General features: G+C 30.6%; 53 protein-coding genes and 3 pseudogenes (1 of these 56 running past the window's edge). 7 read left to right on the forward strand and 49 right to left on the reverse strand.

Going from position 1 to position 57,671, the window contains the following annotated elements; genetic code table 11:
- Nucleotides 1-78 precede the first annotated feature (78 nt).
- From HGI79_RS04335 to HGI79_RS04440, 22 genes are all read right to left on the reverse strand, one after another.
- Nucleotides 79-1,506 carry a penicillin-binding protein 2 gene (locus tag HGI79_RS04335; RefSeq protein WP_185649440.1) on the reverse strand — a complete coding sequence of 476 codons (1,428 nt, stop codon included), beginning with the start codon at nucleotides 1,504-1,506 and terminating at the stop codon, nucleotides 79-81.
- Nucleotides 1,507-1,508: 2 nt separating this feature from the next.
- A complete protein-coding gene (locus tag HGI79_RS04340; protein ID WP_185649441.1) occupies nucleotides 1,509-2,711 on the reverse strand; it encodes an FtsW/RodA/SpoVE family cell cycle protein in 1,203 nt (400 codons plus the stop codon).
- 50 nt (nucleotides 2,712-2,761) lie between these two features.
- On the reverse strand, nucleotides 2,762-3,196 hold the full coding sequence (locus HGI79_RS04345; protein ID WP_185649442.1) for an FHA domain-containing protein: 435 nt from the start codon (nucleotides 3,194-3,196) through the stop codon (nucleotides 2,762-2,764).
- A 132-nt stretch (nucleotides 3,197-3,328) separates the two neighbouring features.
- Nucleotides 3,329-6,151, reverse strand: a complete 2,823-nt coding sequence (uvrA, locus tag HGI79_RS04350; protein WP_185649443.1) for an excinuclease ABC subunit UvrA — start codon at nucleotides 6,149-6,151, stop codon at nucleotides 3,329-3,331.
- Nucleotides 6,152-6,246: 95 nt separating this feature from the next.
- On the reverse strand, nucleotides 6,247-8,229 hold the full coding sequence (gene uvrB / locus HGI79_RS04355; protein ID WP_185649444.1) for an excinuclease ABC subunit UvrB: 1,983 nt from the start codon (nucleotides 8,227-8,229) through the stop codon (nucleotides 6,247-6,249).
- A gap of 3 nt (nucleotides 8,230-8,232) precedes the next feature.
- The gene (locus HGI79_RS04360; RefSeq protein ID WP_185649445.1) at nucleotides 8,233-9,525 is read right to left on the reverse strand and encodes a PDZ domain-containing protein; all 1,293 of its coding nucleotides are present in this window, start codon (nucleotides 9,523-9,525) and stop codon (nucleotides 8,233-8,235) included.
- Between the two features lie 91 nt (nucleotides 9,526-9,616).
- The gene (locus tag HGI79_RS04365) at nucleotides 9,617-10,780 is read right to left on the reverse strand and encodes a S41 family peptidase (protein ID WP_185649446.1); all 1,164 of its coding nucleotides are present in this window, start codon (nucleotides 10,778-10,780) and stop codon (nucleotides 9,617-9,619) included.
- 370 nt (nucleotides 10,781-11,150) lie between these two features.
- The gene (ftsX, locus tag HGI79_RS04370; RefSeq protein ID WP_185649447.1) at nucleotides 11,151-12,038 is read right to left on the reverse strand and encodes a permease-like cell division protein FtsX; all 888 of its coding nucleotides are present in this window, start codon (nucleotides 12,036-12,038) and stop codon (nucleotides 11,151-11,153) included.
- On the reverse strand, nucleotides 12,028-12,714 hold the full coding sequence (gene ftsE, locus HGI79_RS04375) for a cell division ATP-binding protein FtsE (RefSeq protein ID WP_185649448.1): 687 nt from the start codon (nucleotides 12,712-12,714) through the stop codon (nucleotides 12,028-12,030). Before ftsE ends, ftsX begins: the two co-directional genes overlap by 11 nt.
- A gap of 175 nt (nucleotides 12,715-12,889) precedes the next feature.
- Nucleotides 12,890-13,744, reverse strand: coding sequence for a YitT family protein (locus HGI79_RS04380; protein ID WP_185649449.1), 855 nt, complete (start codon nucleotides 13,742-13,744; stop codon nucleotides 12,890-12,892).
- A gap of 181 nt (nucleotides 13,745-13,925) precedes the next feature.
- Entirely contained in the window at nucleotides 13,926-14,867 is a 942-nt protein-coding gene (locus HGI79_RS04385; RefSeq protein ID WP_185649450.1) for a transketolase family protein, read from the reverse strand.
- Nucleotides 14,867-15,691 (reverse strand): transketolase, encoded by an 825-nt coding sequence (locus tag HGI79_RS04390; RefSeq protein WP_185649451.1) that lies wholly within the window; start codon nucleotides 15,689-15,691, stop codon nucleotides 14,867-14,869. The genes HGI79_RS04385 and HGI79_RS04390 overlap by 1 nt, the downstream gene beginning before the upstream one ends.
- Before the next feature lie 147 nt (nucleotides 15,692-15,838).
- Nucleotides 15,839-16,189, reverse strand: coding sequence for a type II toxin-antitoxin system PemK/MazF family toxin (locus HGI79_RS04395; RefSeq protein WP_185649452.1), 351 nt, complete (start codon nucleotides 16,187-16,189; stop codon nucleotides 15,839-15,841).
- On the reverse strand, nucleotides 16,149-16,469 hold the full coding sequence (locus HGI79_RS04400) for a CopG family ribbon-helix-helix protein (RefSeq protein WP_185649453.1): 321 nt from the start codon (nucleotides 16,467-16,469) through the stop codon (nucleotides 16,149-16,151). The genes HGI79_RS04395 and HGI79_RS04400 overlap by 41 nt, the downstream gene beginning before the upstream one ends.
- A gap of 376 nt (nucleotides 16,470-16,845) precedes the next feature.
- Complete coding sequence (alr, locus tag HGI79_RS04405) at nucleotides 16,846-18,006, reverse strand: alanine racemase (protein WP_185649454.1); 1,161 nt, start codon at nucleotides 18,004-18,006, stop codon at nucleotides 16,846-16,848.
- 272 nt (nucleotides 18,007-18,278) lie between these two features.
- Nucleotides 18,279-18,887, reverse strand: coding sequence for a germination lipoprotein GerS-related protein (locus HGI79_RS04410; protein WP_185649455.1), 609 nt, complete (start codon nucleotides 18,885-18,887; stop codon nucleotides 18,279-18,281).
- Nucleotides 18,888-18,977: 90 nt separating this feature from the next.
- The gene (locus HGI79_RS04415) at nucleotides 18,978-20,480 is read right to left on the reverse strand and encodes an NAD(P)H-hydrate dehydratase (RefSeq protein WP_185649456.1); all 1,503 of its coding nucleotides are present in this window, start codon (nucleotides 20,478-20,480) and stop codon (nucleotides 18,978-18,980) included.
- On the reverse strand, nucleotides 20,440-20,856 hold the full coding sequence (gene acpS / locus HGI79_RS04420) for a holo-ACP synthase (RefSeq protein WP_185649540.1): 417 nt from the start codon (nucleotides 20,854-20,856) through the stop codon (nucleotides 20,440-20,442). Before acpS ends, HGI79_RS04415 begins: the two co-directional genes overlap by 41 nt.
- Nucleotides 20,857-20,984: 128 nt before the next feature.
- Nucleotides 20,985-21,332 carry a DUF6514 family protein gene (locus tag HGI79_RS04425; protein ID WP_185649457.1) on the reverse strand — a complete coding sequence of 116 codons (348 nt, stop codon included), beginning with the start codon at nucleotides 21,330-21,332 and terminating at the stop codon, nucleotides 20,985-20,987.
- 195 nt (nucleotides 21,333-21,527) lie between these two features.
- Nucleotides 21,528-22,112 (reverse strand): hypothetical protein, encoded by a 585-nt coding sequence (locus HGI79_RS04430; protein ID WP_185649458.1) that lies wholly within the window; start codon nucleotides 22,110-22,112, stop codon nucleotides 21,528-21,530.
- Nucleotides 22,113-22,309: 197 nt separating this feature from the next.
- Entirely contained in the window at nucleotides 22,310-23,149 is an 840-nt protein-coding gene (locus HGI79_RS04435; protein ID WP_395939505.1) for a YihY/virulence factor BrkB family protein, read from the reverse strand.
- A gap of 363 nt (nucleotides 23,150-23,512) precedes the next feature.
- Nucleotides 23,513-24,073 carry a class I SAM-dependent methyltransferase gene (locus HGI79_RS04440; protein ID WP_185649459.1) on the reverse strand — a complete coding sequence of 187 codons (561 nt, stop codon included), beginning with the start codon at nucleotides 24,071-24,073 and terminating at the stop codon, nucleotides 23,513-23,515.
- Between the two features lie 380 nt (nucleotides 24,074-24,453).
- Here HGI79_RS04440 and HGI79_RS04445 point away from each other — a divergent pair, with 380 nt between their 5' ends.
- Together HGI79_RS04445 and HGI79_RS04450 are read left to right on the forward strand one after the other, a co-directional pair.
- On the forward strand, nucleotides 24,454-26,268 hold the full coding sequence (locus HGI79_RS04445) for a stage V sporulation protein D (protein ID WP_185649542.1): 1,815 nt from the start codon (nucleotides 24,454-24,456) through the stop codon (nucleotides 26,266-26,268).
- Between the two features lie 467 nt (nucleotides 26,269-26,735).
- Nucleotides 26,736-27,485: a GDSL-type esterase/lipase family protein gene (locus HGI79_RS04450; protein ID WP_185649460.1), complete on the forward strand. Its 750-nt coding sequence runs from the start codon at nucleotides 26,736-26,738 to the stop codon at nucleotides 27,483-27,485.
- 207 nt (nucleotides 27,486-27,692) lie between these two features.
- On the opposite strand, the gene HGI79_RS04455 is transcribed toward HGI79_RS04450, so the two are convergent.
- The 9 genes from HGI79_RS04455 to HGI79_RS04495 all read right to left on the reverse strand — a co-directional run bounded on the left by HGI79_RS04455 (nucleotide 27,693) and on the right by HGI79_RS04495 (nucleotide 36,153).
- Nucleotides 27,693-28,889, reverse strand: a complete 1,197-nt coding sequence (locus HGI79_RS04455; protein ID WP_185649461.1) for a mannitol-1-phosphate 5-dehydrogenase — start codon at nucleotides 28,887-28,889, stop codon at nucleotides 27,693-27,695.
- Nucleotide 28,890: 1 nt separating this feature from the next.
- Nucleotides 28,891-29,331, reverse strand: coding sequence for a PTS sugar transporter subunit IIA (locus HGI79_RS04460; protein ID WP_185649462.1), 441 nt, complete (start codon nucleotides 29,329-29,331; stop codon nucleotides 28,891-28,893).
- Nucleotides 29,332-31,386, reverse strand: coding sequence for a BglG family transcription antiterminator (locus tag HGI79_RS04465; RefSeq protein WP_185649463.1), 2,055 nt, complete (start codon nucleotides 31,384-31,386; stop codon nucleotides 29,332-29,334).
- Nucleotides 31,387-31,408: 22 nt separating this feature from the next.
- On the reverse strand, nucleotides 31,409-32,845 hold the full coding sequence (locus HGI79_RS04470) for a PTS mannitol transporter subunit IICB (RefSeq protein ID WP_185649464.1): 1,437 nt from the start codon (nucleotides 32,843-32,845) through the stop codon (nucleotides 31,409-31,411).
- Nucleotides 32,846-33,133: 288 nt separating this feature from the next.
- On the reverse strand, nucleotides 33,134-33,718 hold the full coding sequence (locus HGI79_RS04475) for a flavodoxin family protein (RefSeq protein WP_185649465.1): 585 nt from the start codon (nucleotides 33,716-33,718) through the stop codon (nucleotides 33,134-33,136).
- A gap of 132 nt (nucleotides 33,719-33,850) precedes the next feature.
- Nucleotides 33,851-34,264 (reverse strand): TetR/AcrR family transcriptional regulator, encoded by a 414-nt coding sequence (locus tag HGI79_RS04480; RefSeq protein ID WP_185649466.1) that lies wholly within the window; start codon nucleotides 34,262-34,264, stop codon nucleotides 33,851-33,853.
- A 187-nt stretch (nucleotides 34,265-34,451) separates the two neighbouring features.
- Entirely contained in the window at nucleotides 34,452-34,862 is a 411-nt protein-coding gene (locus HGI79_RS04485; protein ID WP_185649467.1) for a putative adhesin, read from the reverse strand.
- 18 nt (nucleotides 34,863-34,880) lie between these two features.
- A complete protein-coding gene (locus HGI79_RS04490) occupies nucleotides 34,881-35,495 on the reverse strand; it encodes a hypothetical protein (RefSeq protein WP_185649468.1) in 615 nt (204 codons plus the stop codon).
- A gap of 400 nt (nucleotides 35,496-35,895) precedes the next feature.
- Nucleotides 35,896-36,153 (reverse strand): hypothetical protein, encoded by a 258-nt coding sequence (locus HGI79_RS04495; RefSeq protein ID WP_185649469.1) that lies wholly within the window; start codon nucleotides 36,151-36,153, stop codon nucleotides 35,896-35,898.
- A 553-nt stretch (nucleotides 36,154-36,706) separates the two neighbouring features.
- Here HGI79_RS04495 and HGI79_RS04500 point away from each other — a divergent pair.
- Nucleotides 36,707-36,880 carry a hypothetical protein gene (locus tag HGI79_RS04500; protein ID WP_185649470.1) on the forward strand — a complete coding sequence of 58 codons (174 nt, stop codon included), beginning with the start codon at nucleotides 36,707-36,709 and terminating at the stop codon, nucleotides 36,878-36,880.
- A 325-nt stretch (nucleotides 36,881-37,205) separates the two neighbouring features.
- The gene (locus tag HGI79_RS04505; protein WP_185649471.1) at nucleotides 37,206-37,343 is read left to right on the forward strand and encodes a hypothetical protein; all 138 of its coding nucleotides are present in this window, start codon (nucleotides 37,206-37,208) and stop codon (nucleotides 37,341-37,343) included.
- Here HGI79_RS04505 and HGI79_RS04510 read toward each other — a convergent pair.
- From HGI79_RS04510 to HGI79_RS04520, 3 genes are read right to left on the reverse strand one after another with little or no spacing between them, the layout of a single operon-like run.
- Nucleotides 37,338-38,156 carry a hypothetical protein gene (locus tag HGI79_RS04510; protein ID WP_185649472.1) on the reverse strand — a complete coding sequence of 273 codons (819 nt, stop codon included), beginning with the start codon at nucleotides 38,154-38,156 and terminating at the stop codon, nucleotides 37,338-37,340. The genes HGI79_RS04505 and HGI79_RS04510 overlap by 6 nt on opposite strands.
- Nucleotides 38,149-38,820, reverse strand: a complete 672-nt coding sequence (locus HGI79_RS04515) for a hypothetical protein (protein ID WP_185649473.1) — start codon at nucleotides 38,818-38,820, stop codon at nucleotides 38,149-38,151. Before HGI79_RS04515 ends, HGI79_RS04510 begins: the two co-directional genes overlap by 8 nt.
- 5 nt (nucleotides 38,821-38,825) lie before the next feature.
- A complete protein-coding gene (locus HGI79_RS04520; protein ID WP_185649474.1) occupies nucleotides 38,826-39,449 on the reverse strand; it encodes a hypothetical protein in 624 nt (207 codons plus the stop codon).
- Nucleotides 39,450-39,658: 209 nt separating this feature from the next.
- On the opposite strand from HGI79_RS04520, the gene HGI79_RS04525 reads away from it, so the two are divergent.
- The 3 genes and pseudogenes from HGI79_RS04525 (at nucleotide 39,659) to HGI79_RS04535 (ending at nucleotide 41,489) form a co-directional block, all read left to right on the forward strand.
- Entirely contained in the window at nucleotides 39,659-39,826 is a 168-nt protein-coding gene (locus tag HGI79_RS04525) for a transposase (protein WP_185649475.1), read from the forward strand.
- Nucleotides 39,827-39,909: 83 nt separating this feature from the next.
- A pseudogene (locus HGI79_RS04530) lies at nucleotides 39,910-40,170 on the forward strand (IS3 family transposase); the annotation flags it as partial.
- 101 nt (nucleotides 40,171-40,271) lie between these two features.
- Nucleotides 40,272-41,489, forward strand: a complete 1,218-nt coding sequence (locus HGI79_RS04535; protein ID WP_185649477.1) for an IS256 family transposase — start codon at nucleotides 40,272-40,274, stop codon at nucleotides 41,487-41,489.
- Between the two features lie 478 nt (nucleotides 41,490-41,967).
- Here the strand turns inward: HGI79_RS04535 and HGI79_RS04540 are convergent, their stop codons facing one another.
- The 15 genes and pseudogenes from HGI79_RS04540 to HGI79_RS04610 all read right to left on the reverse strand — a co-directional run.
- On the reverse strand, nucleotides 41,968-44,082 hold the full coding sequence (locus HGI79_RS04540) for a Mu transposase C-terminal domain-containing protein (RefSeq protein ID WP_185649478.1): 2,115 nt from the start codon (nucleotides 44,080-44,082) through the stop codon (nucleotides 41,968-41,970).
- A gap of 24 nt (nucleotides 44,083-44,106) precedes the next feature.
- Nucleotides 44,107-44,919, reverse strand: a complete 813-nt coding sequence (locus tag HGI79_RS04545) for a TnsA endonuclease N-terminal domain-containing protein (RefSeq protein ID WP_185649479.1) — start codon at nucleotides 44,917-44,919, stop codon at nucleotides 44,107-44,109.
- Nucleotides 44,920-45,118: 199 nt separating this feature from the next.
- Complete coding sequence (gene glmS, locus HGI79_RS04550) at nucleotides 45,119-46,948, reverse strand: glutamine--fructose-6-phosphate transaminase (isomerizing) (RefSeq protein WP_185649480.1); 1,830 nt, start codon at nucleotides 46,946-46,948, stop codon at nucleotides 45,119-45,121.
- A 525-nt stretch (nucleotides 46,949-47,473) separates the two neighbouring features.
- Complete coding sequence (gene glmM / locus HGI79_RS04555) at nucleotides 47,474-48,826, reverse strand: phosphoglucosamine mutase (protein ID WP_185649481.1); 1,353 nt, start codon at nucleotides 48,824-48,826, stop codon at nucleotides 47,474-47,476.
- Between the two features lie 373 nt (nucleotides 48,827-49,199).
- Nucleotides 49,200-49,328 carry a hypothetical protein gene (locus HGI79_RS23155; protein ID WP_185649543.1) on the reverse strand — a complete coding sequence of 43 codons (129 nt, stop codon included), beginning with the start codon at nucleotides 49,326-49,328 and terminating at the stop codon, nucleotides 49,200-49,202.
- A gap of 2 nt (nucleotides 49,329-49,330) precedes the next feature.
- Nucleotides 49,331-49,990 (reverse strand): annotated as a pseudogene (gene rpe / locus HGI79_RS04565) (ribulose-phosphate 3-epimerase).
- An 88-nt stretch (nucleotides 49,991-50,078) separates the two neighbouring features.
- Nucleotides 50,079-50,246: pseudogene (locus HGI79_RS04570) on the reverse strand (PTS transporter subunit IIC); the annotation flags it as partial.
- A gap of 157 nt (nucleotides 50,247-50,403) precedes the next feature.
- On the reverse strand, nucleotides 50,404-50,691 hold the full coding sequence (locus tag HGI79_RS04575; protein WP_185649482.1) for a PTS sugar transporter subunit IIB: 288 nt from the start codon (nucleotides 50,689-50,691) through the stop codon (nucleotides 50,404-50,406).
- A gap of 468 nt (nucleotides 50,692-51,159) precedes the next feature.
- On the reverse strand, nucleotides 51,160-51,609 hold the full coding sequence (gene rpiB, locus HGI79_RS04580; RefSeq protein ID WP_185649483.1) for a ribose 5-phosphate isomerase B: 450 nt from the start codon (nucleotides 51,607-51,609) through the stop codon (nucleotides 51,160-51,162).
- 19 nt (nucleotides 51,610-51,628) lie between these two features.
- Nucleotides 51,629-53,140, reverse strand: a complete 1,512-nt coding sequence (locus HGI79_RS04585; RefSeq protein WP_185649484.1) for a phosphomannomutase/phosphoglucomutase — start codon at nucleotides 53,138-53,140, stop codon at nucleotides 51,629-51,631.
- 49 nt (nucleotides 53,141-53,189) lie between these two features.
- Nucleotides 53,190-54,110 (reverse strand): transketolase family protein, encoded by a 921-nt coding sequence (locus HGI79_RS04590; protein WP_185649485.1) that lies wholly within the window; start codon nucleotides 54,108-54,110, stop codon nucleotides 53,190-53,192.
- Nucleotides 54,110-54,931, reverse strand: a complete 822-nt coding sequence (locus HGI79_RS04595) for a transketolase (RefSeq protein WP_185649486.1) — start codon at nucleotides 54,929-54,931, stop codon at nucleotides 54,110-54,112. Before HGI79_RS04595 ends, HGI79_RS04590 begins: the two co-directional genes overlap by 1 nt.
- Nucleotides 54,932-54,955: 24 nt before the next feature.
- A complete protein-coding gene (locus tag HGI79_RS04600; protein WP_185649487.1) occupies nucleotides 54,956-55,987 on the reverse strand; it encodes a zinc-binding dehydrogenase in 1,032 nt (343 codons plus the stop codon).
- Nucleotides 55,988-56,144: 157 nt separating this feature from the next.
- Nucleotides 56,145-56,603 (reverse strand): PTS sugar transporter subunit IIA, encoded by a 459-nt coding sequence (locus HGI79_RS04605; protein ID WP_185649488.1) that lies wholly within the window; start codon nucleotides 56,601-56,603, stop codon nucleotides 56,145-56,147.
- 427 nt (nucleotides 56,604-57,030) lie between these two features.
- A protein-coding gene (locus tag HGI79_RS04610; RefSeq protein ID WP_185649489.1) for a sigma 54-interacting transcriptional regulator crosses the window boundary here: on the reverse strand, nucleotides 57,031-57,671 show its 3' portion. Its footprint extends 2,290 nt past the window's final position; 641 of the gene's 2,931 nt are visible here — the last part of the coding sequence; the start codon falls outside the window, past its right edge; it ends in the stop codon at nucleotides 57,031-57,033.

The following is a 57,671-nucleotide window of genomic DNA, read 5'->3' on the forward strand; positions in this document are numbered from 1 at the left end:
AAAAGTTTTTAACGTGCCGAAGTTTGGCAGCATATTCCGGAGTATAAGTTAAATTTCGGGCGTGATTATCTATAACTACTACTTATTCAATACAGTTTTCATTACCCCTGATGCTATTCTCGCAGCAGCTATTCCACCTTGACCTCCATCCTCTACAATTACAGCTACAGCTACTTGAGGATTGTCAGCTGGCGCAAATCCAATAAACCAAGAATGCGGAGGAGCATCTTTTCCCTCATCCTGATGATCTGCAGTTCCTGTTTTACCAGCAACCTTTATACCTTCGATAGCAGCATTTACACCAGTACCTTCATCTACAACTGACTTCATAAAGTTTTTCATAGTATTTGCAGTATCCGCAGAAACTATTTGCCCTATGGCTTCTGGCTGTATATCTTTTACTATAGCTCCCTTACTTGTAACCACCTGTTTTACTAAATAAGGTTTCATCATTATACCACTATTTGCTATAGTACTAGTAACCACTGCCATCTGAAGAGGACTAGCTAAATCACTGCTTTGTCCTATTGCACTCTGAGCAATGCTTCCTTTTTCATATTTTTTTAATGTTGGAAACTTACTAGGCTCTACAGGAATTCCATCTGTTGGAATCTCCTTGTTAAAGAAAAACTTCTCTGCTGTAGCCTTCAGTTTATCATTACCAAGTTCAAGTCCTAAAGCTCCAAAAACAACATTGCTAGAATGGGTATATGCCTGTCTAAAATCTAAATTACCTAACACTTCTCCATTAAAATTATTAAGTGAGTAATCCTTACTTATATATAAACTTCCACTATCATTAAAAGTCCTACCTTTAATACCAGAAATATTCTCTAATGCACTTACTGCTGTTACAGTCTTAAAAGTAGATCCTGGAGGATAGAGTCCCGCAGTAGCTCTATTAATTAGCGGTCTATTCTTATCTTGGTTTATAGATTTCCAAATATCTTGTAAGTTGTTAGGATTAAATGATGGCTTTGAAACCATAGCAAGAACCTCTCCTGTCTTTGGGTTCAATACAACCACAGCTCCTCTGTTATCTCCTAATAACTCGTATGCTTTATTTTGAACATTGTAATCTAATGTTGTAGTTAAACTATTACCTACTTTTTCCTCACTTTTGCCCTTATTTTTTATAAGACTCTTTATGTTATCTTCAATATCTGTAGACATAAGCTGTTCATCATATTTTCTTTCTAAGCCAGTAATCCCATACTTTATATCTACATACCCTAATATGTGAGCAAATAATTCCCCTCCGGTATATTCCCTTTTTTGTTTCTCTTGATTTATTTTTTCACTCTTAGTTAGAGGTTTACCATTTCGATCGTAAATAGTTCCCCTTAAAACTTCGTTTCTTTTTACCCAAAGTCTTTTATTATATTGGCTATTAACTATCTTAGGGCCCATAATAATTTCAAAATATGTCATATAGGATATCAAACCTATAAAGCATATTAAGAATACCATGAGAACTTTCTTTATATTGTTTGATATATCATTCATATCTATCTACCCTCTTCTGATATCTTTTGAATTATACCCAGTGAAAAGAATGTAATAAGCATAGAACTTCCTCCATAACTTACCAGGGGAAGTGTTATACCTGTAAGAGGTATGGCATTCATAACTCCACCTATAATAACCAACACTTGTGAAGCTATCATTGCACTATATCCTACAGCTAAAAGTCTTGAAAATTTATCTTCACTATATACAGCCGCCCTCATACATCTATAAAATAGAAGAAAATACAATATTATTATTCCAAACCCCATAAGTATTCCAAGTTCTTCACACAATGCCGCAAAAATAAAATCCGTTGTGTTAACCGGAACATATTCAGGATGCCCTAGTCCCAACCCTGATCCTGTAAGTCCTCCAGAAGCAATGGAAAACATAGATTGTACCACTTGGTAGCTTTTATCATTTGCATAGGGCCAAGGATCTCTCCATATTAATACTCTGATCCTTACGTGATCAAATAGCTTATAACTAATAGTTGCTCCTATAGCAAGTAATGCAAAACAAGAAGCTATATATTTAAATTTTGATGTAGCTATATAGAGCATAGTTATAGCCATTCCAAAGATTATTAAAGCAGATCCCAGGTCTTTTTGAAGTACCATAAATCCTAAGCATACCATAACTACCAACCCAGGTATTAATAAATCTTTAAAATTTTCATAGTCTTTTAAAGTTGAAGCTAAGTAAGCAGCTAAAAACAGCTTTCCAAACTCTGATGGTTGGAAACCATAACTACCTATAAAAACCCAGTTTTTTGAACCATTTATTTCTGTACCAATGAAAATAGCCATACCCATAAATAAGATTGTAAAAGCTAAATACAAATACTTATATTTACTAAAACTTTTTAAATCAGGCAAGAGAACAACTATTAATATAAAACCTGTTACTCCTATGGCAAACCATATTATCTGTTTTATGGAGTCTCCCATATTAATTCTATACAGCATAACCATACCTATAACAGATAATATACTGGAAAATATAAAGATATATTTATCTCCATCTGAGAAAAATTTTCTTATTATTAAATAGGAATATCCTATAAGAAGACATGTGACTAATGCCATAACCATTGCCCCTTTATCAAAGGGTTGTTTTAGTATAGCTAAATTCAAAAAACAAACCAAGCATAAAAGATAAGTATATCTCAAAAGTTTTTTCTCATCTCTGCTAGTATCCAATTTATTCACCACCAGTCCTTAATAAAGTGAAAAATGAGAATATTATATTATTATATTACTTTAAAGCATGTATTTCCTATTGTAATTTCGTCTCCAGCATTTAGATACTCTCGGCCTTGAACTTTTTTTCTATTTAACAATGTACCATTAGTACTTCCTAAATCTTCAAGCAGACAGTCATTGTTTCTTATGTACACTCTAGCATGATGCCCCGAAGCATATGGGTCGTCCAGTATCAGTAAGTTATCATTCTTTCTTCCTATGGTTATTTCACCTTGGACAGGAATTACTCCTCCCCTCCTTAGATTAGAATTATTACCAGCATTTATTACTTCTAACCCAAAGGATTTCCTATTAGTTTTTCTAGTTCTTTTTCCACCATTTTTAATATCCTTATACATTATTCTTAAAGCAAAGAAAATTATAATATATATTATTCCTATTATAATAATTTTAAAAATTATACTCAACTTACTAAGTTCCATATAATCACCTTCTTGTAACTATTTTATCCCATAGCCAACTGCCACTAATAACCCTTCTTCTTCAAGGGACATATGCATCAGCATATTAAAAGACTAGCATCTATATTATGGTTATGCTAGTCTTTATATAAATTATAACATCTTTTTCAGATATTGTCCTGTGTAAGAGGATTTATTTTTAACTATTTCCTCTGGTGTACCAGTACATAAAATAGTTCCTCCTTTTTCCCCTCCTTCTGGTCCTAAGTCTATAATATAATCTGCACATTTTATTAAATCAAGATTATGCTCAATAACCACTATAGTATTACCCGTGTCCACAATTCTTTGAAGTATATCTATAAGTCTACTTACATCATCAATATGAAGTCCAGTAGTAGGCTCATCTAATATATATAAAGTTTTTCCTGTACTTTTCTTAGATAATTCATAGGCAAGCTTTATCCTTTGTGCTTCTCCACCAGATAACTGTGTTGAAGGCTGACCTAATCTTATATATCCAAGCCCTACATCCATGAGTGTTTGCAACTTATTTTTTATTCTTGGTATATTTTCAAAGAACTTTAGAGCCTCATCTACTGTCATCTTTAAAATATCATCAATATTGTTACCCTTATATTTTACTTCAAGAGTTTCTCTGTTATACCTTTTACCTTTACACACCTCACAAGGAACATATACATCAGATAAAAACTGCATTTCTATTTTTATAATTCCATCTCCCTGACAAGCTTCACATCTTCCACCTTTTACATTAAAGCTAAATCTTCCAGGCTTATAACCTTTCATTTTAGCTTCTGATGTATTAGCAAAAACTTCTCTTATTATGTCGAATACTCCAGTATATGTGGCCGGATTCGACCTAGGAGTCCTTCCTATAGGACTTTGGTCTATATTTATAATTTTATCTATATTTTCAACACCAACTATATCTTTGTATATTCCAGGATTATCCTTTGAATTATTCAATCTCTTATTCAAGCCCTTAAATAATATTTCATTTACAAGGGTACTCTTACCAGAACCTGACACTCCAGTAACACAAGTAAATACTCCTAATGGAAATTCTACATTTACATTTTTTAAGTTGTTTTCTTTAGCACCTTTTACAATAATGGATTTACCATTACCAGATTTTCTTTCAGAAGGCTTCTCTATTTTCTTTTTTCCACTTAAATATTGGCCTGTTATAGATTCATCACATTCCATTATTTCATCGATAGACCCTGCTGCAATTACTTTTCCACCATGTTCACCTGCTCCTGGACCTATATCAACTATAAAATCTGCTTCTTTCATGGTATCTTCATCATGTTCTACCACAACTAACGTATTACCTAAATCTCTTAAATGCTTTAGTGTTGATATAAGTCTATCGTTATCTCTTTGATGAAGTCCTATACTTGGTTCATCAAGTATATATAAAACACCTACTAAGCTAGAGCCAATCTGTGTTGCTAATCTAATTCTTTGTGCTTCTCCACCTGATAGAGTACCAGAGGTTCTAGCTAAAGTTAGGTAATCTAGTCCTACATCTATCAGAAACTTTAGTCTACTGTTTATTTCTCTTAATATCTGATCACTAATAATTTTATCCTTATCTGACAGCTGAAGTCCTTCTATAAACTTCAGTTCATCTTTTATTGACATACTGCAGAATTCATAAATGTTTTTTTCACCAACAGTAATGGCTAAAACTTCCGCTCTTAATCTTGCTCCCTTACATTTTGGACAAGGGTTATTACTCATGTAATTTTCAACTTCACCCTTAATATAATCTGAATTTGTTTCTAAGTATCTTCTCTTTAAATTGTTAACTATTCCTTCAAAGGCGTGATTGAACTCCATATTAGTACCATCTTTTTTATAGTTAACTTTTATTTTATCTCCTTTCAATCCATATAGAAGTATATCTATAACTTCACGACTATATTCTTCTATAGGTACGTCTAACTGAAATTTATATTTTTTAGCTAAAGCCTTTAATATACTGAAAGTCCAAGAATCTTCTTTTAAACTTCCAGGTCCCCAAGGTATAATAGCACCTTCTACTATACTTTTGCTCTTATCAGGTATTATTAGCTTTTCATCTATCTCCATCAATGTTCCCAGACCATCACAATGATCACATTTTCCAAAAGGTGCATTAAAAGAAAACATCCTTGGAGTAATTTCACCTATGCTTATCCCACATTCTGCACAAGCAAACTTTTCGCTAAATAATATATCCTCTTCTCCAATTACATTTACTATAACTAATCCCTCAGATAGTTTTAACGAAGTTTCTATAGAGTCAGATAACCTACTTCTAATATCTGGCTTTATCACTAATCTATCTACTACAACTTCAATTGTATGCTTGATATTCTTTTCAAGTTTTACATCTTCCTCTTGTAAATCAATGGTTTCTCCATCTATTCTAGCTCTTACAAATCCATTCTTTTTAATATTCTCTAGCAGCTTTATATGTTCACCTTTTCTACTTTTTACTACAGGAGACAGTATTTGAATTTTTGTTTTCTCTGGCATATCTAAAATTTTATCTACCATTTGATCTACGGTTTGTTGAGTTATTTTCTTTCCACACTTTGGGCAATGAGGTACACCTATTCTGGCATATAGTAATCTTAAGTAATCATATATTTCTGTAACAGTTCCTACGGTAGAACGTGGGTTTCTACCTGTAGTTTTTTGATCAATAGATATAGCAGGTGATAACCCCTCAATATTCTCTACATCAGGTTTATTCATTTGACCTAAGAACTGTCTTGCATATGCTGACAGTGACTCAACATATCTTCTCTGGCCTTCTGCATATAATGTGTCGAAGGCTAAGGAAGACTTTCCTGATCCTGAAAGTCCAGTGAAAATAATCAGCTTGTCTCTCGGAATCTCTAAACTAACATTTTTCAAATTATGCACCTTAGCACCTTTTATTACTATGCTATTTCTCATTAGCTTTATCTCCACACTCCTTAAATTTTATTATAGTTAACAAAATATATTCATAAATGATAGACTCTAATTATTATTTATCTAAATTAGAGTTTCTAACTTTTCTTCTGTTTTTTTAACTTAAATATCATATCACGCAATGTAGCTGCTTGTTCAAACTGTAAGCTTTTAGCAGCTTCTTTCATTTCTTTTTCGTATTTTTCAATAAGTTCATCTATATTTTCATTATTAGCCTTAATAGCTTCTTCTAAACTACCATACTCAGCTTTTTCCTCCGAAACTTTTGTAGCTTCTATTAGTTCTCTTATTTCTTTATTAATTGTTTTAGGTACTATACCATGCTTTTCATTATATGCTATTTGTATTTTTCTTCTTCTAGTAGTTTCAGATAAGGCTTTGTTCATAGAATCAGTTATAGTATCCGCATACATTATAACCTTACTTTCTGAGTTTCTTGCTGCTCTACCAATAGTCTGTATAAGTGATCTTTCAGATCTTAGAAACCCTTCCTTATCCGCATCAAGAATAGCTACTAGTGCTACTTCTGGAATATCTAAGCCTTCCCTTAAAAGATTTATGCCTACTAACACATGAAATTCGCCTTTTCTTAAATCTCTTATTATCTTCATTCTTTCTATAGTATCTATACCAGAATGCATATAGTTTGTTTTTATACCCATATCTTTTAGATAATCAGTTAAATCCTCAGCCATTTTTTTCGTAAGAGTAGTTACCAATATTCTAAAACCTCTATCTATAGTTTCTTTTATATTTGCATATAAATCATCTATTTGTCCTTTAATTGGTTTAACTATAATCTCCGGATCTAATAATCCAGTTGGCCTAATTATCTGTTGAGCTATATTTGTAGAGTGATTTAGTTCATAATCAGCTGGCGTAGCACTGACAAAAACTACTTGATTTAACTTATCTTCAAACTCATTAAATTTTAAAGGCCTGTTATCAAAGGCTGAAGGCAATCTAAAGCCATAGCCAACTAAAGATTCTTTTCTTGATCTGTCTCCACCATACATAGCCTTAACCTGCGGCAGCGTCACATGACTTTCATCTATAAAAAGCAAGTAATCCTCTGGAAAATAGTCTATTAATGTTTGTGGGGCCATTCCTTTTGCTCTTCCATCAAGTATTCTTGAATAATTTTCAATACCACTACAGTATCCGACTTCCCGCATCATTTCAATATCAAAATTTGTTCTTTGCTTAAGTCTTTGTGCCTCTAACAGCTTATCTTCAGCTGTCAGTTCTCTCAACCTATCTTCTAATTCCTCTTCTATCTTTCTTATTGCAACTTCTAGTCTTTCTCTTGAAGTTGCAAAGTGAGATGCTGGAGATATAGACACATGTTTCATAGTACCTATTATATTACCAGTTAAAACATCAAATTCTTTTATCTTATCAATCTCATCACCAAAAAATTCAACTCTTATACCTTTATTAGTATAGGAAGCAGGAAATATATCTAATACATCTCCCTTTACTCTAAAGGTACCTCTGACAAAATTCATTTCATTTCTTTCATATTGTATTTCTACAAGCTTCTTTAAAACTTCATCTCTGTCTTTAACCATACCTTGTCTTAGTGATATAGTAAGATTCTTATATTCCTCTGGATTACCAAGTCCATATATACATGACACTGATGCAACCACTACCACGTCTTTCCTTTCAAGAAGGGCTGAAGTTGCTGAGTGTCTTAACTTATCTATTTCATCATTAATTGATGCATCTTTTTCTATAAAAGTATCTGTTTGAGCAACATATGCTTCAGGTTGATAATAATCGTAGTATGATACAAAGTATTCAACACAATTTTCAGGAAAAAATTCTCTGAACTCAGAACAAAGCTGAGCTGCTAAGGTTTTATTATGCGCCAATATAAGCGTTGGTTTTTGAACTTTTTCAATAATATTCGCCATAGTAAAAGTTTTACCTGAACCAGTTACACCGAGAAGAGTCTGAAACTTTTCTCCTCTTGAAATACCATCTACTATACTTTTTATTGCTTTAGGCTGATCCCCTGTTGGCTTGAATTTAGAATGTATTTTGAAATTTCCCATTCTTTACTCATCCTTCTCCTTATTTTTCATTTTATCTAATATTTCTCCAAACCTTGTCTCATTTAGTTTTACAACCATACTATCTTTTGGAACACCTCTCGGTACAAAAACTATACCTAACTTCTTATCACTATTCATTTTATTATAGCTTACCTGCTCAAGGTTACCTGTAACCTTTTTAACCTTAAACCATATGAAACTTGAGCACTGCTTTATGGCTTCTGTAATCTTCTCTTCCGTTTCTATTTTTTCATCATTAATCTCTACTAATAAATCTCCGCTTTTTATGCCCATTTCATTAGCTGGAGAGTTGGGAGCAACATCCAATACCATTATTCCCTCTTCTCCACTTATATACTTAGGCTCACCTTTTATTTCTAGGTACCTTTGAACGGCAATTATAGCTTCATGAGCTAAAGGTGCAAATATCAATACCAAAACTTTTAAGTATATATTCATAACAGCAAGCTGAGCCAATCCAAATAGAATTAGGCTATATATTATTATAAAAATCCCTGACATAAATGCCTTTTCTTCCTTGTCTTTTGTAAATGTCACACTACTATAACCCATAATGCCATAAAAAGGAACTAACATAAGCATTGCATCTTTTAAAATATCAGCTGGAATAGAATTTCTTACTTTAGGCCACCACTGAGGTAGTGTGGTTTGAGAAGCTGTAACAATATCAGAACTGTTATGAAGCATAAAAAATATGGCTATAGGTAGTACCCAGTATCTTTGTAATGCAAAACCACCTATTATTTTTCCATCTCTGCTAGTAAAAACAGGTATATATCCTTTACTTCCATCAATCATTATAAGTATACCCTCTATTAAATGTAACACAGCAACCATAGTCATTAAGGCCACTATATCTATCTTAAGAATGTCGACTTCAGGTTTATTAAAAACTTGTGCCGCTATGGTAAGTATAATACTAACAGCTCCCAGAGCTGCCCCAGAATAGGCAAAACACACTAACTTTGGGCTGAAAAGCATGAAAATTATAGATACCAAAAATATTAAGTCTACTGAGGAATTTTCATCAAAAACTATACCCAAGTAAGACATTATAACACTTGCAAAAACGCCTGCAAATATTCCCATAACAATTTGTGATATAGTAAGTTCAAAAGGTGATATTATTTTTTCACCTATTATCATTTTCTGCATAAAAGCTGTCTTCTTATTTTTTCTGTAAAGCATAAATGCAAGTATAACTAAAAGCATTACTAAATATGGTTCTGTTAATGCAAATGCTACAGATCTTAAAGTATATAGTAAGATACTCATTAAAATTATTTCCCCTCTCCATAAATGAAGTTAGACAGAAAACTTCTGTCTAACTTAAAATCCTATATAGGTACTCTGACCTGAAATTTAACTACTTTACTTTACTCTTAGCTATTTCTAGTGCTTTATTAAATTGAGGATCTACACTTCTGTCATAAGGTTTTTCTCTTAAGCTATCAGGATATTGAACTGCTACATCTGGGCTAATACCTATATGATGTATGTTTACTCCATTTGGAGTGTAATACTTGGAAATTGTAACTTTCAATGCTGTACCTTCTCCAGTATCTAGCATTGTTTGAACAACTCCTTTTCCAAAGGTTTTTTCACCAACTAGAGTACCTATTTTGTAGTCTTTCACCGCACCTGAGAATATCTCAGATGCACTGGCTGTTCCTTCATTTGTAAGTATTGTTATAGGTAATCCTATGAAGTCGCCTCCACTAGATTTGTATTCTTGTTTTTTGTTATACTTATCTATAGTTGAAACTATAACTTTTCCTTTAGGTACAAAATCTGAAACCATATCTACACATTCATTGAGAAGTCCACCTGGGTTTCCTCTTAAGTCTATAATTAATGATTTCATACCTTTATCCTTTAATTCTTTCACCTTGTTGCTAAAATTCTTTGCAGTATTTTCATCAAACATTGTAACCTGAATATATCCAATATTGTTATCTATCATTTCGTCTTTTACAGTAACTAAATTTATCTTAGCTCTCTTTAATTTTACATCAAAAGTTCCCTTAGCTTCTCTATATAAGGTTAGAGTTACATCAGTTCCATCTTTACCTTTCATTAAAGTCACTGCTTTATCAAGATCCTTACCACTTACATCAGTACCATCTACTTTTTCGATTATATCCTTTGGTAATATTCCTGCTTTTTTAGAAGGGGAATCTTCAAAAACATCTACTACTACTATGTTATTTTCTTTTGACTGAACTTGAAGTCCTACACCACTATAGTTTCCTTGAGTTTGCATATTAAATTCTTCAAATTCTTTTTTATTCATAAATACTGTATAAGGATCATTCAGGGCTGAAGTCATACCTTTTACTGCTCCTTCTACTAAATCTGAATCATTAATCTTTCCATCATAATATTTATACAAAGCACTTCTTACCTCAAAGAGCTTTTCAAACTTAGATACCTTATTTAATACATATAAATTTGTTCCAAACATAGTAGCTAAGTTGGTTATAAGTACAATTGCTATAGTCCCTAATACCCATTTCTTTTTATTATTCAAAATTTCCACCTCTCCGTCATAAGCCTTCTACTCTATAGTATTTATATAAATCTTAAATAATTATAACACTAAAAAAAATAAATTTGCAAAACTATTTGTAAAATTTCATATATTGCTTATAAAATCAGCATGCAGCTTAATACTGCATGCTGATTTTAATTATAATGTAATCTAAATATTATACATTTATTCCATGACTACCCGCTCTAATACTCCCATCTGAATTAAGTTTTACTTTATCCATTCGGACTACCAGCCCTAAGACTCCCGCTTCTACAAGCGGTGAGTTAAGGGCTGGTACGCACTGGATTGGTTTAACTAAAATTCAGATGGGGTCAAAAACCCCACCTGAATTAAGTTTCACTTTATATTAAACAGATAAGAATTTTCTTATAGATAGTATACTACCAATTGATCCTATAACAATACCCATAACTATAAATAAACCTAATATACTAGTTAACACATAATTTGGAGATACTAATTGCATGGTTAACAATCCACCGGAAGCTCTGTTATAGGCTATAGTATATGCATAATATAATAATATATCTGCAAATATTCCTCCTATAACACCAATTATTATACCTTCCATTATGAAAGGCCATCTTATAAACCAGTCAGTAGCTCCTATGTATTTCATTATCCCTATTTCTCTTCTTCTTGAGTATAAAGTAATTTTTATGGTATTGCCTATTAAAAATAGTGATACTCCAATCAGTATTACAAATATAACTCCACCTACCCATTTAATAGTACTGGTTACAGCTATAATCTTATCTACAATTTCTCTTCCATCTTTAATAGTTTCTATTCCTTGCATGTCCTTAATATTATTTACAACCTCAGTAACCATTTCTGGCTTTTGCACTTTAACTATATATGAATTAGGTAGTGGATTATTTTTTTCTAATCCTTCAACCAATCCCTTATTCTGTCCAAGTTGACTTTTAAACTTTTCCATAGCTTGTGCTTTGCTTTCATAGGCTACATCTACTACGCCACTTACATCCTTGATTTTTTTCTCTAGATCTCTTTGCTGAAGCATTGTGATATCATCCTTCAGAACTACCCTTACCTCAACTTTAGATTCCACTTCTAATATTCCTTGTTTAACATTAAGTATTGTAAGTAAAAATATACCTAAGATAAATAACGTTGCTGCAACAGTAGCTGATGACGCGATACTTGTAACTTTGTTTCTTTTCAAGCTTTTCAATGAATCTAATATAAAGAATTTTATTGTACTAATCCTCATAGCCGTATGCTCCTCTCTGTTCATCCCTTACTATGATACCTTTTTCAACAGCAATAACTCTCTTTCTCATAGCGTCAACTATATCTTTAGCATGAGTTGCCATAACTATAGTTGTACCGGCACGATTTATATCATTAAGAGTTTCCATAATATCCATAGCAGTTTCCGGATCTAGGTTTCCTGTAGGTTCATCGGCAATCAATATAGCAGGATTGTTAACAATAGCTCTAGCTAAAGATATTCTCTGCTGTTCTCCACCAGATAACTCATGTGGAAAAGCCTTATATTTATTTGCTAATCCTACTAAAGAAAGCACTAAAGGTACCTTTTTTCTTATTTCTCTTGAAGGAGCTTCAATAACTCTCATTGCAAATGCAACATTTTCATAAACATTTAGAGTTGGTATTAGTCTAAAATCTTGAAAAACTACCCCTATTTTTCTCCTATAATAAGGAATCTCTTTTCTTTTAAGATTTGTTACATCCATATCATTTACTAATATACTTCCACTAGTAGGTTGTACCTCTTTCAAAAGCATTTTTATAAAAGTTGATTTACCAGCTCCACTTGGTCCAACTAAAAATACAAATTCACCTTTTTCTATATTTACATTTATATTTGATAAAGCAAATATATTATTACCATAAACCTTAGTTACATTTTTAAACTGTATCATCAAAACATCTCCTTGTTTTTACATAACTCTCAAAGCTTTTTTACATAACTACGTTATATTATAACATAATGAGACAAGAAATTAAAAATTAATTCTATGAAATTATTATTAACAAAAAAAATAACATATACAATTGAACATAATTCAACCATATATGTAATATAGAGTAAAGATATCAGAGATCCCCTAGTATATCTTTAAATCCCTCTCCCAAGACTTCATGGGCATTACTTACTGTAATAAAAGCTTTAGGATCAATTTCCTTTATATATCTCTTCAACCTTATAAATTCTTTTCTACTTAATACTGTATATAAAATATACGAATCCTCTTTTCTATACCCACCTTTACCATTAAGAATAGTACATCCTCTTCCTAATTCTTTTATAACAAACTTATTTATTAAATCAATTTTGGAACTCATTATTAATAACTGTTTAGAGATGTTAAATCCTTCTATAACAGTATCTATTATAATACCATTTCCAATAACGGATAAAATTGCATACATACCTATTTCTGCTCCAAAGGAAGCTCCTGCAAAAATTGTTACAATCACATCTACAACAAAAAGTGATTTTCCCATATCCAAGTGAGTAAACTTATTTATTATTTTGGCTAAAATATCTGTACCACCAGTTGATGCATTTTGATTAAAAACTATACCCATGCCAATTCCACACAAAAACATTCCAAATAATGATGCTAATAGTAAATCTTTTGTAATTACCATGGCTGGAGTCATTACCCTATCCATGATAGAAATTATACCTGATAAACTTAGGCTAGCGTATATAGTTTTAGCTCCAAACTTATTACCAATGACAATAAAAGCCACTATAAATAATACTATATTCATAATAAGTAAAAGAATTCCTATTTGTAACTTTGGTATAAAGTTATTAACTATAATTGCTATACCAGTAATTCCACCAGCTGCTATTTTGTTAGGTGCTAAGAAAAATTCTATGCCTAAAGCTACTAATAAAACACCTATAGTAATTAAACTATACTCTTTAAATGCTTTCATAAAACTTTAACTCCTATGATAAATAATTAAAATACTAATTTATTTATTCCCTATTCTTGAATTTATATTACTATAGATAACCATAGCTTAAATTTAAAAGTTCCGTACCTATAAAATAAGAACTCCGTAAAAATTTACGGAGTTCTTTATAATGTTGTATTTTCTTAATTCATATAGCTAACTACTTTAATGTTAAAACCCTTTTTACTGCTTTTACTATATCTTCTGCTGTCAAACCATATGCTTTTAAAAGTTCTGCTGGTTTTCCGCTTTCTCCAAAGGTGTCTTTTACTCCAACTCTCACCACAGGCGTAGGTTGGTTTTCACTTAGCACTTCACATACAGCAGAGCCTAATCCTCCAATTATGTTGTGCTCTTCTACGGTTACTACCGCACCAGTTTCTCTAGCAGCATTTGTTATTGCTTCGCTATCTATAGGCTTTATAGTATGTATATTTACAACCTTAACTTTTATTCCTTCTTCTGCTAGAGAATTATAAGCTTCTAAAGCTGCCTCTATCATTATTCCAGTAGCAAAAATAGTTGCATCTTTTCCCTGTCTTAATGTAACTGCCTTTCCTATTTCAAACTTATATTCTGGATTGTTATTTATTACAGGAACTCCTGCTCTTCCAAGTCTTACATAGCATGGTCCTTTGTATTCTGCAACTGCTCTAATTGCAGCTTCAGTTTCAATAGCATCACTTGGACAAATTACTGTCATATTAGGTACACTTCTCATTAAAGCTACATCTTCTATAGCTTGGTGTGATGCACCATCTTCTCCTACTGTAAGTCCTGCGTGAGTTGCACATATCTTTACATTTAAATTTGGATAACAAATAGAGTTTCTTATTTGTTCGAAAGCTCTTCCTGCTGCAAACATAGCAAAGGTACTAACGAACGGTATCTTATCGCAAGTTGACAAACCTGCTGCTGCTGCAACCATATTAGCTTCAGCTATACCCATATTTATAAATCTTTCAGGACAAACCTTTTTAAAATCCGCTGTCTTAGTTGATTTAGATAAATCAGCATCAAACACAACTATTTTCTCATTTTCCTGTCCTATTTTAGCTAAAATTTTCCCATACGCTTCTCTTGTAGCTATCTTATTAGACATTATTCTTCACCTCCTAATTCTTGTAGAGCTTTTTCGCATTGCTCTTTACTCGGTGCGTTTCCATGCCAACCAACCTCATTTTCCATGAAAGAAACACCTTTACCTTTAACAGTCTTACAGACTATTACAGTAGGCTTATCTTTTATTGTTTTAGCTTCGCCAATTGCATTTATAATTTGCTCAAAACTATGGCCATCTATTTCTATAACATGCCAATTGAAAGCCCTAAACTTATCCCCGATAGGTGCTGCAGACATTACTTCTTCTATTGGACCATCTATTTGAAGCCCATTATAATCAATAAAAGCCGTTAAATTATTAAGCTTATAGTGTGCTGCTGACATAGTAGCTTCCCATACTTGACCTTCTTCTAATTCACCATCGCCAAGTAATACATAAACTCTATAGTCCTTTTTATCCAGTTTGCCAGCTAATGCCATACCAACTGCTGCTGATATTCCTTGACCTAAAGATCCTGTAGACATATCAATCCCTGGAACGTCATTCATATTTGGATGTCCCTGAAGAATTGAACCAATTTTTCTAAGAGTCTTTAATTCTTCAACATCAAAATAACCTCTCCTAGCAAGGGTGCTATATAGTACTGGTGCAGCATGCCCCTTAGAGAGTACAAATCTATCTCTATCTAAGTCTCTAGGTTTTTCTGGAGTTACATTCATTTCATTAAAATATAACGTAGTCAAAATTTCTACAGCTGATAATGATCCACCTGGATGACCTGAAGCAGATTCCGTTAACATTTTTACAATGTCTTTTCTAATTATCGTTGCTACTTGTTTCATCTCTTCAACACTTTTTTTCACAATCTTAACCTCCTAGTAGGCTTATTCTTAAAAATTCTCTTATTATTTTATCACAAAAAACCTTTTTTATATATAAATTCATATAATAAAATTCCTAAATTTAGTATAAACTAAAAATAAGGGTTTGTAAACAAACCCTTATTTAAATTATTGTAGCCCTACACTTACTAGAAGTGCATCATCTACCTTTTTCATATCTATATCGGTCATGTGACCTATCTTTTCCTTTAATCTTCTTTTATCTAAAGTTCTTATCTGCTCAAGCAAAACTACAGAATCCTTATTAAGTCCATAAGCCTCTGATGAAACTTCTACATGAGTCGGGAGTTTTGCCTTATTTATCTGAGAAGTAATTGCTGCTACAATTACAGTGGGGCTGTATTTATTACCAACATCATTTTGAATGATGATAACTGGCCTTATACCTCCCTGTTCTGAACCCACTACGGGACTTAAGTCAGCATAAAATATATCTCCTCTTTTCACTAATGTTGTCATCAGCCAAATCACTCTCCGAAAGCTTCGCTTCATATTCTTTAAATTCTTTCATGTCACTTGCAAAGCCCATTTCTGCAAACTCAAGATTAAGTTGAGCCATCTCTTTATATCCTTTTTCCATTTGCTCTATAATATTCAACCTTTTTTTCTCTTTAATATATAATATGATTGCTTCCCTAATAAATTCACTTCTTTTTTTGCAATCTTCCTGTAGTGCCTTATTAAATTCATTGTATAGTGTTTCTGAGAGGTTTACTACTAATCTCTTTGAATTTGACATATAAAAATCAATACCTCCTATTAACTTAAGCGAAAGATATGTACACACAAATTATAGCCTCAAAACTGTCAATATGTCAAAGAAATTATGCGTAGTTTCTCCATTTTCCTACTTGTATTTTTTGCACATAATTCCTTATTTTATCAGATTTGCTATATGTGTGTATATGTATATGTATATTTTGTTTAAATATGTACTCCGCTGTATCATTAATAGTTTAATAAATACTAAAATAATCAATAAGTATATTCTATCATAAATAAATATATTTACTAGATACTACTATATGAAATTCTCAGAAATTTTATTAAAATTTTATACTATGCTAGTATATTTTACAAAGTATTAAAGTTATATACATTAAATTTATATAAGCTTATACATAATTTCTAACTTTAACTATTTGTTTATTTTTAATATATACTCTAGGTACTCTTTTGCTAATCATACACAATACTTCATAACTTATTGTCCCTAATATATCAGCTATATGGTCTGCATTAAATTTAACATTGCCTTTACTACCTAAAAGTATAACTTCGTCTCCAATTTTTACCTCTCCCACATCCGTAACATCCACCATACACTGATCCATACATATGTTTCCGATTACAGGTGCAAACTTTCCATTAATAATTACCTTGGCCTTTCCAGACATAATCCTTGAGTATCCATCCGCATAGCCCAAGGGTAATGTTGCTACTATACTCTTTCTTTCTGTCTTAAATTTTCTTCCATAACCTATATAGCTATCTTTTTCTACAGTTTTTACATAAATTACATTAGCTTTTAGTGTCATCACCGGTTTTATATTCAACTGATTTTTATCCACATACTTTGAAGGATAGTATCCATAAAGTATTATACCAGGTCTTACTCCATCATAATGGGCATTTTCTAATTCCATTATAGCTGCACTATTAGCTATATTCCTCATATTTATACTTACCTTTTCTTCTTTTAGCTTATTATAAAATAAATTATATGTATCTAATTGTATGTTGGAATATTCTTTATCCTGCTCATCTGCTGTAGCGAAGTGTGAAAATAATCCTTCTAATTCTATATAGGGCAATTTGCTAATCTTTATTATATCCTTAATGCTTTCTTCATTGAATAGAAACCCTATTCTACCCATGCCAGTATCAATGGCAATGTGAACTTTAATAGTTTTATTTGCTTCTTGAGCTAATTTTGATAAACTGCATGCATATTCATAGGATGATACTGTTGGTTGTAAATCATAGTTAATTAAATCTTTTGATAAACTCTCAGGTGTAAGTCCTAAAAGCATAATTGGACATTTTATTCCGCTATTTCTTAACTCTATACCCTCATTCAGCGTTGCTATAGCTAGTCTAGTAGCTCCATTTTCTAAAAGTACTGGAGCTATATCTATGGCTCCATGTCCATAAGCATCAGCTTTAACAACAGCTATTATCTCCTTACTTGTAGCCTTAAGCTTAATCTGCTTCATATTATAAGCAATTTTATCTAAATCTATTTCTGCCCATACAGGTCTGAAATTATTAAACATAATATTCCACCTCTTATATCCCTTGTATTTAACATATCTCTAAAATAATTTAACTGCAACTTAACAGCAATTATTAAACATTTCTATGTTTCTATTAATTATGTCCAAGTCTTATACTTATATTTTATACCTTAATTAAAATATAATAAGTACCACAGAAGCCATTTTTTATTATATAGGTGGCTTATTTTAATCAAATTAATAAACATTAATAATAAAAAAACAAAATGGCACAAGACTCTATAAAAAGTTCATGCCAAGGCTAACGTCTACTATTCAACATTAAATAATTCCTTGTCTAATTCTGTATTAGCTGCGAAATTAGAATACTCAACAGTAATTTTTTTCCTATTTTTGTTGTCATATATATAAAGATACTTTGGCGTAAAACCTGTAGCATTAATATACAACTCAGCTTTATCAATATTTTTATTGTTACCTGGAATATCCAACTCAATAACCTGAAACTCATTGTTATCTATGTTTTTATAAAAGGTTTTTATTTTTTCATTAGTATAAATTAAATTAATATACTCACCTATAAAACTTTGTTTAAATACACTATCAAAATCTTTATCTGTATCATAATTGAAACCATTATGTATATCTTTAACATATATCTTATTTTCCTTATATATTAATATTCTGTTCTTTTCTAAGTCAAGTCTTTGTCCATATTTTTTACTATAGGCTTGTTTTCCATTGTAATTCACTACTTGTTTATCGTTCTCTATCTTTATATTTATATCTGAACTATAGCTATCCAAGCTTTTTAAATATTCAATACCATCCTCTGTATTTTTAACTTCTTTTCCACATCCTACAAGAAAAATTGAAAACACAAAAGATATAAAGAACAATACTAATAGTTTTTTTTTCATTCCAATCCTCCCACAAGTACACTTTTTAAGCATATATTACACTATTAATACTATTCTTCTATGTGTTTTTATATTCTAAGCTTGGCAAAATTAATTACTTAAAAAATTTTTTATAGCAAAAGGAATTTTATCAAGTACATGACTAGCATTTACGCAAAACATTTCTTTTGACAGCTTCTCTCCACAATATCCATGAATAAATGCAGCTATATAGGCAGCCTCCATAATTTTATACCCTTGACCAATAAACGATGCTATCATACCTGTAAGACAATCTCCCATTCCTCCTGAAGCCATGGAACTGTTTCCTGTAGAATTAACTATCACTCTGTTGCCATCTGTGATTATAGTATTATATCCTTTAAGCAGCACAGTAACCTGATTTTCCTTAGCAAAATTTTTAGCAACCTCTATTCTGTGGTTCTTAATATAATCTAATGATAATCCTGTTATCCTTGACATCTCACCAGGATGTGGTGTAATTATAACCTCTGAACTTTTATTTTTTAATACATCTATTCTATCTTTTAGTACATTTATACCATCTGCATCAATAACAACAGGTACTTTTGAAACACTTAAAATTTTTTCTACTAATAAGCTAGTAGCTTTGTTATTTCCCATACCTGGACCTATGGCAATGCAATCACTTTTATTAATATAGTCATCTATTTTACAATTCTCATCAAAAGTAGTAGTCATTGCCTCTAAAAGTTTAGTACTTAAAATTGGTTGAATTTTTTTACTACAGCACAAAGTCACAAGTCCTGCTCCACTTCTAACAGCTCCTTGGGTGCAAATATATGCAGCTCCTGTGAACCCTTCTGCTCCAGCAATTATTAATACTTTGCCATAATCACCTTTATGAGAGTATTTATCCCTTTTCTTTATATTCTTCCTTATCATTAATTCATCTACAATAAATTCATTTTCATGAAACTTGCTTATTGCAGTTTCTGGTATACCTATATCTTCTATTATTATTGTTCCTATGAATTTATCTGTATCATAATTTAAAAAACCTTTTTTATATAATTGAAATGAAACAGTCTTATTAGCTCTGATACAATTTCCTAATATGTTGCCAGTGTTGCTATCCATACCTGAAGGTATATCAATTGATATTGTATATTTACTATTTTCATTAATTATAGATATAACGGAGTCAAATATTCCATCAATATTTCTAGATAAACCTGTTCCAAACAGTGCATCTATAGTTACCTCACTGTTCACTATTGCATCTCTTAAATTATTAATGTCTTCTATATTCTCAACCTTACTTATTTTTATTCCTATTTTTTTTAATATTTCATAATTTATCTTACAATCATCTGACATTTCTTCTTTGTTACCTACTAAGAATACCTGTATCTTCTTATTTAATATATGTAAATGTCTTGCTATTGCAAATCCATCCCCACCATTGTTTCCTTTTGTACATATTATACAAAAAGAATTATATGTATTAGTATCTATATTTTTTATGACCTTAATTGCAGCATTTTCCATTAATACAATACCAGGTATTTTTAATTCATTAATACAATAGTTATCTATCATCCTCATTGTTTCTGCAGTTGCAATCCTCAAGCTTATCAACCTCCATAACTGCATATGCAATTGCACTATCAACACCATGTGATATACTTAGATGAATTTTGTAATTTCCATATTTTTGAGCAAGAAGCTTCGCTTTACCTTTTAGTACAACAATTGGTTTACCTGCTGCTGTTCTATCAATTTCTATATCTTTAAACTCAAAACCACTAAAACCTGTACCTAGTGCTTTAGCAACCGCTTCTTTGGCAGCAAACCTGCCAGACACAAATTCTGGTCTTAAGTTTCTGCTCTTTAAATACTCAATTTCATTTTTACTAAAAATTCTATCTATAAAGTTAGCATGCTTATCAATAGCTTCTTTAATTCTTCTAATTTCAACTATATCAACCCCAACTCCTAGAATCAAAAACATCACCCCCTCCATATGAATATAATAAAATAAATTTTACCTTTTTAAAAGTTAAAAGAAATCAATTAACACAAATCTAAAAGAAAAAAAGAGGATTTTTCCTCTTTAATCTCTGATTAGTTATATTAGTATGCAATAGATTTTATTTCTTTATCAAAGTCAACTATATATTCGTCAATATAGTCCCCTAGTACGTCAATTAGATGTACTGGCGATACTGAGTTATCATATAACATTTTTAGGAGATTATGTACCTTATATCTTTCAGTACTGATATTTTCTACACAATCTCTTTCTATATTTACTAACTTACCATCTTCTAGATCTTGTCTTTCAATTTCTATTCCATATGACTGTACCTCTATAGTATCTGTCTCATATGTAATAGACATCTTTCCCTTTAATAGTCTGTAAAAATAGTTACACTTAATCCCTTGTAAATTTTCAGTTCTAACTAGATTTTCTACTATCATCGCGTGTTCCCCCCATAATTAACTTCATAAATATATTAGCATACTACATAAAAAAAATATGTCATATCATGATTAAGTTAATTATAAGTTATCCCTCTTATATGACATCAAAAAGCCTGTAACACCATATCTAATACCATATAGATTACTTTAATGTAATTATCTACCTTTTTATCAAAAATCATTGTCGAATAGCTAATTATTTTGACTAGTTCTTTTTTTAAGGACAAATTGGATAGAATCCATCAAAGTACCATCATTAACTCCTATATATTTGCAAATATCTTCCAAAATGAGTATTGAGGCAACCTCTAGTGCGCACTGATCACCTTCACAATGCTTCATATTATACAATTCTATATACTCTGATAAAGCATCTTTTTTACAGCTTATATCACAATACATACTATTTAATGTGTCATATAATATATTATAAGAAAGTATGACAAAATCCATTTTAGCCTTTTCGCTACTATTTACAACATGCTTTACTATGTTATTTAGGGAAATCTCTTTGTAGTAACCCTGCATATGCGTATCATAATTATTAGCTACATATCGCCCTATAACATAACTGTCGATTAAAGCTATTTCCCCTTCTGTATTAAATATTATTGCTATATCTATATTTTTCTTTCCTTCCTTTTTTATTTCTTCGATTAATTCATTTATTCTCTTATTAAACATAGTTGTAAATCTAGAGTCAAAGACAAAGTACTCTAACTCCCTACTTGCACACTCAGCAATAAACTCGGAAAAATCTCTGTAAATTTTTTTCATATGATCCCTACTTCTCAAAATATCACCTTCTAGAATATGTTTTTATGTATAACGACTTTTTTATTTTAATAAATAAACACATATTGTTTATTTTTTCTCAGAGAATAAAAAAATATACTTATAAATGAAAGCAATATTAAAATAAGGTCCCTGTACGGAAACTTATAGGGTGTGATCATATGTAAATTTATACATAATTATAAGCTTCGTTTAAGTTTACGTTTTCTATCATAGGCAAGAACAGCGTTTAGTTCTCCTCCCATAATTATTGTTATAGAGACTAAAAACAGCCAAGTAAGTAATACAATTACAGCTCCTATACTTCCGTAAATTCTTGAATAATTGCCAAAGTTATCTACATAAAAACCAAAGCCTATTGATACGATGATTAAACCTATGGTAGAAAAAATAGCTCCAGGTATAACTTCTTTCCAAGTTAACCTCTTACAAGGGGTATAATGGTATACTGCTGCAAATATAAATAATGTTGATGCAGTAATAACTACATATCTGGTTATATCCCATACTTCTTTAAACATATAGGAAAAACCTAACTTTATAAATAAGAGGGTACCAAGGGTTTCTCCAAATACTAATAAAGAAATAGTTATAACTATTATTAAAGCCACACCAAAGGTACATAATATCGATATTATATAAATTTTAATAATGGACCTACATTCTGTTTCTCCATAGGCCTTATTAAGTCCTCTTATTACTGCATTAAACCCACCTGAAGCTGACCATATTGTAAATATTAAACTTATAGATAGCAAGTGACCATTTCTAGTATCCACCACTTCTATTACAGTACTTTCTATAAGACTAATAATACTATATGGAAGTATCTTATTTAAGCTAATCAATACATCTTGACTATGCAAAGAGCTATATCCTATTAAGGTCATTAAAAATATCAAAAAAGGAAAAAAGGAAAAGATAAAACTATACGCTAGCTGCGATGATAATGCCATTATTTCATCATCTTTAAATCTAAAGATTAATTTTTTAATATCTTTAGTCACTCTTCCAATCACTGCGGTTTCTCCTTTTACTTAAGGCATCTTCAAAAAATAACTAGACAATTTAACGGATAGTTTTATGTCCTACTGCGTTGACAGAACCCGTTAATAGTCCAACTATTGGGGTCTCCTGACGCCTTGTCTTACTTAAAATTCCCTGGTTAAAATTGACTTGTCATTTTTTTCAGATACCTAATTATATATTTATTTATCCCCTAGTATGGTATAAATATAACTTTTACACTGTAATGCTATATTTATACTATATTTTACATAAAAAAATAGAGCTATCTACCACTTAGATACCCCTGTTTTTACATAATAAGCTATGCCCTCTATTAAATATAAAAATATAATTTATAAATATAAAAATATAATTTACTTATTGCTACAACTGAAAACATAAGCTGGCGGAATATTCTTTATTACCCTTTTTACTTTTATATCATGAAAGAAACTACCTATGAACTTTTTCTTAAATAGAGTATATTGGAAAGTTATAAAGCTGCCATTATGATTTAATATATGTCTGGTAGTATTTAATATATTTATTGAGGTTTCTTTAGGTAAACTAGCAAAGGGTAACCCTGATATTATATAATCTACCTCCTGAACATCATACATTTTTAAATATTTTTCTATATTTTCTGCTGAGTCATTTATTATAAATAATTTTTCTTCATTCCCATACTTGCTTCTTAGCAGATTGCAAAAATCCTCATTATATTCTATAAGAATAACTTTGGTGTTTTTGTTTCTGTTCTCTAGTAATTTATCAGTAAATACTCCAGTTCCAGGACCATACTCAACTATACACCTTGCGTCCTTAAAGTTAACATCCTGAACCATTTTATTGGCAAGCCTTGTTGAACTTGGCAAAATGGCACCTACTGTTCTTGGCTTTCTTATATACTCCCTTATAAACGAAAAACTTTCCATTCCTTACCTCCTACATATTTTAAGCTCATAATTATTTCTTGATAAAAACTTATCATTTTATGGGTTTTTTATGATTTTATTACAGTTTTAACAATAAATCAAGTATTCTGACATCTCTTCAACTGTATCTATATGTATTTAAAAAAGTATTTACATATTTTTATAATTGTTCTATTACGTACCAAAATAGCACAAAATAATATTTTTGTAAAATTACAATTTTACCTTATAAGTAAATATATACCCATATATTCTCAAAATTAATCTTAAATATTAAGTTGTTTAACGCTTGTCTATACTTTTTTTTGCAATTATACTTTATAATAGGTTTATAGAAAAATTATTCTTCTACTCTATTATATAAAAAGGAGGCAACCATTCTGGTACAAAAGAAAAACACTAAAAAAATTGAAATATCAAAAAAACTTATATCTATATTTTTTATATTTGCACTTGTTTTTTTAGTAGTGACTATTAGACTTTTTTATGTTATGGGCCTTAAAGCTACTGGTTATAAAGCTCGTGCAGAACAGCAATGGATGAACAAACTAAATATTCCTGCTAAGAGAGGTAAAATATTAGATCGTAATGGCAAAGAATTAGCCGTTAGTTTAGACTGTTATAGAATTGATCTTGATTTAAATACACTTAGACAAACTTTGATGAGCAAAAAAACATCAAACGAAGATTTAGCATTAAAGATATCTCCAATATTAAATATGTCTAATGAACAGGTATTAAAAATTTTAAATCTTACTTCCCCTAGCGGAATTCCAGCAAGCTTTGCTACCCTAGCTAGAGGAATTAATAAACCTCAAGCAGATCAAATAGAAGCATTAAAAATTAGAGGTATAATAGTATCTTCAGATTCTAAAAGATATTATCCTAATAATAATTTTTTATCTTCTGTTCTTGGTCACATAGACTCAGAGGGAAAAGGCGTTTCTGGTGTAGAAGTGAGCTATGATAAAGATCTGTCAGGAATACCTGGGAATATATCCTTTCAAGCTGATAACAGAAACCGTCGTGCGTTACCTTACGATGATTCACAATACATTTCTCCTGTAGATGGAAAAGATATAATTTTAACTATAGATGAGAATATCCAACTAATTGCTGAAAAAGCTGCTGAAAAAGCTTTAGTTGATAATAAGGCAAAATCAGTTACCATTACAATAATGGATCCTAAAACAGGTGAAATACTAGCTATGGTAAGTAAACCCGATTATGATCCTAACAATCCAAACAAGCTAACTAAATATAACAAAGATCCTAAATTAATTTCAAAGTATTGGCAAAACAATGCTGTTCAAAATACCTTTGAACCAGGTTCTATATTTAAAGTAATTACTGCCTATGCAGCTATGGAAACAAATTTAGTAAAAGAATCAGATACTTTCGTATGTAATGGAAGCCTAAAAGTAGATGGTCATACCATTAACTGTTGGAGGAGAGAAGGTCATGGTACGGAAAGCTTTGTTGATATACTAAAGAACTCCTGTAATGTCGGTTTTATGGAGGTAGGTAAAAAGTTAGGTAAACAAAACTTAGCTGATTACGAGAAAAAATTTGGATTTGGTCAGAAAACAGGAATTGATCTTCCAGGTGAGGCATCTGGTATAATAAAAGATGCAAGTAAAATGAATAATGTGGATTTAGCTGCTCTTTCCTTTGGACAAGGAATTTCGGTTACTTCAGTTCAATATTTAGCAGCTTTTAATTCCATTGCCAATGGCGGAACCTGGATAAGACCACATGTTATGAAAAAAATTATACATACCGATGAAAATAACAAAACCATAACAGATAAAGAATATAGTGATTTTAATAAAAAACAAATTGTTGATGGAAATACAGCTGCCACTTTAAAGGGTTACTTGGAGCAAGTTGTAACTTCTGGAGTTGCCAATAATGCCTTTATTGATGGATACCATATCGCTGGAAAAACAGGAACTGCTCAAAAAGCACTTCCAAATGGTGGAGGCTATGAAACTGATAAGTACTTTTCTTCTTTTGCTGGGATGGCTCCTGCTAATGACCCTAAGATTACATTACTTGTTTCAATTGACGAGCCTAATCCAGCGAAATACTATGGTGGACAGGTATCTGCTCCAGTAGCTAAAGAACTGTTTGAAAATATATTCAATTACATGATAATGAAAGGTGACCTATCCCTTGGACAATCTGGTAAATAGGTAACTAGAATAAAAGGCTGTGCCACTATAGATAACCCCATGCCCGAAATTTAACTTATACTCCGGTATATATTACCATGTTTCGTCACGTTAAATATTTTTAATTAGTCTAAAGTTCAAATTTGAGAAAAATCTAAGAACTTTGATAAACTCCTACCTCAAACATATCTAAAGTTCTAAGATTTTTTCTCAAATTTTCACTAAGACTAATAAAAAAATATTTAAATGTGACTTCAACATTGGTAATATATCCCTACGTATAAGTTAAATTTAAGCTGTTGGTATCTATATATGTGGAACAGCCTTTTATTTTTTATAGTAATATTCTATAAAGCTATTTTTACATGAATTGATACATATTTTACATAAACAACTACTATCCCTTTAGTAAATTTAAAATTAACTGTAACAATAATCAAAAATTTAAATTAATATAAAGTAAAAAGGTATTAAAGAGGTGTCAAAAGATGTACTTTGGCATTCATAGAAATTTAATTTTCATCATTTTAATACTTCTACTATTATATAAAGCTAAGGAAAGCAAAGAAACTGAACAGTCAAGTTTTCTTTATACGGCTCTAGGTGATTCTATTACTCACGGCATAGGGGCTACCTTTTATTATGGATACGCTAACTATTTGCGTGACTTTTTAAGAACAAAATACTATGACACTAAACTAGTAAAGGTTGGATTATTAGGTGGTACCAGTAGTAATTTATTACGCCACTTAAGAACTAATACAAATACTATTAGTAGTGTTAAAAGGTCTAGTGTTATTACAATAGGTATTGGCAGCAATAACCTTCTTAAAAGTACTGCATATAATTTTACTACATTTAATAAAAAAATGGCTAATTTAGGTATAGCTCAATTTAAGGAGGATTGGCCACAAATTTTAAGTTGTATACGCAAAGAAATTGGCTCTAAGGCTGAAATTTATGTAATGACCATATACAATCCTTATGCTCCAGGCGACCCACTTTATAAAACAGCAGAACGCTATATATCTCAAATTAATTCATATATAGCAGATGACACTTTTATGGGAGAATATAATTATACCATAGTAGATGTTTATAATTATTTTAAAAGAAATGTCAATAATACTTGGACTAGATTTCAAACACCAGCTAGGGATCCGCATCCAACGGATGAAGGTCATAGACAAATAGCACTGCTGCATGAAAGGGTTTTTGATGAAAAAAACTATGATTAGTATAGTATCAATTAAATAAAGATCTTGATTGAACTAAAAGACTAAAACCATGAGTGACTTTAGGTTTTCTCCTTCATTCTACTCATGGTTCTTAATTAAAATAGATTGAATATTCAGACTATTCGTTCAGGATTTACCCGATAACTGACCACTTTAATGCCATTTCAATCCAAATTTAACCTTATATTTTATAATATATATTTTATGTTATTTCATGGAATATTGGGATATATTTTTAAACCCTCTGTTGGACACAATCTTCTTTAACCATTCGTACTTTTTAATAATCATGTCCACTAAAGGTTCATCTTTTGGTAACCCAATTATATTGGAAATTGCATTCTCAATACCATTATTTTTTATATCATTTTGGATTTCTTGTGCTTTATCATCATCACTATAATTAAATAAAAATCCTGCAGCAATACCACATATTATATTATCGCAATCTATTTTTAAATCGTAACAAAGATTCAAAGGTGTTATCAATCTATCATTTGATGATAGCTTTCTAATAGGGTCACGACCTACACGAAATACTTCGTCTTGAAGATAAGAGTTTTCAAATCTTCCTATTAGTTTTTTAGAGTAGTTTGTTAAAGAATTTATATCTAGTTGATGTTTTATACTTAATGCATTTACCGCTTGTGAATGAAAACCTACAACGATATCTTTTATGAATTCATCTTTTATTGCCTCATGTATAAATTTATAACCTTTAAGGTATCCTAAATATGCAGTTGTAGCATGAGCTCCATTTAATAAGAATAATTTTCTTTCAAGATAAGGTCCTAAGTTGTCCACATATTCTGCACCACCTATTTTATTATTAATTTTAACTTGATTTTTTTCAATATCCCATTCGTAAAAATCTTCTACTGCAACATCTATTGGTAAATCTTTTTCAATATTTACATTAGGAACAATTCTGTCTACAGCACTATTAGGGAAGCCTACTTTTTCTTCTAGATAGCCCTTAAGCTGAGAACTTGCCCCTTCTAATATGGCTTCTTTTAGCATGTTAGTAGCAAATAGTGCATTTTCACATGCTATTATATCAAGTTCTTTTGCGTTAACGTTTACTCTATTCTCTAAAAGATCCTTTATTAATATCCCAGTACTTCTTAAGTTATTTGCTCCAATAGAAGTAGTAATTAAATCTGTCTCTATAATAGCCTTTTGTAAAGATTCTTTATCATTTAAATGAATTGCTTTTACATTTTTTACTTCTTCTTTTTCCTGTGTAGTACTTAAAGTTATGACAGTGTAATTTTTATATTGATTTATTGAATTCACTAAAAATTCTGATATATCAACAAATGTAACTTCATATCCGGATTTAGAAAGAAGATATCCAATAAATCCTCTCCCTATATTACCTGCTCCAAAATGAATTGCTTTCATATTACATTTCACCTTCTTCTATAATTTTTATAATTTCTTCTGGAGTTCTTGCTTTTGTAAGTCTTTCTACATTTTCTTCATACTGTATTGTTAAAGCTATTTTTGATAGTATGTCCATATGATCGTCACCCTTTCCAGCTATACCTATTACTATATAAGCAATGTTTCCATCTCCAAAATCAACTCCATTAGGATATTGAATTATAACTATACCAGAATCCAGTATTGCCTTCTTGTATTCATTCATTCCATGAGGTATGGCTACACCATTACCCATATAAGTTGTAACTTCCTCTTCTCTAGCCTTCATGCCCTCTATATAGTTTTCGTTAACATATCCTTTTGAAACTAAAAGTCTTCCTGCTCTTTCAATAGATGCATCTTTAGATTCTGAAGTTGCATTTAATAAAATATTCTCTCTAGTTAAAATACCTTTTTCCATTTAATTTTCCTCCTCTTTATTAACAATATTAACCAAATAATTTCTAATATCTTTTATATTTCCTATTCTCAATACTTCGGTAAAATTTTTCTTTTCAATTAGTGATACACTTATTTTACCAAGTAATCGTAGAATATAATTACTCTCGTTATTTCGTGCAAGTAGTACTAAAAATGTATCTACATCTTCAGTTGAAAATCCTATACTTGCCATACGCAGCGGGTTCTCTATACGATACACACCTACAAATGGAGTGATCATCTCATCACTTCTTGTATGTATCAAAGCTATATGAGTAGTTGGAACAACTACGTTTCCATTTTCTTCTCTTTTAAATATAAGGTCTTTTATTATTTCATGATTCTTAGTTATATTAATTTTAGAAATATCATTTGCAATAAAATTTATTAAATCAGCAAAAGTGCTAACTTTTGTTTCCCTTAATTGAAAATTCTTAAGAATTGTATTCGCTAATTCATATTCAATATCTGTAACATCACCAGAACTTAATTCATCAGATATATCTGTAAGTTTATTCTGACTATTAATTCTATAGTTAAAAATAAAATTGTTTATACTTTCTATGTCATCTTTTGTCATAAAAGGTGAAACCTCAATGATATTATTAGCTGTCTTCGAAGTAATTGGAACTGTAGATAAAATTAAATCATAGTTATTCTCTTCTATAATCAAATTAATGTCATGTAATGATCCAATATTAATACTTTCTATATCAGGGAAAAGAGACTTTATCTTACTAGATAATATTTTTGCAGTACTCATTCCCCCTGGACATACAATCAGTACTTTTATCTTTCTTAGAATTGATTGCTGTCTTTGTATGGCAACATCAACATGCATAGTTATATATCCTACCTCTTCAGGTGGAATTTTAAGATTATATCTAGAAAAAATCAGCCTACACTTGTTACTTATTACATTGAATAACTCTAAATAATGTTGCTTTATTTCACTTATTAACGGATTTATAACTTTTACACCTAAATTTAACATATGAAATGTTTGCTTAAAATGTTGAGATAAATCTCTTATTAATTGTTTATCACTCACAATATTAGCATGTATTTCTTTTGATATTTCTGTTACCAACTCTATTGATATAGACTCATAATTAATATCTGATTCCATAGGGTCATCATTCTTATTTAAAAAGTATTTATAATCACTTAAATATAAATACAAATAAGCTAATTCATCTTCCGGTAAGTTTATGTTATTTTGTTTTAAGTTTTCATTAAGAGCTCTTATTCTTTCGTACTCTTCTAAAGATGTTATTTCACTTTTAATTTTATCCGGTAAAGATATATTATTGTCATGCTCAGTTCTTTTTATAGACAACAGAAGTTGGATAAATAGGCTAAAGTACTTTACATCATTTGTCTTAAGATATTCAAAGTTCGATTTTTTTAATGCAGATTTTACTAAATTAATTATTTTTTCTCCAAAAATAATCTCGAAAAATACCTTAATTGTTTGATCTGCCTTTTCATCATAAAAATATGCTAATAATTCTTCAAATGGCTTAAACTCGAAAAACAACTCAACTAGCACATTTCTTTTATTCCACTCTGACCCTTCAATACTTATACCATAGCTTCGTTTTCTAATTAAACATAAGTTTTTGGTAACTAGCAATTTTGCTATGTTGTCTAAATCAAGACTTATACTCCCCATTACTACATTAAATTTATGACTAAAATAAGAAGCTTTTAGAGATTCCTTAGTCACCAACAACTCACAAGCAATTATTATTTGTCTTTGTTCTTTGCTAAATAACCATTGAATAGGTACTGAGTTTAATGATGTCTTTATTTCTTCTATGTTATCTTTATTGCCAGAAATAATTAAATTCATGTCCTCATCATTAAAGATGTTTACGCTATATTTTTTTAGGTTTTTATTTATAGAAGAAATTTCTCTTAAAATAGTCCTAGTGCTTACATCAAATTGTTTTTGAAGGTCCTTTATATTAAAAGAACCTCCATTTAGTACTTTATTTAATATAAACTGTTGTCTAGGAGTTAAATTATTCATATTTATTCACCTAGTTCTTTATTTATTTTTTTAATTCACTTATAAATGCCTCATATATAGAGCGATCCAAGAAATTCTTTACAGTAATTATATTTGCATTAGGTGCTGATTTTTTAGCTCTTTCATATAGGTTTTCCTGCGTAAATACAACATCAACTTCACTTGGTACACTATCAACTGGAGAGTGTTTAACTTCTATATTGTTAATGCCAGCATCTTTCAACGCTTTTTTAAGTATAGATTCTCCCATTGCTGATGATCCCATACCAGCATCACAAGCAAAAACTATCAAGCTGATGTTAGATTTTATAGTTGCAATATTACTATCTTGAGCTTTAGTACTATTTTGACCTTTGCTTTCAGCTTTCATATCTTTAACTTTAGATTGTGCTTCAGCAAAACTATCTGAGCCTTCTTCTTTACTAGAACTTCCTTTAATAATAATTGATGCAACTAAGAATGAAGCTGTTGCTCCTGCAAGAACACCTGCTAATACAGATAACTGACCACCTCTTGGTGCCATAGCCATAAGAGCAATTATACTTCCTGGTGAAGGACTAGCTACTAGTCCAGCATGTGTTAAAATAAAAGTTAAGTCTGCACATACTCCGCCAACTATAACTGCTAATATTAAAGCAGGTTTCATTAAAACATAAGGGAAGTATATCTCGTGTATTCCTCCAAGAAAGTGTATTATAGCAGCACCTGGTGCTGATTGTTTTGCTGTTCCTTTGCTGTATAGACAATAGGCTAAAAGTATACCAAGTCCTGGACCTGGATTAGGTTCAAGTAAGAAGAAAATTGATTTACCTAAACTTTGTACTTGTTGAATACCTAATGGAGAAAATACTCCATGATTAACTGCATTATTTAAAAATAATATTTTTGCTGGTTCTACTATTATAGCTATTAGTGGAAGTAATCCTTTTTGCGTAATAAGTTGAGCTCCATTTCCTAAACCTATAGACACTCCTGCAATTACTGGTTCTATAAAAGAAAATGATAGCATTGAAAGTATTGCACCTAGAATACCAGCTGAAAAATTATTTACTAACATTTCAAATCCTGTTGGAATTTTGCCATCAACTAATTTATCAAACTTTTTAATTAGATAACCACCAATGGGACCCATTATCATTCCACCTAAAAACATAGGAATAGAAGCACCAATCACAATACCTGCAGTTGCTATTGCTCCGACCACTCCTCCTCTGGTATCATACACAAGCTTACCGCCTTGATATCCAATAAGCAACGGTAACATAAATTTCACCATAGGTCCTACCATTTGTGCTAAATTTTCATTAGGTGCCCATCCAGTCGGTATAAATAATGCCGTTATTAACCCCCAAGAAATAAATGCACCAATGTTAGGCAATACCATACTACTTAAAAAATTACCAAATCTCTGAATCTTTTCTTTACTTAATAGTTTTTTAGCATTAATACTAGTCTCCATTGTAATCCCCCCTATAATTTATTACTTATAAGTATTGTCCCTTACACATATAATGATAAGGTATACAGAAAACTTTTTCAATTTTATTAAGTTCAAATCTGTGATACGTTTTCATTGACAATTTTAAAATAAGAAATAGTGTTGTAATCAGCTATCATGTTATCTAAATTTCTTTTGTTCATTTTTTAACCACTATTTATAAAGTAAAAACTGCATACTCTCATATTAAATGAGAATTTGCAGTTTATTACATCCTTAGAGTGAATGAATCATAAAATATTCATATTACTAAAACTCTTCTACCAATTCCATACCCATCTTATATGCCTTCTTCATCAACTCTTTATTATTAGCTGCATCATTAGGTTTATATAGTTCACCACCTAAGAGTAATTTACATGGAGCATCAAAACTTCCTTCAAAAATATTGCTTAAAATATATCTTAAAGGAGTAAATGCTTCAGTATAAGAAGCATTTTCCTCAGGAGCACGTTGAGTAACTATAAGTGCTGCCTTCTTTTTTTTATCAAATGTCACGGAGAATCCTCCCTCTTCAGCAATTATATAGGCATATAATCTATCTAAAACACATTTTAATTTTCCTTGAATCCCTCCCATATAGTTTGGAGAACCAAAAACAACTATATCGGCATCATTAATCATGTCATATATCTTGTGCATGTCGTCTTTTAATACACATTTTCCTGAACGCTTACATACATCACAGTTAATACATCCTTTAATGTCTAAATTATTTAATGAAACCATATTTGTGTCTGCACCTTTTTCTTTTGCTCCCTCTAAAACTTGTTCCAAAAGAGTAGCTGTATTTCCTTTTGCTCGTGGACTTCCCATTATTCCTAGTATTTTCATAATTAAAACACCAACCTTTACTTATATTTATTTTTTAAGGATAATCACTAGAAGAGCAATTGGAACATTTACAAACAAAGTGGATTCCCATCCGATATAACTTATAAATGATGAAGCGTTTAAAACGCTCCATTATATATCAAGCACAGAGAGTGTGACTGCAACAATATCCTCCAAAACTTGGGGATCCTTGGTTAACTTAGCTGCTTGGGTTAACGAATATCGTGCATGATTCAAATACCGAGCAAGAGCCAACAGGTTTTCATGACGATCACCCAGCTCACCTTGCTTACGAGCGCGAACCAATGCTTCGTAAAAAGCTTGCTCTAAACGCGCCATATCCTGTTTCAAAAATTCGGTGATTTCCGGATCGTGAGGAGCTTGAGCAATAGCACTGTGCATAATAAAACATTCCCTACTGCGCAGTTCATCATGTAGAGCATCTACGACACCATGAAAGATAGCTGCAATAGATTCCTTTACGGAACCTGGACGTTCCAGATAAGAAATGACTGCTGCAGTTTTTTCGTTCACATAATGTTTCACTGCTGAGATAAATAGATCCCTTTTTGTTCCAACTGAATAGTCAATAATTTTTTTAAGATAGGTTAGTACCTCCTGCGCTCACCTACACGGATTATAGAAAATATTAATTACAATAATATTAATACTCAAATCTAATCTAAAAAACCCCAGATAGTTCTGGGGTTTTCCGGTAAAAATCACATTCTTACTACAATATATTAGTACATGCAACCCAATAAATAATCCCTGGATCTGACTTAAGCATCTCAAATATGGTTGATAATTTAAGTGGTGATTGTTGCGTATAGTTTTTCAGTGAAATTACTGGTTTAACAGGGGTTATAGCACCAACTTTAATTACTCCTGAGTTATCTGAAATCTCAGGATAATACCAACAAAAATAATCATATATTCGCTCTCCCACATGGTGTACTAATTTTGATCTATAATCAGCCCAATTAGTATCACCTGCAAGTAAGTGGTTGTATATAGACCAAGCTTCCTTGTCTTCTAATGTTTGGTTATCATTCACAAAAAAGTTAACTTGAAATCCATCTGGTATAACTAATGTGCTGGTTTTATCTCTACCTCCATGAGCAGATACAATATATTTTCCCATATTAATACCTTCTTATTTTTATATATCAAATTTATTAAAATCATGAGATATTAATATTTCACCTGTACTTGTATTTTCATTTAGATAGAATGTTAAATAATCTTGACCTTCATACTCAACGGCATACTTTGCAGAAATTGTTGCAGCATCAAAAAAATCTCCGTGAATTTCTAGATCGCTTATTGCTAAGAAAATCTTAGGATGAATAGAAAAATTAACCTTAAAGTTTGGTCTTACTTCGCAAGCAAATAAAGGTTTTGAATCTTTAGTTACAATGGCAAACTTAGTAGAAGGACACTTATTATAAACATCTATTGTATCCAAACCAGATACTTCACCTGTACTTGGTCCAATATCCACAGCATTCTTATTCTCAAATATATCCCAAGCTGTATTATAATCGACTTCAATTTCTTTTGTTTCTACAGTTCCCTTTCCCAAAGACGTCTTTGCTCTTACAGCTATTCTGGTAGGTAGAGTTGCAAAGAATGTAGCTTTTGGAGCTAAATACTGATGCTCCCATGCACCAATTTTAAAATTTTTCACGTTTAATTTTATATCTTCCTGGTATAGTAAGAATTGTTGAGTATCTGTTAAATTGCTAATAACACGGATATTTAAGTTTGTACTCATTTTATACCTCCTAATATTTATAATTTTTATATATTAAATTATATTAAGTAGTTTTTTCTTTTAGAACATAATTAATATTATATAATAATGTTAATTGTTAAAATCAACTAACTGTAAACAAATAATAATCTCTGTCCCACTCCCTTCCCCTGGCCAACACCATCTCCCCCTTATCTCGCCTACATTCCTCGTCCCTTAACCCTTTCACCTTAAAACTATTACGAATAATAAACTTTGTCTCAAAATCTCCCTTTCTCTCCCCCTTTTCTCCCTAATTTATTCCTAATATGTAAGACGAAACAGATAAAAAAGTCTGTCCAATCTCCTGCAAAATTCCTTGCTTTCTTTCAGATGAATTAGATTTAAAACTAAAAGTGTAAAGGCTTTTCTGGCATTCTATCTACCTTAAATCGTTGATGAACCAGTAGTGTAGGCTATTGGTCATTGGATAATTAAAATGTTGATTGGGAATAGGATAAAAAAAAGCATGAAGGAATATAGGGCAAAATCCCTGAATTTCCTTCATGCTTTGGACAAACTTTATTATTCGTGGACAATGTTTTTTATCTCTGGACAGAGTTTTTTGTTTGGGTACACCTGTATCTCTTCCTTCTTTAAGCATTTTATCTATATCTAAAACTCTCTTTCTCTTAGCCATTTTTTCACCACCATTTATAAAGTAAAAACTGCACACTCTCACCTTAGATGAGAATGTGCAGTTTCCTACATTCTTATATTTATTTAATACTTTTCACACTACATTCTCAAAACGTAGTATATTCCTAAATAAATATTTTCGATTCAACTTTTTTATAAATAGTTAAACTTTTTTCAAAACGGTTAGACTTTTTTATAAAGCTACAAATGTGTAAAAATAATTAAGTTGTATAACTTTTGAAATTCTTTATATTGATTTTAATTCTATTTCTATTCATATTATAAAAATAAAGTTGTATAAATTATAAAAGTTTATTTTCTTTTTAATTATATTGAAAATAATAAAGTTGTAAAAAATATAATCACTATTTCATGAAAGCGAGTTTGTAGAAGAAAGTATTGTACTAAACTGCTGCCGCAGTTGCTCCTCAACTCAAAACTTAACTGCTTAATCTGAAAGTAGTGATAGTGTCAAATTGAGCAGTTTTATTTTATACACCTATGCTAAAATATTTCAATGCGAAAGCAAATATATTTTACAGGAGATGTATAGAATGAATTATGAAAATGCAAAAGAAATACTAAGAAAGGATATGGAGGAAAGAAACTATGCAGTTGATACCCAAAATAAGTTTGTTAGAGCACTTCAAGGGCTTTGTTCATTCTCAAATAAGCTAGAAGATACAGAAACTCTTGATTATTCAGATGTTAAAAGATTTCTTCATTAAACGACGAGTAAATCGCTCTAAGGCTGTTCCGTTAGCACTACTTGAATATTTAAGGCTTACTAAATAAGAAAGGCTATCTATAGCTTATGTTAACATAAGCTATAGACAGTCCTCAAATCATAAGTAATAACATATAAATCTAAAAGCTTTAACTCTATATAACTGACCTTTTATATACTTTACTAACAATAATAAGTAATATTATACAATTAATCTACTAAAATTTCATAAATTGTAATATTTACCAACTTTGATCATAAAATAAATATTATGATGATGTATATTAAAAAAATTAGTGTAAATAATTTAAAAAGGTGGTGTTGTTATGTTAAAAGGTTATATTACAAATTGCAGAGTATCAGATATAAAGAAAATTTTACAGAATAAAGAAAATAGAGAGATTAATATTGTTATGACTAAAAAATTTTATGTATTTTATTATGTCGTTTATGAAATTTTATAGTGTTTTCATTTTTACCCCTAATATATTGCATGTGTCATTAAAATGATTTTCATTAAGAGTAAATAACTCTGCTTCCTTAGGAACTTCCAATGCAATAATCCAATCGCTTAATTTAATGCAATTTCTTCCTTTTGGTAAATCTTCTTTTGTAACAATCTTTCTTGCTGCTTCTATACGCTTTTTAGTTTCTTCATCTTTACTTTTTTTTAGACCACATTCTATTATAAAATTACTAATACTATCCTTGTACTTATGTGTAAACTCTTCAATCTTACAGTTATTAGGAGTACTCTTGTTACACATAGGTTTTATATCCCAATCCCACTGATCTATTTGTAAATTTTTTTTGGGTTTTAAACAAGAAATTGTGCAAGCAGTTTCATTTATTAATGGATATTGTAAATTCTTATAAAACTCTCTTTCAAAATAATTCTCTATAAAATAATCTAGCTTTCTTAAAGTTATAGCTTTAAACTCTTGTGCATCTTTTGGATACTGATTAGCCAACATTGATTCCATAATTAAAGAAAATATATCCATAATTTTCCCATGTTCTCTACCTCGAAACTTTTTTGAACTCCTTATTGTCTCTGGAATATCTTTGCTAACTGTAGCAATATTATAAAAATCCATAGCCGCTTGAACGAATCCAAGTTTATATTCTTTTAATACATAGGTGGAAGAAACTAAATTATTCTGTTCTAAAATTTTATTAATTTGATCACGTTTAATGTTAGGATAGCCAAATATTTTTGCTATCTGAATGCTTGTCTCAAGAAAAATCAAAGTCTTTTCATTCTCATTACTAGACATTTATATCACCTAAATCTACTAACCAATTCAAATGGCATTTATCTAATATATTATTAGTTTCATTAACTTTCTCATCTGTATAAAGACCTGCACTCAATATCAAACCTATTTCTTTTATTGCTTTAAGCTGTGGCTCACTTAAATCAGTTATTTTTGCATTGTTTAACGCATATAGCGTAATCATTGCTATTCTGCTTAAATTTCTTTCTCCAATGCTTGCAGAATACTTTTCTAATTCATAAAATTCATTTAAAAGTAATTTGTAATATTTAATTCTTAAACTTATCATATCGAAATTGCTTTCCAGCGAATTGATATAGCTATTTATTTGAGTTACATATTCATCTTTTCTGTTTCCCATTCTTACAATTTTAACTGCTGGTGTTTGTGTAGGAGAAACTATATATTCTGTTGTTTTTATTAACTCACTACTATTAATCTTTATACTATCTTTAATGGTTATATTTGGTTTTAATGAGCTGTCTGCTAGGTCTTGAATAAGATTGCGCAAAAGTTCATCACTTGGGGTGCTTAAATTTTTGTAACTTTGTATTAAAGTCTCTATATTATTCCTTTCAAGACCAACACGATTATTTAGCTCACTACCATTTTGATTTAATGATGATTTATATCTATCATTCACAATTTTATCCAATGGTTCCATAATAATCACCTTCTCAATAATTCATCTTTTATATTTGTCAGTGTATCAATCAAGTAATTTAAATCACTAACATTACAAACAAACTTAGTCATTTTTAAAGATTCACTCTTAAATATTTTAGTTAAAATATTTGCTGATTGATCTTCTATATTATTTATTTTCAAATTAATTGTTGCATATTTTTCATTTATTTCTTTTTGTTCTGATCCATCATATATTTTTTTATGTAATGACCAATCTATAGAATTAAGAGCATCTGATGAAGTCAATTTAAAATCATACTCTCCTCTTAACTCATCAGTAATAAAGTATTCCTCTACCTTTTCGAATTGATCTTCTATGTATTTTGAAAATTCCTCTTTGTTATCATCTTTATACTCTCTTGTCATGATATTAATAAAGTTATCCTTATCATCAGATAAGCTAGATACTATAAGTGCTTTTATTGTTTCAATTTCATTTTTTACATCTTCAATAGTAATGTTTTCAGTCACGTTTTCATTCAGAAAATGTTCATCTAATATAAATTGCACTTCATTTTTGGAGTAAATATGTAATCTTCCTTTACCTTGATCTAGCATTTCCCTTACAAACTTTGCAACATCTAAGAAAATATCATTGTTATCCATTTTATCCCCCACCTACCTAATTAAAATTTACTATTATAATCACCTAATCTTATATAGGATTTAACAACAAATGTAATAATTATACTTTTAATGTTAAAGTATACATTTAATGAAATATTAATAAAAATATGTACTTTTTAATAATAACACAACGGATACGTTGTGTAAATAATGTATAATAAATACATAGAGAAGGATGTGTTAAAGAAATGGGGAACAAGAGAGAATTTTCTGTAGAGTATAAAAAGGAAATAGTTAAACTAGTTACAAAGCAAGGTAAGAAAGTAACTCATGTAGCAAAAGATATAGGTGTTAGTGAGGCTACCGTTAGGAGATGGGTAAAAGAATACAAAAGTTATGAGAAGATGCCATATTAAAAAAAGCTATATGCATCTTCACAAAGCCCGTGAAATAAGATATCAATTTATAGAAGATCACAGCTCCGAATTTCATGTGAAGAAGAGGTGTACAGTATGCTTCATATGATTATCAAGATTTAATAAAAAATAATGTCTTTATTCAAAGTATGAGTGCTAAAGGCTGTTGTTATGATAATGCATGTGCTGAATCATTTTTCTCATCCTTAAAAAAGGATAAGCTCTATGGACGTAAATTTAAAACTAGAGCTGAAGCTAGAACGGCAGTGGTTGAATATATAGAATTATCTTATAATTCAAGAAGGTTGCATTCAACATTACAATATAAATCACCTAAAGAATAGAGCCTGTAAAAAATTTTGTGTAAACTGAATAAAAAGCACTCTTTCTTGGCAAGAATTTGGATAGAGAATATACCAAATATTTACAAGAAGGAGTGTTTTTTATGTCGAATATTTCTAAAGAAATTTTAAGAAATTATATTAATGAGCAGGACTTTAAAAGTCCTAATGATGTTCTAGCTGCTATGAAAGAATTGTTTAAAGAGGTATTACAAGAAGCATTAGAAGCAGAAATGGATACACAGCTTGGATATGACAAATATGATGTTAATGAGAAACAAACATCAAATAGTAGAAATGGATACTCAAAGAAAACTATAAAAACTGAATTAGGGTCAGTTGAACTAAATATACCACGAGACAGAAACGGAGAATATGAGCCTAAAATTATTCCTAAATATCAAAGAAATGCAACAGGAATTGAAGAAAAGGTTTTGGCTCTTTATGCTGCTGGAATGACTACAAGGGATATAACCGAACAGGTCAAGAATCTTTATGATGTTGAGATCTCAGCTGAGATGGTATCAAATATAACAAATAGGATTATTCCTGTAGTTACAGAATGGCAGAATAGGCCACTCGAAAAAACTTATTCTTTCATATTCATGGATGCAATACACTATAAGGTACGTGAAGATAAGCAGATTGTAGTTAAGGCAGCTTATGTTGTTTTAGGTGTGAATATGGATGGAGAAAAAGAAGTTTTAGGCATATGGATAGGAGCGAATGAAAGCAGCAAATTCTGGCTTTCAGTTCTTAATGACCTTAAAAATAGAGGAGTTAAAGATGTGCTTATATTCTGCGTAGACGGCCTAAACGGCTTCAAAGAGGCAATAAGTGCAGTATATTCTTTTGCCAAAATACAACGTTGTATAATACATCAACTAAGAGCTAGCATGAAATATGTACCATACAAGGATAAAAAGGCTTTTGTAGCAGATTTAAAGTCAATATACGGAGCTGTAAATGAAGATGTTGCACTTGAAAATCTTATTTCTGTAAAGGAAAAATGGGGAAGTAAGTATCCTAATGCTATAAAAAGTTGGGAAGACAATTGGGATAACCTAATAACCTTCTTTGCTTTCCCCGACTATATCCGTAGGATTATTTATACTACAAATGCAATAGAAAGTCTTAATAGCCAGTTTAGAAAAGTTACTAAAACAAAACTTATATTTCCTAATGACGAAAGTCTTATGAAGATGCTTTACCTTGCTACAGAAAAAATAAGTAAGAAATGGACTCGTGCATATGCTAATTGGGATCTTGTCATAAGTCAGCTTAATATACTATTTAGTGAAGTTTTGAATAAAGGAGCATAGCTTGGGGACTCTGTCCCCAAACCCCTGAGGTTTATCGCTTCTGTTCTACCAGAAACGGATAAAACGGATAGTTAAGAACCATCCGTTTCTGTATAGAACACTAATAATCGCTCAGGTTGCTCCTCAGCATTGCCTTATCCTATAATTAGCAATGTATATTATTGCCTAAAGTTGGTTATGATATACACTGTAATGCTGATAAAACACTTGAAGTTATTGGCTTTATATTACATTATTCTACAAATAATCTATTCTAAAATTACTTGTTTGAAGAAAGAGAATACACAAAATTATTTACACGGCCAAAGAATACAAAAGGGATCATTACCTAAAGTTAAAGACTGCCTGTTAATTTTAGCAACATCTTTTTAGGTAGGGGATCTACATAAATCCACTTACTAATATTTGAATTATTTTAAATATTATACACAGAAAATGTGTAGCATAGAACACTAAGAAATTTAAAAAACCGTACATTTTATATGTCTATTTTATTTAGAACACTCCATTGTTTAGGTTTAATTACCTTGCCCTCAAGCTTATCGTTCTTATCTTCTAATATAAAAGCTTCTCTCTCACGATTTGCTAGCTTCTCATTCCTTCTATTTTCTTTAATATTTTTTAATCTACTTGCCTTACTTGCATTTTTGTCTTGTACCTTATTTGTTGTATACTCAGCTTTTTTTACTATATGTTCAATATCTGAAAGTAAATCAACCTTTTCTTGAAGCTCTTTTATCTTATGTTTTTTACTCATCAACTGCTCATAAGCATTAAGATATTCAATCTCCTCAAGAGATTTATTCATATACCTACTATTTCTTTCAAGTATCGAACACTTTTCAAAGCTTCTGCCATCCTCAGATCTTATATAGATATAATTCATATTTCTTGTATCATAAGATATATCTAAATGCCAGCTTCCCTTATTCCTTGCTTTTTCAAACCACATTTCCTTTAACGCACTTTCACATCCATAGCCTACACCTTTAAATATAATACCTTTAGTTGAAACAAGTGCTCTATCAGAAGGCATTAAATTCAACCTTATGATATCTTCTGGAAATATTCTAAGCTTACCAGAACGATTTTTTATTCCCCAAGACCATAACTTCGATGGTATTTTTTCCACATCATCTTCTATCATTGTTTCATTTCTATCATAATAATTTAACCAATGCTCATTATTATGATATAAAGCACACTTAATTATAATTTGTGTGAATTCATATAAATTTAGCTTTGCATCTAATCTATAATCTGTTCCACCCCTTTGCCTAAAATCAACATTTATACTCCCAGGAACAAGTGGTTTTACATAGCCATTTATGGTATGAAAATATTGTTCTATTATTCCTTTCCAATCTGCTCTATAAGGTGGTGTATTGTTAATCTTCACTTGTAAACCATTAATATAATTTTCAACTCCTTTGCTTTCCAGTTCACCTCTATCACCAATTATTGATTCTGGTGTGTGGAAGCAAGGCCATTCCTCCTCATCAATATTTATTCCATATTCTTTACAAAACTTAATCTTATCTGTTGTTGCATTAGCAAGTGCCATCATGGCTCCAATTAAAGAAGGACCTTCAAGACCTACATAAATACCTGTTATCATTCTGCTAAATACATCAATCACAGCATAAATAACTGGTCTTCCTATTATCCACTTTCGATTAAAGCTTGATACAAGATATACATCACCAATAGTTGCATCAATTTGGTATATTGCTCCAGGTCCCATAACATATGTATCTGACTTGCCTAGTATTGCTCTATGGTTCAATTCAAATTTCTTTGCTCCTTTTCTTGATGCTATTGCTTTTCTTATATTTAATTCCTTCTCGTACCAATATTTAAACTGATTAAGTGTAGGCATTTGATCAATATCTGCAATAATTGGTTTTCTGATTCCGCCTTCAAATTTATAATCAATAACATAGAAATCTTTAACCATTAATTCATATGCAGTAGCTATTGGATTTTTCTTACTTGTATGATAGTACCTATTAATTGCTACTCTAAAAATTTTCTTAGTTTCTTCATCAACATTAATTCCTACACCGATTTTTCTTGGTCTTCCAAGTTTTTTATCTCCAGGCTTTTTTTCTATGCCTTTATTTCCTGATTTATAGTAGTCTGGTAATAAAGCATTTTTTATTTTGCCTCGCTGCCAATACCTTCTTAAATATTTATATATTGATCTATAGGTTATTCCATGTTTCTCCATAGCTTCTTTAATTAATTCACTACGCCCATGTAGTTTATATACTGCTGGCTCATTTTTACTATCAACAATTGAACTAATAATATCCCATGCTCTATCTCTTAATTCTTTATCTTTAACCTTTATTTCTGATTCAATAATATTTCTTATAAAAACATCTACCTTAAGCTTAACTGCACTATAATTATCTAATGCCCCATATATCTCAGTAGTTTTTCTTAATATAGGTAAGCCTTTATCAGAATATATGTTAATTACATATGCATATTCGGCATATTCATCCAACCATAAAATTCTTTCAGTTAAGCTTTCTCCATCAGTTAAATTCCATTGAATTAACTCATTTACATAAATACTATTTTTCATATTACTATTGCCTCATCTTTATCTCTAAAGTTTTTTTACGATAAGCCTTGCTGATTGATTTAAATTTATTTTTTTATCCATCTCAATTTCAATATTTTTTCTTGCAATTAAATGCTTAATTACAAATAAGCTCGTACCTTCATCGAGATTCATTTCAACATCAATATAATCTGATATTTCAGTAAAGCTTAAATCACTATTTACTACTTTTTCTTTAATAATGGAAGCAATAATCTCAACTTGCTTAATTGATAATCCATATGAGTCTTCTAGCTTGTACGCTGAATGAACCCATTCAACATTACGTGCAAATTGTTTTGAAATATCTTTTTCTGTTACTATTGCCCAGTCTATATTTCTTTTTTCCCAATACCGCCTTTCAATTTCAAACTTTTCGATAACTCTTGGCTGCTCAAGAAACGAAGCAGGTTTAACAGTTCTAGCCAAATATTGCTCCTCACTATTAGTCATTACTGTCACTAGAAAATCAGTTGATAACACATATGGTACTCCACTATCATTATCTCTCGGATGTTTTATCCCTAAATCTTCTGCAATACTGACTGTCTCCTCATAATCTAGTAAAGGATACTGCTCTCTTATATCTGTTACAATATCTGACCATTCCAAAATATAAAAATATCTAGCTTCATTATCAGATGCTAAATGATGAACTCTATGTGTCTTCCATCCAGATATTCTAGAAGTTCTACCTTCTGACGGGAAGCTTTGATTATTTATCCAAGGTTTATACTCTTTACCCTTCCCACTTCCTCGTCCTTCCTTTATGTATCTTTTTATTTTTTCTTCACTCCAAGTTCTTATACGCTTTGCCAACTTAAACACCTTCTATAACTTTTTATAATACAGAAAATTCCGAATAATTATTATAAAAAAATCCACACCTTCTATACTCTTCAAAGTATTGACAAAGGTGTAGATTTTTATACGTCTTTTTTAATTTTATACGATTCTATTATTTTTTATACAACTCTATTTTATAGCTACAACAAAACCTACATAGAAAACTTTGAACTTATTCAACAGTAACTGATTTTGCAAGGTTTCTTGGTTTATCAACATCGCATCCTTTTTGAACTGCAATATAATATGCTAGTAATTGTAATGGTATTACAGAAAGCACTGGTAACAGTATATCTTTAACTTTAGATATATACAACGCTGAGTGTACAGTTTTTTCTATATCCGTATTGCCTTCAACAGCAAATCCAAGAACTTTTGCACCTCTTGTAGTTACCTCTCTAATGTTACTTATCATTTTTTCATATAAATCTCCTTGAGTAGCAAGGGCAATAACCACAGTACCTTCCTCTATTAAAGCTATTGTACCATGTTTTAATTCTCCACCTGCATAAGCTTCAGAATGAATATATGAAATTTCTTTAACTTTTAATGATCCTTCCATTGCTACAGCATAATCAAGTCCTCTTCCTAAGAAGAACATATCTTTATGCATATAAGTGTTTGATGCAAATTTTTGAAGCACTTCTTTATGCTTTAACATCTCTTCTGCTTTCTCTGGAAGAGTTAGCATATCTTTCTTTATTTCTTCTATTTCTTCTACACTTAGAGTATTCTTATTTTGTGCAAAGAATAATCCTATAATATACATAGTAATAAGCTGAGTTGTATAAGCTTTAGTTGATGCAACCGCAATTTCTGGTCCAGCCCAAGTATATAAAACATCGTCAGCTTCTCTTGATACTGAGCTTCCTACTACGTTTGTAACTGCTATTACTCTTGCTCCTTGTGCTTTTGCTTCTCTTAATGCGGCTAACGTATCTGCTGTTTCCCCTGATTGACTAGCTACTATCATTAGTGTTTTACTATTTATTATTGGCTCTCTATATCTAAACTCTGATGCAATGTCTACCTCTACAGGTATTCTTGCCAACTTTTCAATTACATATTTGCCTACTACTCCTGCATGGTATGCAGTTCCGCAAGCTATTATATATATTCTCTCGATATCTTCTATTTGCTCTTTTGTGATATGGATGTTATCTAGAGTTATTGGTTGTCCTGGTATAACCCTTGAAGTCATAGTATCTTTTATAGCCTTAGGTTGTTCATGAATTTCTTTTATCATGAAGTGTTCAAATCCACCTTTTTCCGCTGCATCCGCATTCCAAGTTACATGGTGGATATCTTTATTTATTTTTTCACCTTCTGGTGAGTAAATATCTATACTGTCATTAGTTAATACTACAAATTCCTTATCATTTAAATAATACACATCTCTTGTATGATTTAATATTGCTGGAACATCAGATGCAATAAAAAATTCATTTTCTCCAACTCCAGCTATAAGTGGACTATCTTTTCTTACTGCTACTACTTTATCTGGTTCTTTAACTGATATAACTCCAAGGGCATAACTTCCCTCCATCTTTGAAACAGCCTTCATAACTGCATCTAAGATATCTCCATCGTAAAAGTAGTCTATAAGATTAGGTATAACCTCAGTATCTGTTTCTGATACAAACTTATATCCTTTTGACATAAGCCATTCTCTTAAATGCAAATAATTTTCAATTATACCATTATGAACAACACTTATTGTCTGTTTTTCGTTCGTATGAGGATGTGAATTTACATCTGAAGGTTCACCATGAGTAGCCCATCTTGTATGACCTATTCCAATTGCTCCCTTTATAGGCTCTTCTGCTAACTTACTTTCTAAATTAGCAAGTCTTCCCTTACACTTACTTACATGCATCTTTCCATCTTCATCTAATATTGCTACACCTGCTGAGTCATATCCCCTATACTCTAGTTTGCTTAATCCATCAATCAAGATTGAAGATGCTTGTCTTTTTCCCATATAGCCTACTATTCCACACATAATTTTACTACCTACCTTTCAACATTTTAAGTTTTAAGGCTTTTAGGTACCCCATCAGTTTTGTGCCAAAAATCACTTTTTGGTTTTACTAATGTTTTTCGGTAGTACCATACCGCAGAGCATCCGCCGAATATTCGATATTCCCTGTCCTCGTCAACTCAAGTACTCATAATAATTAAAGTTCAAATGTAATCAATATCACAGCAGTAATACTTTAAATTTACTCTACTTAAATTTATGATCACACTTACTTGAGTTCTGGCGCTATATCTTTAATTTAAAAGCCTACTTTATTATATATTAAATATAAAAATTTGGTCAACAAAAATATTATTGTTTATAGAAATTTTATTATGTAAAAGTATACTTTTATTTAGCTTGTTACGTCGATAACTTAATATATATTGCAAAAGTGAACTCTCCCCCACTTTAGAAGTTGGTATAATCTCTTTGATTTTTTATATTACGCCTTTAAGGATAAAAAAGACATGGATATACCCATGTCTCCAATACTAATAGTAAGATTTACATATTCGCTTTTTTTCCAATAAGTTCTGCAAGACTGTGAGCCATTTCATCTATCTCACTTTGTACTTCTCCTTCAAGCATTACCCTAACTAATGGTTCCGTACCTGATGGTCTTATTAGTACTCTTCCACAGCCATTTAACTTTTCTTCTATTTTTTTTATTTCTTCTACTATTTCTTCATCCTCTAGATATATATTCTTCTTATCATTTGGTATCTTGGCATTTACTAACACCTGTGGAAGCTCTTTCATCATAGAAGCTAATTCTGATAAAGTTTTTCCGCTGTTTTTAACTATAGATGATAAATGAAGCCCCGTAACTAATCCATCACCTGTAGTATTATAATCAAGGAAAATAATATGGCCTGATTGTTCTCCTCCAATTTTATACCCTTCCTTAACCATTTCTTCTAATACATATCTATCGCCAACTTTTGTTTTTACTGTTTTTATATTTTCTTTATTAAGAGCTATATCTAATCCTAAGTTACTCATTACAGTTACTACTACTGTATCTTTATCTAACTTACCTTGCTCTTTTAATTGTTTACCACAGATAGTAATGATAAAGTCTCCATTAATTAGGTTTCCTTTTTCATCAACTGCAAGACACCTATCTGCGTCTCCATCAAAAGCAAGTCCTAAGTCACATTGTTTTTTAACTACATAATCCATCAATTCTTCTGGGTGTGTTGATCCACAGTTTTTGTTAATATTTATTCCATCTGGATCATTATTAATAACATACACTTCAGCACCTAATTCTTTAAAAGCTTTAACTGCTGTTATGTAGGATGCTCCATTTGCACAATCTAATGCTACTTTTAAACCTTTTAAATCCCCACCAATTGTAGATTTTGCGAACTCTACATAATCTCCTATTGCTTCACCAGCTTCTTCAATTTTTCTTCCTATTTCCGCTCCGATTGGAAGCGTAAATCCTTCAAAATTACTTTCTATTATCGCTTGAATTCTATCCTCTAATTCATCCGATAATTTATATCCTTGTCCATCAAAAAATTTTATTCCGTTATATTCAACAGGATTATGAGATGCAGATATAACAACTCCTGCATCACAACCATACTTTCTTGTTAAATATGCAACTCCTGGAGTTGGTATAACCCCTACGCATATAGCTTGTGCTCCTACAGAAAGTATTCCTGAAACTAATGCACTCTCCAGCATATCTCCTGAAATTCTTGTATCCATACCAACCAATATCTTAGGCTTGTGAGATCCTTCTGTTAAAACGTAAGACCCTGCTCTTCCTAATTTATACGCTAACTCTGCTGTTAGTTCTTTATTTGCAATTCCTCTTACTCCATCAGTTCCAAACATTCTATGCATACTTAATACCTCTCTTTTTGTAGAATAAACTCTATATAAAGTTAATGTCAGTATATACAAATCATTTATACGAAGTTATTCGTAATTTAATCACAGTTTATAAAGCATATAGATACCCACAGCTTAAATTTAACTTATACTTGAGTATAAGTTAAATTTCGGGCATAGTTATCTATATAGCTTTCTAATTAATACCACATTATATTATTATATTATAATTTATGCATTGTAACAACAGGTATCAATGTTATGCAAAAGTTAAAATTGTAACTTTTTATATTTTATTAGAATTATCCATAACCGCTGAAGTCTTATTTTGCAAAATAATGTAAATAGTTCTTTATACACATACTTTTCAACTCTGATAGCTTATCTATTGCTGCAAAATTAATTTTTCACCAGCAAATCCTGGATTTACTGTCATAGCAAGAATCATGTCCACTTCTGTAATTATATTCTCTATTTCGGATGCAGGTGTTAAAGGTGAACGTGCAATGGATATATTTAATCATTTAACAGTTTATAAAACTTTTCTATGTTATTTTCCATATCTCCATTTTGAAAAATTGATGAGCCAATAACAATATCTGTAGCACCTAAATTCACTACATCTTTAAAATTTTCAAAATCTATTCCACCATCTACTTGAATGTCAAAATCATATCTACATAACTGCTTAACTTGTTTAGCATCATTAATCTTTTCCTTCATGTATGGTATAAATTTTTGCCCACCGAATCCAGGTTCTACAGTCATAATAAGAACTTTGTTTAACAATTCATATACATACTTTAAATTACTGATATTAGTTGCTGGATTTAATGCTACTCCTGCTTTTATTCCAAAACTTTTAATTAAACATATAGTTTTATATAGATGACTACAAGCTTCTTCATGTACTGTGATGCAATTTGCTCCAAAATCGATCAAGGTATCTATATATTTATCTGGATCATTTACCATAAGATGAACATCAATGTTCATATTTGTAATCTTCCTTAATGCCTTGATCTGTTATATACCAAAAGCTATATTAGGAACAAAATTACCATCCATAACATCAATGTGAATTGATGTTATGAACTTTTTCTCTAGTATACGTATATCATGTTCTAAATTACAAAAATCTGCAGATAACAATGAAGGTGTTATAATTATCCCCATGGTTTACACTCCCTTTAAACAAATCATAATTATATTTTTTATTTACGCTATTCCCATCTCACTCCAGTTAACTATTTGTTGAACTATTTCCTTTTACTAAGTTTATTCCAACGAATCCTATGCCTATTGTAATACCAGATTTAAAAGCTTTTTTAAATCCTTGACCAAAAATTATCCCGATTATAGTAATAGCTAAAGGTAACATAACGGTTGGACCCATATTGAGAATATATTGGACAATTCCTGATAATGACATTATTTAACTCCCCCTTAAAATCTTTATTTTTAAGTTTTAGTAGTATTAAATGTAAAATAACTAGCATTATGAGCAATAAATAATAAAAAGGCGCCTATTTATAATAACAAGTAGCTTTTAAATTTATATATTATTTTTAGGTTATCTATACTTTGTATTAGTCTTGAAGATTGTTAATTATTTCTTTGTCTAATTTTTCTGCTCCTATACCTGTTATATATCCCATAGCTCTAATTGCTGGTATACTATATTGTTTTGGTAATATTGTAGTAGATACAATCAAATCTGCTTCACTTTCTTTTGATGCAACCTCTCCTATTTTACATTGAATAACTTGTGCATTAAGTTTATTATCTTTTATTAGTTTTTCAACTCTCTCACATACTACCGTTGAAGTAGCTATACCTGCTCCACATGCAACTAAAACAACTTTTTTTCTATTCATAATATTTCCCCCATTCAAATTAAATTTTTTATATTTTTAGTGTTAACAACTATAAATGCTTTACCTCCTCATTTTCAAATAACATATACAAAAATTTTTAGACTAAGTTTTATTTTTTGTTAGTTTTCTCATCATAGTTAAATAAAGTCTTATTATTAAGAAAACATTTTCATTTGAGCTTGGAGCAAATGTAAGTTTATTTTGTCCTATAATACTTTATAGCATTTTTCATGCCAAAACTTTGGCTTAATTTGTTTTTTCACTAATATATAATTCTACAGAGCTCTGTTTCAATAGAAATACTTTATTATAATTTATAACATCTACAGATTTTTTCTTCAATCGAAGTAATATATATTGATGGTATATTTTATTCTGAGTCTTTGGTCTAATTTATTCTATAAAATATGCCTAATATTTTTATACCCTCTAGTTTTATGATAATTTAATATATTACTAGCATAAAGGCTACTTTCTACGATATTTATTTTCAATTTCATCTAACTGATCTAATCTATTTTGATGTCGTCCACCTTGAAATTTAGCATTTAACCATTCATCTATTATTAGCAAAGCCAATCCTCCACCTGTTACTCTAGCTCCTAAACAAACTACATTTGTATTATTATGCTCTTTTGTTGCCTTTGCACTAAATACATCTCCTACAACTGCAGCTCTAATTCCTGGCACTTTATTAGCAACGATAGAAACTCCAATTCCTGTTCCACAACAAATAATTCCATAGTTACTTTCACCATTAGCTACACTTTCAGCAACCTTTAAAGAAAATTTTGGGTAGTCTACTGACTCCTTTGAATGTGTTCCATAATCGTTATATTTAATACCCTTTTCTTCTAGATGCTTCTTTATTTCTTCCTTTAATTCATACCCACCGTGGTCACAACCTAAAGCTATCATAGTTAAATCACCTCTTAAATTATTTAAAATTCGTTACATCTAATTTGTCATACCTATATAAAAATACTGTTAGCTTATCCATAATGCTCTTAGCTCCATTACAGGAATCAGATTCTATATTTAATGCTAAAATAGGTTCATGTAAAGACAGTCTTAGTAAAAACCACCCATTTCCGCTAGACTTATTGCAAGCTACCCTAACACCTTCATAATTATTAGCTACCAAATCCCAACCTTCAGTTTCTTCAACATAGTTTTCTAATTCTTTTATTATATTAGTACCATATTCTTTAAAGTTATCATTTTTAATTGTAATCCTGAACTCTAAACTTTCATAAGGTATTTTTAGATTTTCTATTAAACTCTCGATTTTTTTTCCTTCTAAGCTTAACCTTGCCATTTTCACTAATATCTTTGATATCAAATATGCACCATCATCTAAGAAATAATTTTCCTTTAATGCAGCATGCCCTGATGTTTCTATAGCTAAATGACATGATTTCCCTTGGTTATTAATTTTTATTGCTTCGTTTATTACATTTTTGTACCCTCTTTTAAATCTATGGTGTGTTCCCCCTAGATTACTAATAAATTCAGCTAATCCAGTTGAAGTTACTGAATCTGTCACTATTATTGACTTTGGGTGTTCTTCTAAAATTATTGAAGAAACTAAAGCTATAAGAGCATTTTTATTTATTTCTCTACCATTTGAATCTACAATAGCAGCTCTATCTACATCTGCATCAAAAATTATGCCTAGATCTGCATTATTCTTTAGTACAGCTTCTCTAATTGAGTTCATAGCTTCCTTAGCTTCTGGATTAGGTATATGATTAGGAAATCTACCATCTGGCTCCATAAATTGACTTCCAGAAATATCTGCACCTAAAGTCTTTAGTACTTTATCTGCAAAAAAACCACCTGCTCCATTCCCAGCATCAATAACAATTTTAAAACCAGATAAAGGTTTACAATAATCTTTTTTTGATGAAACACCTTTTCTAATCATGTTAACTAATACTTTAGAGTACTCTTCAATAAAATCAATAGTAACTACTTTCCCTTTACCAGAAAAACTACATCTTTTTGAAACTGCTATATCAATTATGCTTTTAATGTCTTCTTTTTCGCATCCACCTTGTTTAGTAAAAAACTTTAATCCATTATAATAATAAGGAAGATGGCTAGCAGTTATCATTATGGCTCCATCACAACAAAACTCTTCTAACACTGTAGTCATAAACATTGCTGGAGTTGTACTCATTCCACAATCATATACGGTACATTCTAGACTGCTTAATTCTTGTATAATACAAGACTTTAATTCGGGTCCAGATAACCTTGAATCCATTCCAATAGCTATTTTTAATTCCTTAGCCTTTATATTGCTTTTGCCTTCTAACCATTTTAAAAAGCCATAAGCTATAAGCTTTGCAGAATCTGGAGTTAAGTTTACTTGCTTTTCATCATAACTAATTGCAATTCCCCTTACATCTGTTCTATTTTGTAACTTATGCAGTTCTTTTAGCATTGATATCACCCCATTTAATCAAGCTTGTTTATTTATAGGCGCTTAGTGTTTAGAATGACTTAGCTGTTTCTGCTATCTTTTCAGGAGTTAACTCATAATATTTAAGTAAATCCTTTGGTTTTCCAGATTGTCCGAAAGTATCATTTATTCCTACCATTTTTACTACTGCTGGATGACTTTTACATATAACTTCACAAACTGCTGAACCCAGTCCTCCAATAACACTATGCTCTTCTGCTGTAACTATTTTTCCTATTTCTTTAGCTAATTTAGCAATTAGTTCACTATCTATCGGTTTTATTGTTGGTATATTTACTACAGCTGCGCTTATGCCATCTTTCTCTAACTCCTTTGCTGCCTCTAATGCCATAGATACCATAATTCCAGTTGCAATTATAGCTACATCTTTTCCTTCTTTTAGTATTTCACCTTTTCCTATCTCAAATTTATAACTTTCATCATGTAGTGTAGGTACTGCCATTCTACCTAATCTTATATAAACTGGACCTTTATACTCTGCTGCTGCTATTACTGCTGCTCTTGTTTCAATATCATCACTTGGATTTAAAACTACCATGTTAGGTATTCCTCTCATTAGTGATATGTCTTCTATAGGTTGATGAGTTGCACCATCTTCCCCTACAGTTATTCCAGCATGACTCGCAGCTATTTTCACATTTAATTTTGGATAAGCTACTGAATTTCTTATTTGTTCATAAGCTCTTCCTGCTGCAAACATTGCAAACGTACTAGCAAATGGTATTTTACCGCATGTGGCTAAGCCAGCCGCTGTACCTATCATATCTGCTTCTGCTATCCCCATATTAAAAAACCTTTCAGGATTTTTCTTTTGGAAATCTGCACTTTTAGTTGACTTTGATAGATCTGCATCAAGTGCTACTATATTTTTATTTTCAATACCTAATTCTGCTAATATTTGTCCGTAAGCTTCTCTAGTTGCTTTACTCATTATTTTTCCCCTCCTTTTAATTCTTCAATAGCAGCTTGTGTTTGCTCATCGTTAGGAGCAACTCCATGCCATCCTGCTTCATTTTCCATAAATGAAACTCCCTTTCCTTTTACTGTTTTTGCTATTATAACTGTAGGTTTACCTTTTACTGTTTTTGCTATATCTATGGCTCTACTTAAATCTTCTAAATCATGTCCATTGGCACATATTACATTCCATCCAAAAGCAGCAAACTTATCTGTTATTGGGTTAACATTCATTACATCTTCATTACGTCCATCTATTTGCAATCCATTGTTATCTACAAAAGCTAATACATTATCTAATTTATAATGAGCTGCTGACATAGCTGCTTCCCATACTTGTCCTTCTTGTAACTCTCCATCACCTAAAACAACATAAACTTTATAATCTTTATTATCTAACTTACCTGCCAGCGCTATTCCATTTGCAGCTGATAATCCTTGACCTAATGAGCCTGTAGTCATATCAACTCCTGGTGTTGATTTTACATCTGGATGTCCTTGTAATATAGAATGAACCTGTCTAAGAGTTTTTAAATAAATTTTATCAAAGTACTCTTTTTCAGCTAATACTGCATAAAGAGCTGGTGCTGCATGTCCTTTTGATAGCACTAATCTGTCTCTGTCTTCCCATTTTGGATCCTCTACTTTTATTTTCATCTTATCAAAGTATAGTAAAGTTAATATATCCGCTATTGATAATGATCCTCCTGGATGTCCTGATCCTGATGCTGCAAGCATTTCTATAATGTCAATTCTAACTTTTTTAGCTACTTCTTTTATTTCTGATGTATTCATAGTTTTTCCCTCCTATTATTTTATTTAAGGCTTTAATACCACTTTTATTTCTTCACCACTCATGACCTTGTTAAATGCTTCTTCCCATTGTTCTAAACTATAAACCTTACTTACAAGATCTTTAGCATTAACTTTTCCAGTATTTAGAAGATGTAAGGCTAAATCCCAAGAAGTTGGTTTTTGACTTCTACTTCCTACATAAATCAGTTCTTTTTGAATTACTTTTTCTTCATCTAATTCATTAAGAGATTTTGCAAATATACCTACTTGAACTAAAGTTCCTTTTTTTCTTAACAGGTTGAGACCAGAGTTAGTTGCATGTATTGATCCTGAACAATCAAATACTTTATCTACACCATATCCCTTTGTCAACTCTTTTATAGTTTCTTCTATATTTTCTTCTTGGATATCTATAGTTCTATCTACTCCAAGTTTTTTTGCAAGTTCCATTCTCTCTCTATCTTTACTTATTCCTGCTAAAACAGTGTATGCTCCCTTAGCCTTGGCTACTTGAGCTAGTAGAAGACCTATAGGACCTGGTCCAAAAATTAACACATATTCGCCTATCTCTATATTTGTTTTTTCTATAACTGGATGAGTGCAACATGCTAAAGGTTCTGTTAATGCCGCTGAAAGTAGATCAACATTTTCAGGTAAAATATGAACACTTTCCTTCCTAGCTACAACATATTCAGCAAAACTTCCGTTTACCTGAGTACCAAGTCCTTTTCTGCTGGAACATAAATTATAGTCTCCTGTTTTGCAATAATCACATTCACCACATATATGAAAGGTGGTTTCACTAGTTACTCTATCTCCTACTTTAATTCCTTTTACATTGTCACCTATTTCTGTTACTATTCCTGAAAATTCGTGACCTAATACAACTGGAGGTTTTATATTGTTATACTCTCCTTTGAAAGAATGAATATCTGATCCACATATTCCTGAGTATTCAACCTTGATCTTAACTTGATCTTCATTTATAGTAGGGTCCTCCATATCAACTAGCTGCATGTTTCCATAACCTTTTTCTTTTTTAACTAAGGCCTTCATTATTTATCACTCCTTATAAATTTTGAATTCTATTATTCTTTTACTTCAATTTTCAGTTATTTTAAATTTAACTATAATACTCATATTTCTCAGTTATCACGAAGATATATTTATTATCATGTTAGTACACTATCATAGTTTTTCTTTGTTTTGTTTTCTAACATTTAGTTATTTCTTGAATAACTAAATGTTCATCCGTTGCCTGTAGTATATTTTCTAAAAATCCATTGTTTTGTATTAATCCAACTAGTTTTTGAAGCATCTCAATATGACTGTGTGCTTCCCCCATAGCTAGCATAAATACTACTCTTACATCTAGTGATTTATCCTGGTCCTCCATACATTGAAATGTAACCGGTTCTTTTAATGTTGCTACTGCAATACATGAGTTTAGAACATGTTCAGCATCTGTATGTGGAATAGCTACGTTGTATTTATTTAGCAACAATCCTGTTGGAAAAACTTCTTCTCTTTTTACTAGACCATCATAAAAACTTTCTCTTACATTTCCATTATCATAAAGCTTATCATGTAGAACTTTAAAAACATCTTCTTTACTGCTAGCCTCTAAGTTTGTTATAACAACACCGTTTTTAATAAAATCTATAAGTTCCATAACCTCACCTCCTCATTAATATCTATAAGCATTTCTTGTGCCAAACTCCTGGCTTAATTTGTTTTATTTAAAATAATAGTTGATGTTTATATATACTTAATCCTATAAATTGCCCTATTTATGCCATGATAAAGCTATGATAGCCTATGTAAAACCAATGAAAATATAATTATAACTTTAGTGTTATTCTAAAAAAATTATTTTAACTATGTATATATTAAAGCCTAATAGTATATAAAAGTTGGAGTTGATATTTCACTTCTATTTATTTAATATACTAGTTGGAATATTGAGTTCATTATTTGAAACATAGTTTTGTTATCAATTATAAACTTGGTATAAATTGTGCTAAATAAAAAACAGCATTTCACTAATTAAGTTTTGTGAAATGCTGTTAAACTTCTTTCTTTTTAAATTTTTACATTAACTATGTTATATAGTTTGTACTACTTGAAAGAATATTTAATATTTCTCTTCTATTACTTGATTTCCTTAAAAGTTTTCTTACCTCTTCATTAGATAACATCTTAAATAGCTGAAGTAAATTATTTTTTCCATCTTCCTTAATTGCAATTAATATCACAATAGAGGTCTTTTGTCCGCCTTCCCATTCAATAGGTTCTTGTAATTTTGCAATTGCTATTGCTGATTTATTTACATGCTGTGGAAATCCATGTGGTATAGCTATTTCATTGTGGAAAAGTGTCGTTCCTAGCGTTTCCCTTTTATATACACTTAGCATGAATTCTTCATCTACAATTTCTTTACTTCTTAGCACATTAACTAATATATCTATTACTTCATTTTTTGATGCTGCTTTCAAATTACATAGAATTAAATCTTCGTTAATAATCTCTTGTAATCCATTTGAACTCTTTTCATTAACTCCTAATATACTTTTTATACTATTTATTCCAGAACCTTCAATAACTTCTTCAAAAGATATAAATGGAATATTATCTATGTTGATGTTTACTGTTCCAACTACAGCTACAATATTATTTTGTTCACTCAATTTATAGATTTCATCTGTAATATGCTCTACATTTATTATTCCTAACGGAATTA

The organism is Clostridium sp. DJ247, assembly GCF_014231265.1.

Bases quoted from the DNA above. Each gene is read 5' to 3' on its own strand.
- HGI79_RS04455 (WP_185649461.1), bottom strand. From the start codon at position 28,889: ATGAAAGCAATTCATTTTGGAGCAGGTAATATAGGGAGAGGATTTATT.
- ftsX (WP_185649447.1), bottom strand. From the start codon at position 12,038: ATGAGGATTAGTACAATAAAATTCTTTATATTAGATTCATTGAAAAGC.
- ftsE (WP_185649448.1), bottom strand. From the start codon at position 12,714: ATGATACAGTTTAAAAATGTAACTAAGGTTTATGGTAATAATATATTT.
- HGI79_RS04575 (WP_185649482.1), bottom strand. From the start codon at position 50,691: ATGAATAGAAAAAAAGTTGTTTTAGTTGCATGTGGAGCAGGTATAGCT.
- HGI79_RS04540 (WP_185649478.1), bottom strand. From the start codon at position 44,082: ATGAAAAATAGTATTTATGTAAATGAGTTAATTCAATGGAATTTAACT.
- HGI79_RS04425 (WP_185649457.1), bottom strand. From the start codon at position 21,332: ATGATAGTAGAAAATCTAGTTAGAACTGAAAATTTACAAGGGATTAAG.
- rpiB (WP_185649483.1), bottom strand. From the start codon at position 51,609: ATGATAGCTTTAGGTTGTGACCACGGTGGGTATGAATTAAAGGAAGAA.
- HGI79_RS04440 (WP_185649459.1), bottom strand. From the start codon at position 24,073: ATGGAAAGTTTTTCGTTTATAAGGGAGTATATAAGAAAGCCAAGAACA.
- HGI79_RS04380 (WP_185649449.1), bottom strand. From the start codon at position 13,744: ATGAAAGCATTTAAAGAGTATAGTTTAATTACTATAGGTGTTTTATTA.
- HGI79_RS04465 (WP_185649463.1), bottom strand. From the start codon at position 31,386: ATGAATAATTTAACTCCTAGACAACAGTTTATATTAAATAAAGTACTA.
- HGI79_RS04395 (WP_185649452.1), bottom strand. From the start codon at position 16,189: ATGACAACATTAGTGAAAAGAGGAGATATATTTTATGCTGACTTAAGT.
- HGI79_RS04500 (WP_185649470.1), top strand. From the start codon at position 36,707: ATGAATTATGAAAATGCAAAAGAAATACTAAGAAAGGATATGGAGGAA.
- HGI79_RS04460 (WP_185649462.1), bottom strand. From the start codon at position 29,331: ATGGAAAAAGGTATTTTAACTAGAGAGAATATTTTATTAAATGCAACT.
- glmS (WP_185649480.1), bottom strand. From the start codon at position 46,948: ATGTGTGGAATAGTAGGCTATATGGGAAAAAGACAAGCATCTTCAATC.
- uvrA (WP_185649443.1), bottom strand. From the start codon at position 6,151: ATGAGAAATAGCATAGTAATAAAAGGTGCTAAGGTGCATAATTTGAAA.
- HGI79_RS04335 (WP_185649440.1), bottom strand. From the start codon at position 1,506: ATGAATGATATATCAAACAATATAAAGAAAGTTCTCATGGTATTCTTA.
- HGI79_RS04345 (WP_185649442.1), bottom strand. From the start codon at position 3,196: ATGGAACTTAGTAAGTTGAGTATAATTTTTAAAATTATTATAATAGGA.
- HGI79_RS04490 (WP_185649468.1), bottom strand. From the start codon at position 35,495: ATGAGTACAAACTTAAATATCCGTGTTATTAGCAATTTAACAGATACT.
- HGI79_RS04515 (WP_185649473.1), bottom strand. From the start codon at position 38,820: ATGGAACCATTGGATAAAATTGTGAATGATAGATATAAATCATCATTA.
- HGI79_RS04495 (WP_185649469.1), bottom strand. From the start codon at position 36,153: ATGGCTAAGAGAAAGAGAGTTTTAGATATAGATAAAATGCTTAAAGAA.
- HGI79_RS04385 (WP_185649450.1), bottom strand. From the start codon at position 14,867: ATGTCTAATAAGATAGCTACAAGAGAAGCGTATGGGAAAATTTTAGCT.
- alr (WP_185649454.1), bottom strand. From the start codon at position 18,006: ATGTTTAATAATTTCAGACCTGTATGGGCAGAAATAGATTTAGATAAA.
- HGI79_RS04430 (WP_185649458.1), bottom strand. From the start codon at position 22,112: ATGAAAAAAATTTACAGAGATTTTTCCGAGTTTATTGCTGAGTGTGCA.
- HGI79_RS04600 (WP_185649487.1), bottom strand. From the start codon at position 55,987: ATGAAGGCCTTAGTTAAAAAAGAAAAAGGTTATGGAAACATGCAGCTA.
- HGI79_RS04360 (WP_185649445.1), bottom strand. From the start codon at position 9,525: ATGAGTATCTTACTATATACTTTAAGATCTGTAGCATTTGCATTAACA.
- HGI79_RS04525 (WP_185649475.1), top strand. From the start codon at position 39,659: ATGGGGAACAAGAGAGAATTTTCTGTAGAGTATAAAAAGGAAATAGTT.
- HGI79_RS04535 (WP_185649477.1), top strand. From the start codon at position 40,272: ATGTCGAATATTTCTAAAGAAATTTTAAGAAATTATATTAATGAGCAG.
- HGI79_RS04400 (WP_185649453.1), bottom strand. From the start codon at position 16,469: ATGTCAAATTCAAAGAGATTAGTAGTAAACCTCTCAGAAACACTATAC.
- HGI79_RS04410 (WP_185649455.1), bottom strand. From the start codon at position 18,887: ATGAAAAAAAAACTATTAGTATTGTTCTTTATATCTTTTGTGTTTTCA.
- HGI79_RS04475 (WP_185649465.1), bottom strand. From the start codon at position 33,718: ATGAAAATACTAGGAATAATGGGAAGTCCACGAGCAAAAGGAAATACA.
- HGI79_RS04590 (WP_185649485.1), bottom strand. From the start codon at position 54,110: ATGAGTAAAGCAACTAGAGAAGCTTACGGACAAATATTAGCAGAATTA.
- HGI79_RS04485 (WP_185649467.1), bottom strand. From the start codon at position 34,862: ATGGGAAAATATATTGTATCTGCTCATGGAGGTAGAGATAAAACCAGC.
- HGI79_RS04505 (WP_185649471.1), top strand. From the start codon at position 37,206: ATGTTAAAAGGTTATATTACAAATTGCAGAGTATCAGATATAAAGAAA.
- HGI79_RS04605 (WP_185649488.1), bottom strand. From the start codon at position 56,603: ATGGAACTTATAGATTTTATTAAAAACGGTGTTGTTATAACAAACTTA.
- HGI79_RS04450 (WP_185649460.1), top strand. From the start codon at position 26,736: ATGTACTTTGGCATTCATAGAAATTTAATTTTCATCATTTTAATACTT.
- HGI79_RS04510 (WP_185649472.1), bottom strand. From the start codon at position 38,156: ATGTCTAGTAATGAGAATGAAAAGACTTTGATTTTTCTTGAGACAAGC.
- HGI79_RS04470 (WP_185649464.1), bottom strand. From the start codon at position 32,845: ATGGAGACTAGTATTAATGCTAAAAAACTATTAAGTAAAGAAAAGATT.
- uvrB (WP_185649444.1), bottom strand. From the start codon at position 8,229: ATGGGAAATTTCAAAATACATTCTAAATTCAAGCCAACAGGGGATCAG.
- HGI79_RS04585 (WP_185649484.1), bottom strand. From the start codon at position 53,140: ATGCTAAAAGAACTGCATAAGTTACAAAATAGAACAGATGTAAGGGGA.
- HGI79_RS04595 (WP_185649486.1), bottom strand. From the start codon at position 54,931: ATGAATACATCAGAAATAAAAGAAGTAGCTAAAAAAGTTAGAATTGAC.
- HGI79_RS04520 (WP_185649474.1), bottom strand. From the start codon at position 39,449: ATGGATAACAATGATATTTTCTTAGATGTTGCAAAGTTTGTAAGGGAA.
- glmM (WP_185649481.1), bottom strand. From the start codon at position 48,826: ATGCATAGAATGTTTGGAACTGATGGAGTAAGAGGAATTGCAAATAAA.